Raw genomic sequence first — 55,917 nt, 5'->3', positions numbered from 1 at the left:
TTCGGTGACAAAACGTACGCTCAGACGGGAATCGGCATTGGCACCACAGAACGCATCCACCACAAACAGGCGCTTGCCGGAAAGCTGGCGGGTGACGCAGCTTTTCAGCGCGTTCCAGGTCTCCTGCGACAAGGGCTGATTGTCGTTTTTGCCGGTGCCCTGGTCGTTCCACCACAGGGTATCGCGCGTGGTGTCGTCACGCACAATGTACTTATCCTTTGGCGATCGCCCGGTGAAAATCCCGGTGTCTACTGCAATCGCGCCGCTCTGCGTCAGGGTGCCACGAGCAAAACCTTCGAGGTCCGGGCGCGTCTCTTCCTGAAATAGCGTGTCGTAATCAGGGTTGTAAACCACTTCCGTGGTATCCACGATGCCCAAAGCGGCAAGGTCTTGCGAGGTCAGGCCGTTAACGCGCATTTTACTGCTCCTTAAATCGGTGTCTGTTCTGCAAAGCAGAGATAGGTTGGGATCGTGCCACCGGCTGTTGTATCGGCTGTGGCGAATCACTGACAGTCGACTGCGCTTCGTCACGACAGCCTGCAAAGATCACCGGGCTATTCAGGGCATCTGCCTCTGACTTCCGGGCGTTTGCACGATCGCGCGCAGTTTACTCTTCTGCGTTAAGGGAAAAAGGGCAGTGATCTAAAAATGCGACTCAGGGCGCGTTAAGGCTATGTTTCGAACGTTTAAAAGATGTTATGAAAGTAAAAAAAGATAATTTGTCTGAAAAATTATGGGGATAGGGATGGGCGGCGGGGAAGGGGCGGCAGAAGCCGCCCGATAAATCAGTGAAGCTGGTTATTATTCTCAAGGGAGTGGCTGCGGATAGCGGCGATATCGACGGCGTCAAACACGTAGTTTGAGCCGCAATAGTCGCAGTGCATGTCGATTTTGCCATCTTCCGCGATGATCTCATCCACCTCTTCCTGGGGCAGCGTGTTCAGTACTTCGCCACAGCGCTCACGCGAGCAGGTGCATTTGTAGATCACCGGCTGCGGATCGTAGAGGGTAACCTCTTCCTGATGGTAGAGACGCCACAGCGCTTCATTCGCAGGCAGATCGATCAGCTCTTCCGTTTTAATGGTTTCGGTCAGCGTTGCCAGATGGTCGAAAACCTCTTTCTCCGTATCCTGCGCCGGCATCACCTGCAGCAGAATACCCGCGGCGCCTTTGTCGCTGGTGCGGATAAACAGCCGCGTTGGCAGCTGCTCTGAGCGCATGAAGTAATCTTCCAGGCACTCCGCCAGAGTTTCACCTTCCAGTCCCACCACACCCTGATAACGTTCGCCCTTTTCAGGGGAAATGGTGATTACCAGATAGCCATTGCCCACCATGCTTTTCAGGGTACTGTCGTCCGGGATGTCGCCTTTGATACGCGCTACGCCGCGCAGTTCCTGGTTGTTGTTACCGTTGATCACCGCCAGCGACAGCGGACCGTCACCCTGCAATTGCACAGTGATTTCGCCATCAAACTTCAGCGTGGCAGTCAGCAGGCTGGTGGCGACCAGCATCTCACCCAGCAGCGTTTTAACCGGTGCCGGATAGTCATGGTTCTTTACGGTTTCACGCCAGGTTTCAGAGACGTTCACCAGCTCGCCGCGCACGGCGGCATTTTCAAACAGATAACGGTGCAGTTGATCCTGGACTGACATATTTTTTCTCTCACTGGTACGGGGCGATGGCGCGTCAGCTAAGACGGTGTTACTCATCGCCCGATAATTTAAACTTCATCAAATCGCGACGCTCTTTTTTGTCAGGTCGCCGATCGGGATGGGGCATAGTCAGCGCATTCATTTTGCGCGCCTGCGCCATTTTTTCGCGTTTTTCAATGCTGGCATCTGTTTCGCGATAGAGCTGCTGGGCCTCGCTGGCGGGACGGCGCTGAGCGCTGATGTCCGCCACCACCACGGTGCGTTCATCGTTGCCCTGACGCAGTGTCAGTTCCGCATTCAGCTCCACCACTTTGCCGGGTTTGCTGCGCTGGCCGTTGTAATGCACTTTGCCGCCTTCAATCATCTCCCGCGCAATCGCCCGGGTTTTGTAAAAGCGCGCGGCCCACAGCCACTTGTCGAGGCGTACCTCTTCGCTGCTTTTCTCTTTCTTCATTGCTGCTCCTGACTCAGATCAGCGTCCGGTAATCGCCGGTGGCGCGATGACGCTGAAAGATTTGCTCAGGGCGATCCGAATCGGGGTTCTTTACGCCTAAGCACTCGCCGATGCCCCATATCGTCGCAGCATCCAGAATCACTTCGCTATCATCGATAAACAGCGTGCGCGGCGCAGAAAAGCCGGTGTGCTGTTGTACCGCCTGCCATAAACGTTGGTCTTCTTTCGGATACCCAAAGGTATGGGTGGAAAGTAATAAATCAAGGTGCGGCGCTAAACCCGTCTGCGCCAGTTTGACGTCCAGATTGTAAGGATGCGCGTTGGTCAGCAGGATAGTGGACTTGCCCGCGCGACGCAGAGCCTGCAAAAAAGGCAGCGTATCGTCACGCAGCGCAATGCGGCTGCGCATCGCCCATGTCATGGCACGAATGTCCAGCGCCAGCGCTTCTGCCCAGTAATCCAGACAATACCAGTTTAGCGTATGGGCGACGGCCTGATACTTTTCCGCGATGATCGTTTCGGCTTCCGCCCGGGTAATGCCGCGTTGCTGACTGAGTTGTTCAGGCACATGCTCCAGCCAGAAGTGACGATCAAACGCCAAATCCAGCAGTGTGCCATCCATGTCGAGCAGCACGGTATCAATCTCAGACCAGTTGAGCATGCGGATGTTTCACCCTGTAAAAAAACCGGGCGACAGGGTAGCACAGAAGGACAGGGCTCAGAATATCGGGCGCACGCTCTGCAAAGTGCCGAGGTTATGATTGAAGCACTTGTCGTAGTAGTGCTGGATATCGATCATGCGCTGGCGATTAAGGTGCATACGGCGCAGCGCCAGTAACCCATTGATCACACCGCATGTCAGCAGCACCAGTAGCAGCAATACGGTGCCGAGATAGCGCCACTGCGCCATGGCATCCGGTTCATTGTGCAACACGATATGACGCGTGCCGTTGGCATCCGTTGAAATGCTGGTGATGATGCCGCTGGCGCTGAAAGGCGTATGCAGCAGCATGGCGGAGATACGTTGCAGTTCGCGCCACTGAGAGGGCGGATCGAGATCAAACAGAGACACGGTTGGCTGAGGCTGATTCACCAGCTGGCGACCCTCGTCGCTGACGATCAGGAACCCCCCTGGCGGCGGGCTGTTAAGATTTTCTGCCGCACGACGGGTTTCGCGGAAAAAGAAGGTCGAGGTGGCGGTATTAACCAGGTTTTCCAGGGCTTCGGCACTGACCGGCCGCAGCAGCACATTCATGCCGTTTAGCTGGCCGGAATCTGCGCGACGCATCAGCGCTTCCCAGTCTTTGGCATTGCCCAGGTTCACCAGCGCATTTTTCAGGCGCATACAATCCTGTGGCTGATTACAGAGATCCTGCGTTTTCATCACCAGATCGGAGAAGTCATCCAGCAGAATCATGCCGGACTTCTGAATCGCGGAGGCCAGCTGCGGATTCAGTTTAGGATCGGTATTGGTTTCCGGATGCAGCTGCTTGGTGGTGGTCTCCTGCAGAGCAGCGGCTTTATCAATAATGTCCGATTGCGGCTGCGGCAACGGCGTGGCGTTATTCCAGTAGACCGCCGAGCAGTCGAACGGCATGAAGGCGTAACTTCGGTTGCTCTGATAGTTGTCCGGCACCGAACACATGCCGGTACCGCTTACTTTGAGGTTGTCGCCAATATTCAGGGGCACGCTGCTGAGTTTATCGACGCTGCTGACCTCCAGGCTGTCGGTGCCCCTGGCCCAGGCCAGACTGAGCTTGATCGGCATGCCGAGCGGGATCCAGGTGACCAGCATGGTCAGCACCATCAGTGAACCACAGGCCAGCACTACGTTTTTCCGCCAGCGCTGAATAGGGAAGTTTTTGACTTCATCCTGCAGCGACAGGAAGCGGCCCTGACGCACCACCTGACGGTTGAGGTAGATCTCCACATCCGTCACCTGTCCGAGATCGTGCGCCACATAAGGCTGCCAGTGCGGTGGATAGGCGAGGTCAATAATCCCCAGTGTGATATTGCTCTGCTCCTGGTTCGATTCGCTGAACAGGCCCCAGCGCTTTGGCGCGCCGCGCAGGCAGTGTATGTCACGCAGGCCGCGCTCACCTGGAATGCGGTAGAGCAGCCACAGGCTGGCGGCAATCATGACTGCACCCGTCAGCACCAGCCAGATCATCAGCGTTGCGGGTACTAACAGGCTGAAGAAGAAGAGTAAGAAGGCAAGAGAGATGATCACCGCTTCACGCGTGCCATCTGGCCGCGACAGACGATACTCTTCCGGTGTCTCTTTGCGTACCTGCAGCAGTTCGACGTTTTCCGTTTCCGCTTTGCGGATAGAGGCGTTGGTCGACACCGGACGCATCAGCGTCGGCAACGATTGCTGATCTACGGCGTAATCCACCAGCGAGTGGCCGTTCAGCGAGATCACCAGCGGAATAGATTGGGTGCGGATTAACTCAACGTAGTTTTCGTCGGCGATGTACTGTTCCCACAGCGGCGGCAGATGAACTTCAACTTCATCAAGGTAGTAGCGCCATTTATGGGGATCGTCCGTAGAGAGTCCGTAGCGGGTAATCGCACGGGTAACGGGATAGACATTGTTGCTCTGTGCCGTCAGCGTCAGACGTTCGGACGCGCTGCGCTTATCGGTCGTCACCGTAGTACGGGGCTGCTTTTCCAGCGCGGCGACATACTTATCAACCGCCTCACGCTCCTGAGCAGAGAGTTTACGGCAGGGCGGACTGATAAATGGCAGAGGTTTCGCCAACGGCGGACGATGCCGCATAGCGTACCAGAACCCAATGCCTGCCAGTATTGAACAGGTCAGCACTATGGCCAGGATCATCAAGATTGTGCTCATGCTCTGCTCAATTCAGCCAAAATGCTGCCTTCACTTTAAACTTTCGCTTTCGGTTATGCTCGCTATAAAAGAGGCATTCCGGAAGATTATATAACCCTGAGGAGTCAGACACCCGATGAAATAGTGCCAGCGTATATCTGATTAGCATTTGTTAAACCCTGCCTTGTCCGAATGGTAACCGGCTCAGACTGGATTAAATATCGGTATTATCTGAAACTTATCGCAGCATATTGACTAATGCAAATTTAGTCTTAACTGATAACCAAAGGCTGTTATTCAATCGATGTAATCTGTGTAACGATAACGTGATTGTCTGACTGTCGCACAATTGCCTGTGGTTAGGTATGCTAATTCGCTCCAGATAGCCGGCGCAAAATAATTTGAGGCTGATATGAAAATTCCAAAAAAACCTGACATCCTCAATATCACCGCCGTGGCACGTTCACGGTTATTCACCATTGAATCGGTCGATCTGACTTTCAGCAATGGTGCGCATCGCGTTTATGAGCGGATGAAGCCCTCAGAGCGTGAAGCGGTGATGATTGTGCCGATTATTGATGACCATCTGATCCTGATTCAGGAGTATGCCGTCGGACTGGAAACCTATGAGCTTGGTTTCCCGAAGGGGCTGATCGATTCAGGTGAAACCGTGAATGAAGCGGCGGTTCGCGAACTGAAAGAAGAGGTCGGTTTTGGTGCTGATGAGCTGACAACGCTGGGCAAACTCACCATGGCGCCCTCCTACTTTTCCAGCAAAATGAATATTGTGGTGGCGGAAGGTCTCTACGCCGAAAAGCTGGAAGGCGATGAGCCGGAGCCGCTGATTGTCCACCGCTGGCCGCTGAGCGATATGATGTCGCTGCTGGATGAACCCGATTTCCGCGAGGCACGTAATGTCAGTGCGCTGTTTATGGCGCGCGAATGGCTGGTGAAGCAGGGGCGGCTGAGTTACTGAGCGAGCGCATAAGTAAGGAAACGCGCCTGTCAGCAGGCGCGTTTCGATTTTATTCTGCTCTTGCATTTTCTCGTATGGCTGATGCGGGCTTCAACAGTGGGGCGGTCAACAGATAAACCACGCATGCCACGAGAATCGAATTAAGTACCGGTACGCCGCGCTCAACCAACAGTCCGGTGGCTCCGCCCGCTGCACTGGCTATCAGCGCGGGCCAGCCGATAAGCTGAGACGTTGCCGGTAAGGAATTGCTGTTGCGGCTCAGCGCCAGCGTCTGGCGGTCAGTTTTCAGCACATAGTAGTCAATGATCATCACGCCCAGTACTGGCGGGAAGATGACCCCCAGAAGTTCCAGAAAATCGACAAAACGATCAAGAATCCCAAGAATTGAACAGAGTGTGCCGAGCATACCGAGCAGCAGCGTAATCACAGGATAACGCGGTTTATAGCCGGTTAAGCCTTCAATCGCATTGGCGATGCCCAGCGTTGACGAATAGAGATTCAGGTCGTTAATGCGCAGGGTAGAAAAGACCACAACCAGCAAACCCAGTGAGCTGGTTGTTTGAGTAATAATCGCGATGATGTCTGAGGTCTTCAGTTCTCTGGCAATCAGAATTGCCAGCCCATTAATCCCATATTCTCCCGCCAGAATGGTCAGCAGCGTAATGGCGAAGACATCTTTACCGTTACGTGAGAAACGCGTCAGGTCGGGAGTCATCAGACTGGCCAGGATTGCACCGCCAATTACCATAGTAATGGCGGCGCTCACGGTAATGGTTTCGCTCGCAATAACCGGCGGCGTCATCTGGCCAGACTGGCCGTGGAAAGCGTGCCAGAAAATCCAGCCGACCAGCACGATGAAGAGCGGAACCGCAATACGTGCGGTAAAGCGCAGCGCCTTAAAGCCAAAGGTAACCAGTAAAGTCAACACGGCTCCTGAAAGCGCTGCCGACTCTGCAAAGCTGAGTTTTCCGTTCAGGGCATAGCTCAGCGATCGGGCGAAAACGGCATTCTGAATGCCGAACCAGCCCAGCAGGCTGACCGCGACCAGCAGACCAATGAACACTGAGCCATGGCGACCAAAACCACACCAGCGAGCCAGCAGACTGCCCGGCAATCCCTCGCGCATCCCTGCATAGCCGAGCGCGAAGGTCAGCACGCCAAATAGCAGGCTGGCCAGAGTGATTGCGGTAAACGCCTCGCCCGGCGTCATACTGTTGCCCAGAACCGCGCCAAGCATAAACTGATCCAGCGCAGTCAGCATGCCCATATGCACAATGGCGACGCTAAGCAGTGAGAGCCTTTTATTTGCAGGTACAGGGCTCAGTGGATAATCATCAAATTTACTCAAAACATGGTTTCCTTACCGGTTTATATATAAATAACGCCTGTGCTGAGAAACCTCTCTGGCAGATAATTCTCCAGTGACTCCGCACGACAGTAGCTCTCAAATTGTTGTAGCGAATGCACCCCCGCTTTTTGATAAAGCGTGGTGATGCGGTTACCGATAGTTTTTACGCTGAGGTTGTAGATGCGGGCAATCTCTTTCGCGCTGAATCGCCGTAGCAACAGGAAAATGACATCCAGCTCGGCGGGGGTAAAAAGGGGGTGCTCAAGACGCGTCGTCAGTACAGAAGATTTTTTGGGATCGATAAAGCTCATTGCCGTAAGGTTATCCACCGGACGTGCATTCCAGATGCAGCCCAGCCACTGATTTCGGTTGTCGAAAACAGGGTATTTCTCGCTGATAAAAGGGGTGAGATAATTGTTGCCATACCAGTAGTGGGTTTCAATCACGGCCACGCTACTGTTATTCAATTTTACCTGTTGATCATGCTCGCAGAATTCATCGGCGCAATCACTCCAGCGCGTGGGGAACTCACTGTCTCTTTTTCCCTCAAATAAATAACTTTTAGGCGTAGCAGTATACATTTTTGCAGCTTCATTCATATAAAGATGCTGCGATGCGGCATTCTTAAAACCCCAGGGTGTCGGTAATAAATCCATGGTGGTGGCGAATGCAGAAATGAAATCATCAATACTACGGTATGGGCTGTCCATGGCGCCTCGCTGAAAGCATTCAGATTATAATCTTTTTGCCAGATAATAACGTGCGTAGCGCTGCGCATATCCATCCTGTTCGCCATAGACGCGATAACCCAGCTTTTCGTAAAAACCACGAGCCTGGAAACTTAACGTATCAACGATGGACATATGGCAGCCTCGATTGCGCGCTTCTTCTTCCGCTGCCTGCATCAGCTGACGTCCTGTGCCATGCAGGCGCCAGGCATCCTCTATCCATAAATAATGAATATCGAGCGTGCCACACCAGGTATGGGCTAACAGGCCACCCTGGATATTTTTCTGGTCGTCATACAGGATAACATTCAGCGTTTTCATATTGATGTCAGCAAAGCGTCCATTATGCTGCCAGAGTCGCTGAATAATATACTCTTCAGTTTTAGGGTCTTGCGTATGACCCACTTTAATTTCCATATATAAAAGTATCCATAGGTGATTAAATCAAAAAAGAGGATATCGGGCTTTCTATTCCTATCATGATGATAAGCGATGCGCAAGAGTTAATATCCCTCCTGTTATTAGGCGCAATTAATATTAAGCTGGTTGTCGTTGTTCAGCTGATATGCCAATAACTATGTTTGCTGGCACCAGGGAAGACTAAGCTAATCATAGCGATATAATAACTATATTCTTTTTTAGGTTCACTTTCTGAATCGATTCATACACATTGCTTTATATTATCTGACTGATTTAATGCCGATCGCTCAGGGTGATCGGCATTTTCCTCAGCAACAGATGATGATCTCTCTCCGGCTTTTACCTTTCTTTTTTTCCCATCCCAGTTGACTGAGTCGCTCATGCACGAAAAGCATCGCGTGTTTCATCAGGATAAGCGGGCCAATAAAAAAGGCTGATCACTTCAGGTGACCAGCCTCAGATATTTCACATTGCAGATATCACATCAGAACAGCTCGTGACTCTCACCGTTATCCATAATGGTGGTACCCACATCATGAACCGAATATTCGGTTGGCTGGGTGCCATTGATGAAGTACTCCTGACGGGTGTTACCCCCTCCATTTGCCAGCTTGCCGGTGCTGCGATCGATAGTGACGGTGACCACGCCATCCGGCGGCGTTAACGGCTGCACCGGTACACCATCCAGCGCACTCTTCATGTACTCATCCCATGCCGGTTGCGCGCTCTTCGCACCGCCTTCATAGCCCGAAATCTGATCGGGAATGGCGCCGGAGAGCGTGCTGCGGCCCAGATTGCGGCGCGCATCATCAAAGCCGATCCAGACTGAGGTGACCACGCCAGGGCCGTAACCCGAGAACCAGGCATCTTTCGAGCTGTTAGTGGTACCGGTTTTACCGCCGATATCATTACGCTTGAGGTCACGCCCGGCACGCCAGCCTGTTCCCATCCAGCCCGGTTCGCCAAAGATGTTACTGTTCAGCGCGCTCTTGATCAGGAAGGTGAGCGGGGTGTTGATCACGTGGGGTGCATATTGCTGCTCACCCTGTTGTGCCTGAGCGGGAACCTGCTCCAGTTCAGGCTGAGGAACGGCCTGATTCTGGTTGTTATTTGAGGCAGCAACGTTCTCGACGCTCTCTTCATTCAGAGCCAGCGCTTTTTTGGTCTCGCCGTAGATCACCGGCAGATTGCACTGCGGGCAGGCGATCTTCGGTTTCTCTTCAAATATGAGGCCGCCCTGTTCGTTCTCAATCCGGGTGATGAAGTAAGGATCGACCAGGAAGCCGCCATTCGCCATCACGGAGTAGCCGCGCACCACCTGTAACGGGGTAAACGAGGCCGCACCTAATGCCAGCGATTCAGTATGAACAATGTTCTGCGCCGGGAAACCAAAGCGCTGCAGATACTCCGCGGCGTAATCCACGCCCATTGCACGCATCGCACGCACCATCACCACGTTTTTCGACTGGCCTAAACCCTGACGCAGGCGAATCGGACCATCGTAAGTTGGCGGGGAGTTCTTGGGACGCCAGTCAGCACCCGCACCCGCATCCCAGCGTGAAATCGGCACATCGTTAAGGATTGAGGCGAGCGTCAGCCCGCGATCCATTGCGGCGGTATAGAGGAAAGGCTTGATATTAGAGCCGACCTGGCGCAGCGCCTGGGTCGCACGGTTAAACATGCTCTGGTTAAAGGCAAAGCCGCCTACCAGCGCGCGCACCGCACCATCATTCGGATCCAGCGAGACCAGCGCCGAGTTCACATCAGGCACCTGGCCCAGCCACCACTCATCACCCACTTTGCGTACCCAGATCTGCTGGCCTGCCTGCAATACCTGCGTCACGCTTTTCGGCGTCGGGCCCTGCACGGTGTCAGACTTATAAGGACGCGCCCAGCGCACACCGGCTAATGCCAGCGACACATTGCTGCCATCTTTCAGCATCACGGTCGCTTCATCGCTGCGCGCTTCCGTTACGACAGCCGGATTGAGCGGACCGTAGACCGGCAGCGTCTTCAGCGCTTTTTCAATCTTCGTCTGATCCCAGGCCGGTTCACCCACTTTCCACAGCACGCTGGTCGGGCCGCGATAGCCATGACGCATATCGTAGGCCATGACGTTATTGCGAACGGAGGTCTGCGCGGCTTCCTGCAGGCGACGGGTTACGGTGGTGTAGACCTTGTAACCGTCGGTGTAGGCATTCTCACCGTAGCGTTTCACCATCTCCTGACGCACCATCTCGCTGAGATAGGGGGCAGAGAAAGCGATTTCCGGGCCGTGATACTTCGCTACCAGCGGCGTATTACGCGCCTCATCATACTGCTGCTGCGTGATGTAATGCTGATCCAGCATACGCGCCAGCACCACGTTGCGGCGCGACAGGGCACGACTTGGCGAGTAAAGCGGGTTAAAGGTGGAAGGGGCTTTCGGCAGACCGGCAATCATCGCCATCTCACTCAGCGACAGCTGGTCAACCGGCTTACCAAAATAGACCTGTGAGGCTGCGCCGACGCCATAAGCACGGTAGCCGAGGTAGATCTTATTCAGGTAGAGCTCAAGTATTTCATCTTTGTTCAGCAACTGCTCAATGCGGATCGCCAGGAACGCTTCCTTTATTTTACGCATCAGGGTGCGTTCCGGGCTCAGGAAGAAGTTACGGGCCAGCTGCTGAGTGATAGTACTGGCACCCTGCGAGGCGTGACCGGAGACCAGCGCAACGCTGGCCGCACGGAAAATACCCACCGGATCAACACCATGGTGCTCATAAAAACGGCTATCTTCGGTCGCAATAAACGCTTTCACCATCACAGGTGGCACTTGCTGCAGAGTCAAAGGAATACGGCGCATTTCGCCATACTGGGCGATCAGATCGCCATCGGCGCTGTAAACCTGCATAGGGGTTTGCAGACGCACATCTTTCAGCGTGTTTACGTCGGGCAGCTGTGGCTCTATGTATTTGTATAAACCATAAATCGAGCCAGCTCCCAACAGGATGCAACACACTGCAAGGATCAATAAATACTTTACGAACTTCACCTGGAATTTCCCATCTGTTGTCGTTTAAGCAGTTTATAAACAACCGCGCGGTAGTATAAAGGCAAGCCAGACGCTTTGATATGTCCATTTTCCCGGACGATAAGGAGATCGCGCGTATGGCTTTTCATACCTGGCAAATTGGGCTGGATATTCAGAATAGGCAGATTTGCGCCCTGGCCCTCCAGCCGCGTCGTGATGGCTGGCAGCTACGCCACTGGTGGCAGCAGCGGCTGCCGCAAGATACGTTAAGAAACGGCGTGCTGCAATCTTCGCCTGAATTACTGGCGGCCTTAACGACCTGGCGTCAGCGGTTGCCACGCCGTTATTCGCTGCGGGTCGGACTGCCAGCCCAGCTGGTGCTTCAGCGCCAGCTTCCCCTGCCCGCGCAGTCGCTGAATGAGCCCGCGCTGGGGCACTACGTGCAGGCGGCCGCACGCCGTCTCTTTCCGCTGGAGCCTACTGCGCTGGCGCTGGATTACCGGCCGGATGCGCAGAGCGGTCAGCTCTGCGTCACGGCAGCGCGGCTGGAGATTATCGACCAGTGGGCGGCCCCCCTGTTGCAGGCGGGTTTAAAGCCGCAGGTGTTCGAACTGACCACCGAGGCGCTGAAGCGGTTAGCCCGCCAGGCAGCGCTGCAGGACGATGCGGTGCTGGTTCTGCAGCAGGATAATCGCTGGCTCTGGAGCGATGCGCACACCGCTGCTGACACAGGCGAAGCCGCCACGCTGGAGGCACTGCAACAGCAGGCCTTTCCCGGGACTCGCTCTGTCGCCTGGTGTACCGCAGAGCAGACGCCGTTGCCCGCAGACGTTAGCGCGTTTTCCCCTTTTGATCTGTTTCGTTATAAGCAGCCACCTTTGCCGGAGAATCCGGGCGCTTTTGCGCTGGCGGCCGGGCTGGCGCTGCGCGACGGAGATGAGTGATGGTCGCGGTTAATCTGCTGCCCTGGCGGCAGCGCCGTCGGCAACAGCAGCGGCGACAGAGCCTGATCATGCTGTCACTGGCGATGGGCACCCTGTTACTGGTGGTGATGCAGCAAACCTGGCGGATCCATCAGATGCGTCAGCAGGTGGCGCAGGCGAGCAGGGCGCAGCAGCAGGCGCTGGAAAGCCTGGGGCAGCAGTTAGCGCAACAGAAGCAGTTACTGGAGCAGCTCGCGGTCGTGCAAAAACAGCAGGCCAGGCATCGCCAGCAGGCTGCACAACTGGCCGCCTGGCAGCAGTTCTGGCTCGATTTACCCGCGTTACTGCCCGACACCGCCTGGCTGACCCGGCTGGAGAAGCGCGACAACCGTCTGACACTGGAGGGGCGGGCGCAGGATATCGCGGCAGTCCGACAGTTCCGCCAGCAGTTAACCACCGTGGCCCTGTTTGGTCAGGTGACGCAGGGCGGGGTTAAGCGTCAGGCTGATGGCCATTATCGGTTTTCACTGCGGGCAGAGATGCAGGAGGTGAACAGTGAGTGAATGGTGGGATCGCTGGTGGCAGATGGCCGCTATTGCGCGCTATGGCTCGCTCACCGCGCTCTTATCCGGTCTGCTGCTGCTCTCCTGGATCCTGTGGTTACGGCCACAGCAGCAGGCGCTAATTGCTGAACAGCAGAGACTGTTGCAGTTGACCCGCACTCTGCAGCTGCGTCAGCACAAGTGGCGTCAGAACCCTGATAATGCGCAGTTGCAGTTGCAGCTGCAGTCGATGCAGATGGCGAGATCAGCATCTGCATCGGGCCGTGCAGTGGAAGAGATCCTGGCGGCACGCCGTAACCAGCTGGAAGAGTGGCAGCCGGACGCCCCCTCACGCATGCTGACGCTGCATCTGCAGTGGCCGGCGTTCCAGTCGCTTTTTGCCGAGCTTGCCCAGGCCTCCGCACCGTTTCCGGTGCATTTCCAGCTGCTGGCGCAGCCGCAGTACCTGGAAGCTCAACTCTGGCTGGAACCTGACGATGCGCCATAGTCTGCTGATTTTACTGTTGTGCTGTAGCGGCGTACTGGCGCGCGATCCGTTCCGGGCTGTTGCCGGTTCCGTCTGTGAGGCATCAGTGGAACCGCTCACCGACTGGCATCTGCAGGGGATCATTGGCCGGGAGGCGCATTTCCATGCCTGGCTGCTGACCCCGCAGGGAGAGAGCGTTACGGCCCGCACCGGCAAGCCATTTCCATTCGCACCCTGGCAACTGGCGGATATGACTCGCCGCAGCCTCACCTTAGCGGTGCCGAATAGCTGCAACGCACAACAGGCCGTATTTTATTTAAAAGGACGTTCGCATGATAAGGATAACCACTCTGCTGCTACTACTAAGCTGCCTGCTGCCGGTTTACGCCGCTGATGAGGAGCCTCTCAGTCTGACTTTCGATAACGCACCGGTAGAGCGTATTTTGCAGGCGCTGGCGGACTATCAGCAGATCAATCTGATGATTGCGCCAGAGGTTGAAGGTTCGTTATCGCTGCGGCTGGATAATCTGCCCTGGCATCAGGCGCTCGACCTGGTGGCGCGCATGGCAAAGCTGACGCTGGTTGAACAGGATAATGTCCTGCTGGTCTATCCGGAAAGCTGGCAGCAGGCTCAGCAGCAGGCTCAGCAGCAGGCACGTGAGGCTGAGCAGCAGCTACAGTTGCAGCAGGTTCCTTTGCAACAGCGCGCTGTGATATTGCGCTATGCCAGCGCCAGCGAGGTGTATGCCAGCCTGCTGAGTGAGCGTCAGTCGCTGATGACGCCGCGCGGTAGCGTGACGGTCGACAAACGCACCAACGCATTGTTACTGCGCGATACTGCGGCGGCTTTGAAAGAGACGGAGCGCTGGATACGGGCGCTGGATCTGCCACTGGAACAGATTGAACTGTCAGCCCACATCGTCACTATCAGCGAGGAGCATCTGCAGGAGCTGGGCGTGAAGTGGGGATTGCAGGCGGGGGACGCCGCCGTAACTGATATTCTGCATCATCCCCGGCTGGATGTTCCGCTGGCGGTGAGTTCACCCGGCATCAGCGTGGGTATGGCGCTGGCGCGCATCGGGGGGCAGCTTCTGGATCTGGAGTTAAGTGCGCTGGAGCAGGAGAACCAGATTGAAATCATCGCCAGTCCACGTCTCTTTACCTCACATCAGCAGACTGCTTCGATTAAGCAGGGCACAGAAATTCCTTATGAGGTGTCGGCAGGAAACAGCGGTGCCACCAGTATTGAGTTTAAAGAAGCGGTGCTGGGTATGGAGGTGACACCGACGATTTCCGGCAATGGCCGCATCCAGCTGAAGATCCATATCAGTCAGAATATGCCGGGTCGCAGCATCAGAACCGGCGATAACGACATATTATCCATTGATAAACAGGAAATTGAGACTCAGGTCACGGTCAGTGACGGGCAAACCCTGGCGTTAGGCGGTATCTTTCAGCAGCAGCGCACCCGCGGACAGAATCAGGTGCCGCTACTGGGAAATGTGCCGCTGATTGGCGGGTTGTTTCGCCAGCAATCTGATCAGCGCAAAAAAAGAGAGCTGGTGATCTTCATTACGCCGCGATTGGTCAGGGAAGCAGCGCTTACGGCTGGATAAAACGGAAAATGCGTCCCTTAAGGCCATCTGCGTTGACGCAGGAGAGGAATTAGCTTACAAGGTTTAGCGATTTTCAATACGGTGTAACCGTCTATGCTGGGTAAATCCCGGCAAACAGATCAGAAAACTCCTCTGTACGCAGCGTTGTAAAGACGCAGCGCTGGCGCGTTACAGTTTCGCGAACACAGGCCAATTCAGAAATGGATGTGCTGAAGGCAATATAATCGGTTGCCAAACAGCCTTGAGTGTTGAGATAATTTTTCATCTGACTCTTGCTAACGCTCATGAGGTCTCAGTTCCTGTCCCGCCAGCAAATGCTGAACGCGGGGTATCATTAACGAATTCTTAGTAATACCGACAAAATGGCAGAGAAACGCAATATCTTTCTGGTTGGGCCGATGGGTGCCGGCAAAAGCACTATTGGCCGTCAGTTGGCTCAGCAACTCAACATGGAGTTCTTCGATTCCGATCAGGAAATTGAGCGACGCACCGGAGCGGATGTGGGCTGGGTTTTTGATGTCGAAGGCGAAGCTGGCTTTCGCGATCGCGAAGAAAAAATCATTAACGAACTGACCGAGAAGCAAGGCATCGTCCTGGCGACAGGCGGTGGTTCCGTCAAATCCCGGGAAACGCGTAATCGTCTCTCCGCCCGCGGTGTTGTGGTTTATCTTGAAACCACCATCGAGAAGCAACTGGCGCGCACCCAACGTGACAAAAAACGTCCGTTGCTGCAGGTGGATTCACCGCCGCGTGAAGTGCTCGAAGCGCTGGCTGGCGAACGTAACCCGCTCTACGAAGAGATCGCCGATGTAACCATTCGCACAGATGATCAGAGTGCGAAAGTGGTGGCGAATCAGATTATCCACATGTTGGAAAAAAGTTGATCCAACGTTCGAAGGCTCCTTAACAGGTATCGGGCACCATGGAGAAGATCACCGTCTCACTGGGGGAACGCAGTTACCCCATCACTATCGCTGCCGGACTGTTTAACGATCCGGCTTCTTTTTGGCCGCTAACCGCGGGCGAAAACGCCATGGTGGTGACAAACCAGACGCTGGCTCCGCTTTATCTTGACCAGCTGACGGCGCTGCTGACGGCGGCAGGTGTAAAAGTGGATCAGGTGATCTTACCCGACGGCGAGCAATATAAGACGCTGGCCGTGATGGATCAGGTTTTTACCGCGCTCCTGCAAAAGCCGCACGGTCGTGATACGACGCTTATCGCCTTAGGCGGCGGCGTTATTGGCGATCTTACCGGTTTTGCTGCGGCCAGTTATCAGCGTGGCGTACGCTTTATTCAGGTACCAACCACCTTACTGTCGCAGGTCGACTCTTCGGTTGGCGGCAAAACGGCCGTTAACCATCCGCTGGGCAAAAACATGATCGGCGCGTTTTATCAACCCGCGTCGGTGGTGATTGATACTGCCTGTCTGCAGACGCTGCCCGCGCGCGAACTGGCGTCGGGTCTGGCGGAAGTGATTAAGTACGGCATCATCCTCGACGGTGCGTTTTTCCAGTGGCTGGAGCAGAATCTTGATGCCCTGCTGGCGCTGGATGAACAGGCGCTGGCGTACTGCATTCGTCGCTGCTGTGAACTGAAAGCCGAAGTCGTGGCCGCCGATGAGCGTGAAAACGGTCAGCGGGCGTTGCTGAATCTGGGCCATACTTTTGGTCATGCGATTGAAGCACATATGGGCTATGGCAACTGGCTGCACGGTGAAGCGATTGCAGCGGGCATGGTGATGGCGGCACGCACGGCTGAACGCCTGGGGCAGTTCCAGGCGCAGGAGACGGAACGCATTATTGCCCTGTTCCTGCGTGCCGGTTTGCCGGTACATGGGCCAGAGGCGATGAGTGCGGAGATGTATCTGCCGCACATGATGCGCGATAAGAAAGTTCTGGCGGGCGAATTGCGGCTGGTACTCCCGCTGTCGATTGGCCGCTCTGAAGTGCGTGGTGGCGTGGCACATGATATGGTGCTGGCTGCAATTAATGATTGTCAGCAATCCTGAGATTAAGCAGTTGAGTGGTGACGCGGCGCGCAGGGTGCGCAGTGCGGAATGCCGCTTTACGGAGGAGGCAAAATGGATGAGTTTAAACCGGAAGATGAGTTAAAACCTGACGCCAGCGATCGCCGTCCCTCGCGCCCTCGTAAGTCGTCTCCCGCAGCCAAAATACCGGTTTCGCGCCAGCGCATCATGATGGGTGTCGGGATCCTGGTTCTGCTGTTACTGGTACTGGGTATTGGTTCAGCGCTGAATGGCCCGGATGAGAAAAAACCTGCTACTGCGGGTAATACGCCTGCCGCTGGCGGTGGTTCCGGCAGCGAGAAGAACATCGACCTGGCCGGCTCCTCTTCCATGTCAGGTGGACAGACGACGCCGACAGGCGAGCAGACCACGCCAGCTACCAGCGAAAATAACGCGGCGACCAGCGGTAATGCTGCATCTGACCCGCAGCGCGACGTCTCAATGCCGCCTGTGGCTTCAACGCCTACGCAGGCAGCCCCTGTTGAGACGCCAGCGAATCAGCAGCGTGTCACGCTGCCGGGCGATCTGAACAGCGCGCTGAGTAATCAGCAGCAGCAGGTCGACAGTGCCGCAGTGGGCACGCAGGGTGGCAGTTCACTGCCAACGGCGCCTGCCACGGTCAGCGGCAATGCCGGAACGGCTGCGAATCCGGTTACGGCCCCTGCAGGCCGTCAGACGCCAAACAAATCAAACGCTTCTGCCCGTCCGGCGCACGATTCATCGCATAAAACTGCCTCGAAGCCTGCAACCCGTGACAGCAAAACGCATACCACGCCAGCACGTACGCCAGCCCCTTCTGCTCCGGCCACTGCGGCGGCAGGCAGCAGTTCAGCCAGCAAATCATTGCCAGGCGGCAGCTATACCCTGCAGCTGAGCGGTGCATCGAAGGCGGAAAGCCTGAATGCCTGGGCTAAGCAGCAGAATCTGAGTGGATATCACGTCTACAAAACCACCCGTAACGGTCAGCCGTGGTACGTGCTGGTAAGTGGTTCCTATGCCACACCGGCTGATGCCAAACGCGCGGTAGCCTCACTGCCTGCCGAAGTGCGTGCGAAGAACCCGTGGGTTAAACCAGTAAGCCAGGTGAAGAAAGAAGCCAGCCAATAGCGGATGTGGGGCCAGTTTCTGGCCCCGTTTTAAGCGCAGATCTGCTGTCGGTCCAGCCACAGCCTCACAATAAGATGTAATAACCACGACAGCATGAAAAAAAATCGCGCTTTCCTGAAATGGGCAGGGGGAAAATTTCCCTTAGTAGAAGAGATCCATCGCCATCTGCCGCAAGGCGACTGTCTGGTAGAACCCTTTGTTGGCGCGGGTTCGGTGTTTCTGAACACTGAATTTGATCGCTACCATCTGGCTGATATCAACAGTGACCTGATTAATCTCTATAACATTGTTAAAACGCGCACGGCGGATTTCATCCGTGACGCGCAGCTGCTGTTTACGCCGGAAAGTAACAACGAGATCTGTTATTACCAGCGTCGCACCGAATTTAACACCAGCACCGACGCCTACCTGCGCGCGCTGTTGTTCCTCTATCTGAACCGTCACTGTTACAACGGCCTCTGTCGCTATAACCTGCGTGGCGAGTTTAACGTGCCGTTTGGCCGCTATCGCAAACCCTACTTTCCGGAAGCAGAACTGTTATGGTTTGCCGAGCGTGCGCAAAAAGCGACGTTTGTCTGTGAATCGTACGATGTTACCCTGACCAATGCCGGTAAAGGCTCGGTAGTCTATTGCGATCCGCCTTATGCGCCGCTGTCGGCAACGGCCAATTTCACGGCTTATCACACCAACAGCTTCAGCCTGCGTGAGCAGGAGAACCTGGCGGCGTTAGCGGCAAAGCTGGCTTCGTCGGAGGACCGGATTCCGGTACTGATTTCTAACCACGACACTGCACTGACGCGTTTATGGTATCAGGATGCAGAGTTACATGTGGTCAAAGCCCGGCGTTCTATCAGCCGAAGCATAACGGGTCGCACCAAGGTCGACGAACTGCTGGCACTTTATAGCTAGTCTGTTTCGTCCGCGACCAACGCATTACGCCAGCCTGCGTGCTGGCGCACAACAGTGGGAGAATCGGATGAAACAATATTTGCTGGCCCCTTCAATCCTTTCGGCGGACTTTGCTCGCCTGGGCGAAGACACAGCCAAAGCGCTGGCGGCCGGAGGTGACGTGGTTCACTTCGACGTGATGGACAACCACTACGTGCCTAATCTGACCATGGGTCCGATGGTGCTGAAAGCACTGCGCGACTATGGCATCACTGCCCCCATCGATGTGCATCTGATGGTGAAGCCGGTAGATGCGCTAATCCCTGATTTCGCCAAAGCGGGTGCCACCTACATCACCTTTCATCCCGAAGCCAGCGAACACGTTGACCGCACCCTGCAAATCATTAAAGAGCATGGCTGCAAAGCGGGTCTGGTGTTTAACCCGGCGACCCCGCTGAGCTACCTCGATTACGTCATGGATAAGCTGGATATCATTCTGCTGATGTCAGTGAACCCCGGCTTTGGCGGTCAGTCATTTATTCCTGGCACACTGGATAAACTGCGTGAAGCGCGCAGGCGTATCGATCAGAGCGGTTACAGCATTCGTCTTGAAGTGGATGGCGGCGTGAAGATCGACAATATTGGCCAGATTGCCGCCGCTGGTGCCGACATGTTTGTCGCTGGTTCCGCGATCTTCGGTCACCCTGACTATAAAAAAGTGATCGACGATATGCGCAACGAACTGGAGAAGGCCAATGGCTCATTTCACTGATATTCGTGCGCTGGCGTTTGATCTTGATGGGACACTGGTGGATAGCGCACCCGGCCTGGCCGATGCGATTGATCGCACGCTGAACGATCTCCGTCTGCCGCAGGCGGGCCTTGAGCGTGTCTCAACCTGGATTGGCAACGGAGCGGATATCATGATGGCCCGTGCGCTGACCTTCGCGCTGGGCCGTGAGCCGCAGCCGGAAGAGCAGCGTGATGCGCGGGCGCTGTTTGACCGGCATTATGCCGATACCGTGGATGCAGGCAGTACGCTGTTTCCACAGGTAAAGCAGACGCTGGCCGCATTAAAGGCTGCCGGGCTGCCGATGGCGATAGTCACCAACAAGCCGACGCCGTTTGTGGCACCGCTACTGGATTCGCTTGGCATTGCTGATGCGTTTTCGCTGATTATCGGTGGCGACGATGTGCCGGTTAAAAAACCGCATCCTGCGGCAATCTTTATGGTGCTGGGTACCTTTGGTGTGTTGCCGAATGAGTTGCTGTTTGTCGGCGACTCACGCAATGATATCCAGGCGGCACAGGCGGCGGGCGTACCCAATATCGGCATGACCTTTGGCTATAACTATGGCGAGCCGATTGCCACCAGCCAGCCCGATTTAACCCTCGACTCTTTCGACGAACTTTTGCCCGCTCTGGGGCTGTAAATATCAGGACTTAAGTATGAAACCCATCGTTTTCAGCGGCGCACAGCCGTCCGGCGAACTGACCATTGGCAACTATATGGGAGCGCTGCGTCAGTGGGTGCAGATGCAGGATGATTTCCACTGCATTTATTGCATCGTTGATCTGCATGCGATCACCGTGCGTCAGGATCCTGTTGCACTGCGTAAAGCGACGCTGGACACGCTGGCGCTCTATCTGGCCTGTGGTATCGACCCGCAAAAAAGCACCATCTTTGTTCAGTCGCATGTGCCAGAGCACACGCAGCTGAGCTGGATCCTGAACTGCTACGCCTACTTCGGTGAACTGAGCCGCATGACGCAGTTCAAGGATAAATCAGCGCGTTACGAAGAGAACATCAACGCCGGTCTGTTCGACTATCCGGTGCTGATGGCGGCTGACATTCTGCTCTATCAGACCAACCAGGTGCCGGTGGGTGAAGATCAGAAGCAGCATCTGGAGCTGAGCCGCGATATCGCGCATCGCTTCAATGCGATTTATGGCGATATCTTCCGGGTGCCAGAGCCGTTCATTCCGAAGTCTGGCGCACGCGTGATGTCGCTGCTGGAACCGACGAAGAAGATGTCCAAGTCTGACGATAACCGCAATAACGTGATCGGCCTGCTGGAAGATCCGAAAGCGGTCGTGAAGAAGATTAAACGCGCCGTCACCGATTCTGAAGAGCCGCCAGTGGTGCGCTACGACATCAAAGAGAAAGCAGGCGTCTCTAACCTGCTGGATATTCTGTCGGGCGTGACCGGTAAAACCATCGCCGAGCTGGAGCAGGAGTTCGAAGGTAAGATGTATGGCCACCTGAAAGGCGCAGTAGCCGATGCCGTGTCGGGTATGCTCTCTGAGCTGCAGGAGCGTTATCACAGCTTCCGCAACGATGAGGCACTGCTGGAGCAGGTGATGCGTGATGGCGCGGCCAAAGCACGCGCACAGGCGCAGGAAACGCTAAAGAAGGTCTATCAGGCGGTAGGCTTTGTCGCGATGCCGTAATGGCTGAGCAGACAACCAGGACGGCGGGCATTGTGCCCGCCGTTTTTATTTGCAGGACTCAGAACCAGCGCAGGCTGCCACGCAGACTCACTACGCTGCCGATGATCATCAGGCTGGGACTGGTTACCTGACCGGCTAACGCTTCCAGCTCGCTCAGTGTCCCGGTGACCACGCGTTGACGCGTAGTGGTGCCGTTTTCCACCAGCGCCACCGGCATATCGCTGCACATACCGTGCTTTATCAGCTGCTGCTGAATCTCGCCGGCCTGCGTGAGCCCCATATAAAAGACCAGCGTCTGCTGTTCCGCCGCCAGCGTCTGCCAGGCGAGCGTGCCCTCTTTCTGCAGATGTCCGGTAACCAGTCTGACACTCTGCGCATGATCGCGGTGGGTCAGGGGAATACCGCTGTAAGCTGCACAGCCCGATGCGGCGGTGATCCCCGGCACCACGCTGAACGGAATCTGCAGCTGCGCCAGCGCTTCCAGCTCTTCACCGCCGCGACCAAAGATAAAGGGATCGCCGCCTTTCAGCCGCACTACGCGTTTTCCCCGCTGCGCCTGTTCGCAGAGCAGCTGGTTGATCTCATCCTGCGGCACGCAGTGATGTCCGGCGCGTTTCCCGACAAAAATGCGCTCGGCATCGCGGCGCACCAGATTCAGGATCTCATCAGAGACCAGCCGGTCATAGACGATGACGTCTGCCTGCTGGATTAGCTGTAAGCCTTTCAGGGTCAGTAATCCGGCATCACCCGGACCGGCACCGACCAGCGCCACTTCACCCTGTTGGCGAAGGTCAGACTTAAAGAGCTGGCCGGTAATCTGCTCCGCACGTTCACTGTCGCCGTTGGCCAGCGTCTGGGCCAGCCGCTCGCTGTTAAAGAAGCGTTCCCAGAAGTGGCGGCGGGCACTGACAGAGCTGAACTGTTGTTTAACCCGCGTGCGCAGGGTGCCTGCCAGCTGCGCCAGCTGGCCAAGGTGTTGCGGCAGCATCGCCTCCAGCTTCTCCCGCAACAGGCGCGCCAGTACCGGCGCGCGTCCACCGGAAGAGACGGCGACCATCAGCGGGGAACGATCGATGATCGACGGCATAATGGCGCTGGCCTGCTGCGGCGCATCCACCAGGTTGCAGAAGATCTGCTGTTTTTCGGCGGCTTCAGCTACCTGCTGATTAACCGCATCGTCGCTGGTCGCGGCGACAACCAGCCAGCAGCCGGTGAGCCAGTGCGGATCAAACGCCCCTGGCAGCAGCGTGATGGTTTCCTGCTGCGCCCATTGCCGGAAGGCGGGGGAGAAATCAAGGGCACCGACCAGCAGTTCGGCGCCGGCCTCCAGCAGCAGGCGGGCTTTCCGCTCAGCCACGTCACCTGCGCCGACCAGCAGGCAGCGTCGGCCCTGCAGGCGGCAGAACAAGGGGAAGTAGTCCATCAGACGTCCTTAAAAAAGCCCGCGGAGGCGGGCTGTTGACGGGAGTTACAGGCAGACTTCGACCTGTCCGGCATTGACCCGCACCGGCCAGGCCGCCACGGAGCGCGTTTCATCCTCCATGCAGTAGCCATCGCTAAGACGGAAACGCTGCTTTTTCAGTGGGCTGGCAACCCAGAGCGCATCCTGATGTTCAGCAATAATGCCGCGTGACAGCACGCTGGCTCCGGCAAAGGGATCGATATTGCTGATCGCATAGAGCTGCTCATCGTTGCGGGGACGGAAGATAGCAACCTGCTGGCCTCTGACCAGCGCGCAGACGCCCGTGGCGGGCAGGATCTGCGTCAGCGGGCACACCGGATTCCACTGGCTCATGATTCGGTCTCCTCAATCAGGGTCACGGCAATGCGTTCATCGGCGCGTGCCGGGCGGTGCTGGTCGCGCTCCGCGACCCGCTGCACGCCAGGATCGCGCTGCGGCGAGTTGATAAAGTGGGCAAAGCGTGTCAGGTGATCCTTATCTTCCAGCGTCGCTTTCCATTCGCAGCTGACGCTGGTACGCAGGGCGGCCAGCTGCTGCTCCATCTGGCCGTTGAGGCCAAGTTTGTCATCCACGATCACCTTACGCAGATAGTCGATGCCGCCTTCCAGACTCTCCAGCCACAGCGAGGTGCGCTGCAATTTGTCGGCGGTGCGGATATAGAACATCATGAAACGGTCGAGATAGGTGACCAGCGTCTGCTGATCGAGATCGGCCGCCAGCAGATCGCCATGGCGCGGTTTCATGCCGCCGTTGCCGCAGACGTAGAGGTTCCACCCTTTTTCCGTCGCGATAATGCCGACATCCTTGCCCTGTGCTTCCGCACATTCGCGGGTGCAGCCAGAGACGCCAAACTTCATCTTATGCGGCGTACGGATGCCTTTGTAGCGGTTCTCCAGCATCACGCCGAAGCCGAGGCTGTCACCCACGCCATAACGGCACCAGGCGCTGCCAACACAGGTTTTCGCCATCCGTAACGCCTTGGCGTAGGCCTGGCCGGTTTCAAATCCGGCGTCGATCAGCTGTGACCAGATGGCGGGCAGATCGTCTTTCTGCGCGCCAAACAGACCGATGCGCTGAGAGCCGGTAATTTTGGTGTAAAGCTGATAGCGCTCGGCGATCTCGCCAATCACTTTCAGTCCCTGAGGCGTGATTTCACCGCCGGGCGAGCGCGGGATCACCGAGTAGGTGCCATCTTTCTGGATGTTGCCAAGATAGAGGTCGTTGCTGTCCTGTAACGGCGCGTGCTGGGGATTGAGCACATACTCATTCCAGCAGGAGGCGAGCAGTGAGCCAACCACCGGCTTGCACACTTCACAGCCGTAACCCTGACCATAGCGGGCCAGCAGTTCGTCAAAGGTTTTAATCTCCTCTACCTGAATCAGGTGATAAAGCTCCTGGCGTGACCAGGCGAAGTGGGCGCAAAGATGATTATTGACCTCAATGCCCTGACGACTGAGTTCACTGTTGAGAACCTGGGTGATCAGTGGGATACAGCCACCGCAACCGGTGCCGGCACGGGTGCTGCTTTTCAGTGCTGCCACGGTATGACAGCCACCCTGAACCGCCTTAATGATGTCGCCTTTACTGACGTCAAAACAGGAGCAGATTTGTGCGGTATCAGGCAGAGAATCGACGCCGATGGCCGGTTTATCACCGCTGCCGGCTGGCAGAATCAGCGCTTCCGGATTAGCAGGCAGCGGAATACCATTCAGCACCAGCTGCAGCAGGTTGCCATAGTCGCTGGTGTCACCCACCAGTACGGCACCCAGCAGGGTTTTCTGATCTTCACTGATAATCAGGCGCTTGTAGATCGATTTGCTCTCATCCAGCCAGACCACGCTGCGTGCGCCTGGCGTAGTGCCGCGCGCATCGCCAATGCCTCCGACATCGACACCCAGCAGCTTCAGTTTGGCGCTCATGTCCGCGCCGGTAAACGCATTGTCGCGGCCCAGCAGATGGTCGCTGGCGACCTGGGCCATTTTGTATCCCGGCGCCACCAGGCCATAGACACGATTCTGCCAGGCAGCGCACTCACCGATGGCGTAAATGGTGGGATCGCTGGTCCGGCACTGGTCATCAATGACAATGCCGCCGCGCGGACCCAGGGCTAATCCACACTGCTTCGCCAGCTTGTCCTGCGGCCGGATACCGGTCGAGAAGACGATAAAATCGACCTCCAGCGCGCTGCCATCAGCAAACTGCAGCGTTTTGCCGCCGTGCTCGTGATGCACAATCTGTCGGGTATTTTTACCGGTATGGACCCGCACACCCATCTGCTCAATCTTGCGGCGTAACTGCGCACCGCCTTGCTGATCTAACTGCTCCGCCATCAGCACCGGCGCAAATTCAATAACGTGGGTTTCAATGCCCAGATTTTTCAGTGCGCCCGCCGCTTCCAGCCCCAGCAGGCCGCCGCCAATCACCGCACCGCGTTTGCTGCGGCGCGAACAGGCTTCGATGGCGTTGAGATCCTCGATGGTGCGATAGACAAAGCAGTCGCTGCCTTCAGCACCGTTGATTGGCGGGATCCACGGATAAGAGCCGGTGGCAAAAATCAGCGTATCGTAATGCACCGCGCGACCGGTACTGGAGTGAATGAGCTTCTCATCACGGTTGATCGTGATGGCGCGTTCACCCAGCAGTAGATTGACCTGATGTTTGTCGTAATAGCCTTCACGAACCAGCGACAATTCTTCAGCGGTGTGATGGGAAAAGTAGGCGGACAGGTGGACACGATCATAGGCGACACGGGGTTCTTCACAAAAGACGGTCAGCGAAAACTGGTCAGGTTCCGCTTTCTCTAGTAATTCTTCTATGAAGCGGTGGCCGACCATGCCGTTACCGATAACGACGACATTGTGCTTGCTCATTTTTGCCTCAAATTTGCGATATCTGCGGCTACAATAGCGCGCCGTTTCCGGCACTTATTGATATACATCAACCACGACGCCATATACCTATTAAGAGGTATGTGGTTGATTTGAGGTAATTTTTTCTGGTGCGGATAACCCGCTGATTATTCGGGCTTGCGGCGGGTCACCTGAATCGTGTTAGTTTTAAAACACAAAACCGGAAAAGGAGTCGGCAATGATGTCACCTAAGTGGATCAATAACGTGCGTTTACCCTGGCGGGATGGGTTATGGCAGATCGCCATCGCCGATGGCAAAATTGCCCGGCTCTCAGCCCAGCCGCAGCACGCTTCACCGGCGGATGAATCGCTGGACGGCGAGGGTGGCTTAGCCTGCGCGCCTTTTATTGAGCCGCATATTCATCTGGATACGACCCAGACCGCTGGCGAACCCGCGTGGAACCAGTCCGGGACGCTGTTTGAAGGCATTGAGCGCTGGGCTGAACGCAAAGCCATGCTCAGTCATGAAGATGTTAAGCGGCGGGCGATGCAGACGCTGAAGTGGCAGATTGCCAACGGCATTCAGTTTGTCCGTACCCATGTTGACGTTTCTGACCCGTCACTGACGGCGCTTAAAGCGATGCTGGAGCTAAAGGCAGAGATGGCGCCGTGGATCACTATCCAGATTGTTGCTTTTCCCCAGGAGGGTATTCTCTCTTATCCCAACGGTGAAGCGTTGCTGGAGGAGGCATTGCGGCTGGGCGCGGATGTGGTCGGCGCGATCCCGCATTACGAATTCACCCGTGAATATGGCGTTGAGTCGCTGCATAAAACCTTTGCGCTGGCTAACCGCTATGATCGGTTGATCGATGTTCACTGCGATGAGATCGATGATGAACAGTCGCGCTTTGTGGAAACCGTGGCGGCGCTGGCGCATCGCGATGGCAACGGCGCGCGCGTGACGGCCAGTCATACCACCGCGATGCACTCTTACAATGGCGCGTATACCTCACGACTGTTTCGACTGCTTAAGCTGTCGGGCATTAATTTTGTCGCGAATCCGCTGGTCAATATTCACCTGCAGGGCCGCTTTGATACCTACCCTAAGCGGCGCGGCATTACGCGGGTGAAAGAGATGCTGGAGGCGGAGATTAACGTCTGTTTCGGCCACGACGATGTGTTCGATCCCTGGTATCCGCTGGGCACCGCCAGCATGCTGCAGGTGCTGCATATGGGCTTACACGTCTGTCAGTTGATGGGCTATGAGCAGATTGATGCGGGTCTGGATCTGATTACGCATAACAGCGCGAAGACGCTGCAGCTGTCAGGCTATGGCATTCAGACCGGTAACGATGCCAGCCTGATTATTCTGCCGGCAGAGAGTGGTTTTGATGCGGTAAGAAGGCAGGTTCCGGTGCGCTATTCACTGCGTCGCGGCATCGTGGTGGCAGAGACAAAGCCTGCAGAAAGCGAGATTTACTGGCGGGAGCGGGAGCGTATAGACTTCCGGCGTTAAACAGCAGGGCGGCGATCAATCGCCGCCCTGAATGATTAATGCGTAACGTGACCGTGCGAGCGATGTTTAGTGACCAGCCCCAGCAGGACACACATCACAAACACCACCGCGTAGAGGCCGTTGGCGGTGGCCAGTGCCGTGTGCACGCCGCTCTTCTCGACAATCGGCGCGGTCACCACGAAGGTCAGCATGGTGCCGACGGTACCGCAGGTCAGAATGAAGTTCACCAGCTTCGGTGACGCCACTTTGGTCTGCAGCGAGCCGAGCGTGATGATGGTGGTGTAAATCGCGCTGGAGCTGAAGCCCAACACCATAATGATCCACTTCAGCATGCTGGCATCGCTGCTGCTGACGAACCAGTACATCAGCACGGTAGCCAGTCCCGCCAGCACCATCAGAATGCGTTGCAGATCGAAGAAGCGCAGCAGGAAGCTGAAGGCCCACATACCCACCATATAAGCGGTCCAGAAGCTGCCCACCAGTTGTCCGGCATCATTAATATTCATGCCCATGACTTTGGTGGCATATTCCGGCACCCAGGAGATAAAGCCAAGCTGGCCCAGAATGTAGCAGAGCGCCGCCACTGCCAGCAGCAGCACGCCCACACCCCATTTTTCTTTCTCAACTGTCGGGCTGTTTTCAGGCTTACGCAGCACCGGGAATTCAACAAACAGCGTCATGATGAAGATCGCGACGTAGATAAAGCCGATGCAGACGTAGACCCAGTACCACGGCAGCTGACGCGCCAGCAGAATCCCCGCCAGCACCGGAAACAGCGTGCCCGCCATGCTGAAGAAGGAGTCGGTAAACAGCAGGCGTGAACCACGCTGACGGCCTTCATACATATGGGTGATCAGGAAGGTGCCGATCGACATGGTAATGCCGCTGACCACGCCCAGCACAAACATACAGAGCGAGAAGACGGTCAGATCGCGGCTGGTCATCAACCCGATTATCGCCAGTACCATCAGGACGAAGCCGAAAATCAGCTGACGCTTCAGTGGCACAATCACCATCAGCCAGGCGTTCAGGAAAACCGCAGCCAGGATGCCGCTGTTGAGGAAGGTGAAGGTATTACTCATGCTGGAGATGGGGATCTGGAAATCTTTTGCGATATCGCCCATTACCATGCCGGTAACGATCACCAGCGCGCCGGTAAGCGCGTAGGAGAAGAAGCTTATCCAGGTGAGGCCAATACGATTACGGTTTGTCATGTTCTGAACCTGTTGAGAACCGGGTGCCAAAAAGTGTCAGAAAGTGTAAACGGAACCGTGATCTTAATAAACAACCAGTGAAACCAGAGATCCATATTTCATGTGTTGTGTGATTTTAATCACGTAATTGCCGGGGTTTAACGTTTGCTCCCCCCATTTGCTGCCACAGCGTAAATATAGGTAAAACGCTGGCTCCTGGAATAGAGTCTCTTTACAATCAATCACGTTTTTGTGCCCGCTCTCCCAGGTAAGGAATCTTTCATGTTTAAACGTACTTTAACAGCGGCCATCACCCTGTTAGCGCTCTCTTCCGTTTCCGCCCAGGCGCTGGCTGCAAAAGGTGACACCCACGTTCTGCTCACCACCTCCGCCGGCAATATCGAACTCGAACTGAATAACCAGAAAGCGCCGGTTTCTGTGAAAAACTTCGTTGATTACGTCAACAACGGTTTTTACAACAACACCATTTTTCACCGCGTGATCCCGGGCTTTATGGTGCAGGGTGGGGGCTTCACTACGGACATGCAGCAGAAGCAGACCAACGCGCCGATCAAGAATGAAGCGGATAACGGCCTGCGTAACCTGCGCGGCACGATCTCCATGGCACGTACCGCCGATAAAGACAGTGCGACCAGCCAGTTCTTCCTCAACGTCGCGGATAATGCATTCCTCGATCACGGACAGCGCGATTTTGGCTATGCCGTATTTGGTAAGATTGTGAAAGGTCAGGATGTGGTTGAAAAAATTTCTCAGGTACCGACCAAAGATGTGGGTCCTTACCAGAATGTTCCATCCAAACCGGTAGTTATCCTCTCCGCCAAAGTCCTGCCTTAAGTCCGTTCGTCGCCATCTGCGGATGGCGACCGCCTGCTGCATCCGGCAAAGCCAGAATTTGCTCTTATACTTAGGGCAAAAACCTGAGCAGGAGGCGGCATGGCGAACAAACTCACCGAAAAACAGAAGGTCACCCTGTGGCGACAGCGGCGTAGCGCCAGCTATCAGGCCAGCTGTCGGCTGGAAGGCTTTACGCCAAATGAAACCAGCGTAAACAGCGATGATGCGGCCGCACGTCTGGCGTCACTGAGGAGGCAATATGGACTCTAATACCGCCGTCAGCCAGGATCCCTATCTGTGGCAGCATGACAATGTGCTGAAAAACCTGCCCGATATTCACGATGCCGCGCAGCTGCGTAAGGCGGAACTGAGCTTCAGTGCGGCGCGTGCCGCCACGCTGGAGCTTGGCCCCCGTAATCCTGGACTGCCTTACCTGCGCCAGATCCACCGTACGCTGTTTCAGGACGTCTACAGCTGGGCTGGTGAACTGCGCACTATCGATATCTGGCGCGATGAGACGCCGTTCTGTCATTTCGAATATATCGAAAAGGAAGGTAACGCCCTGATGGCCGCGCTGGAGGAGGAGAAGGGACTCGCTGACCTGCCGCGTGACGCGTTTATTGAGCGTGTTGCCCACTACTATTGCGAAATCAATATGTTGCATCCTTTCCGCCACGGCAATGGTCGGGCGCAGCGGATTTTCTTTGAACAGCTGGCGCTGCATGCCGGTTATCTGCTCTCCTGGGAAGAGACGGACGCTGAGAGCTGGAAAGCGGCGAATCAGGCCGGTGTGGCCGGAGACCTGACTCTGCTGGAGCAGGTATTTGCGAAAGTGGTGAGCGAGGCGGCTTAACCGCGTAGAATAGCGGCGCGGGTAATTATTCTGGACTGGTCATGCTGCTGCTTATCGACAATTACGACTCCTTTACCTGGAATCTTTATCAATATTTCTGCGAGCTGGGCGCGCAGGTTCAGGTGGTGCGCAATGATGCCATCACGCTGGAGCAGATGGCGGCATTACCGCTGACTCATCTGGTGATCTCGCCTGGTCCCTGCACGCCGTCGGAGTCAGGTATTTCACTGGCGGCGATCCGGCATTTCGCCGGTCAGCTGCCGGTGCTGGGCGTCTGCCTGGGCCATCAGGCAATTGCGCAGGCGTATGGCGCGCAGGTCGTGCGTGCGCGTCAGGTGATGCACGGCAAAACCTCTGCGATTCAGCACACCGGCCAGGGCGTGTTCCGCAATCTGAATAATCCGCTTACTGTAACCCGCTACCATTCGCTGATTGTACAGCGCGACTCCCTGCCTGATGCATTCGAGGTGACTGCCTGGACGGTGCGTGACGGCGAGCCTGACGAAATTATGGGATTCCGCCATAAAACCCTGGCGCTGGAAGGCGTGCAGTTCCATCCCGAAAGCATTCTCAGCGAGCAGGGACATCAGCTGCTGCGTAATTTCCTTGAGCAATAAGTTGCCTTTGAGTGATTTTTTATGCATATTTTGTGATTATTATTTCAAAGTTGCACATCAATCATCTAAATGGGGTCATCAATGGCAGCGGAAAAAATTGCGGTCACGCGGGAGACGTTCGATAACGTTATTTTGCCTGTTTATGCACCTGCGCAGTTCGTGCCGGTAAAAGGCAAGGGCAGTCGTGTATGGGATCAGCAGGGCAAAGAGTATATCGATTTCTCAGGTGGTATCGCCGTCACCGCACTAGGACACTGCCATCCTGCGCTGGTGGATACGCTGAAAAGTCAGGGCGAGACGCTGTGGCACACCAGCAACGTCTTCACCAACGAACCGGCGCTGCGTCTTGCCAGTAAGTTAATTCAGGCGACCTTCGCTGAGCGGGTCTTCTTCGCTAACTCCGGGGCCGAAGCCAACGAAGCCGCTTTTAAGCTGGCGCGCTACTACGCCTGCAAACGTCACAGCCCGTTCAAAAGTAAGATCATCGCCTTTCATAACGCCTTTCATGGCCGGACGCTGTTTACCGTCACGGTCGGCGGACAGCCAAAATATTCTGACGGGTTCGGGCCTAAACCGGCGGATATCGTCCATGTGCCGTTCAATGACCTGAACGCAGTGAAAGCGGTGATTGACGATCACACCTGCGCCATTGTGGTTGAACCGATTCAGGGTGAGGGCGGCGTCGTGCCCGCAACGCAGGAATTTATGCAGGGACTGCGTGAGCTTTGCGATCAGCATCAGGCGCTGCTGGTGCTGGATGAAGTGCAGAGCGGCATGGGGCGCAGCGGCAAGCTGTTCGCCTATGAGCATTATGGCGTCCAGCCCGATATTCTGACCTCAGCCAAAGCACTGGGCGGCGGTTTCCCGGTCAGTGCCATGCTGACCACTAACGAGATCGCCTCGACCATGGCGCCGGGCGTGCATGGCACCACCTATGGCGGCAATCCACTCGCCTGCGCCATCGCCGAAACCGCGCTTGATATTATCAATACGCCGGACGTGCTGGCAGGCGTTGAGACACGTCGTCAGCACTTTGTCACGGCGCTGCAGGCCATCGATGCGAAGTATGATCTCTTCAGCGATATTCGCGGCAAGGGTCTGCTGATTGGCGCGGCGCTGAAACCGCAGCATGCCGGTAAAGCACGCGACATCCTGAATGCCGCGGCCGCAGAAGGCGTGATGGTGCTGGTTGCCGGAACCGACGTGATGCGTTTTGCCCCGTCACTGATCATTGAGCCTGCCGACATCGAAGAGGGCATGAGCCGCTTTGCCACGGCCGTCGGCAACGTGCTCAACGGCTAGCTTAGTTTTTACGTAAGCGTCTGATCAGCCAGCGGCCATGTTGCGGCCGCTGGTTCCACGCCAGCGATGAAATGGTGTACATCACGCTCAGATGATCGAGAATGCGCCGTACATGCTGCTCCACCACCGTGATCGGTCCCTCACTGATATTTTCCAGGTCATCCAGCAGGTTAACCTGTGAGCTTTCACCATCATATTCCAGCCGCTGCTGACACCGCTGCAGCGCGATTTCACAGGATTGCAGGTAACGCTCAGCCAGCGAGGCAGTGAGCATGGTGTGCTCCCGCGCCAGAATCGTCATAGCGTTGATATGTTCGACGATAAACTGACTGTGCGTGACCCAGAGCCGCATATCACTCAGATAGCGGGAGTTGAACGCGGGTTCCTGCATCGCCTGATTCAGTGAGTTAAACAGCGCATTGTGTGCCTGATTGACCTTCACGCGCTGATAAGCCAGTTTCTCTGGTGACTGTTCGTCACCCAGCAACAGCCGTAGCGCATCCTGATAGGTTTCCAGTGCATCATGGGCGTTCTGCCGCAGCAGGCCGCTCTGCCACTGCGGCCACAGCCAGAGCATCCCGCCAAAAGCGATCAGACAACCCATCAGCGTATCCATGAGTCGCGGCAGCAGAAACTGCGCGCCATTCAGCGACAGCAATTGCAGCGAGTAAACCGCCGTGACCGTAAAGCCAATCATCGACCAGCCATAGAACTGGCGGGTAAAGCGATAGCTGATAAAGGTAATCGCCAGCATGATCAGCAGTACCAGCGACTCTGGCACCGCCATGCGCAGCGTGGCAGCCGCGATCACCAGACCGGCAAAAGTGCCCAGTGCCCGGTGCTGAATGCGGACACGGGTAGCGCTGTAGCCGTTCTGGCTGACGAACATGATGGTCATCAGGATCCAGTAGGGTTTGGGGATGTTGAAAAACAGCGCCAGCGCGCTGCCCAGCATCAGCATCACCGCAAAGCGGCCGGCAGTGCGCAGGGCCGATGAGCGGAACGAGAGATAACTACGCAGCGCCGGTAACAGCGGCAGACGGCGCTGGCGGTCAGCCATCAGATCGCGCTGATAAAGGGGTTTCTGGGTGCGCAGGACCCGCGCGATGCGGTTGAAGTGGTAAAGGCAGAAGTTACCCACCGGATTGTCGGGATGCTGATGGGCGATTTTCTCCAGCGCGCCGAGCTGTTTATCCATCGCAAAGCGATCGGGTAGCTGGTGATAGAGAATGTTATCCGCCAGCACCCGCAACCGGGCCGAGATGGTTTTGGCATTCCAGCGGATCACCGCTTCGGCGTGGCTCTGTTCGACCAGTTTCTGCACCTCTTCCGGCCGATGCAGGCTGACCGAGATATGTTCCTGCAGATCCAGCGCCACCTGAAAGGCGCGCGTCAGCCGTTTATGGCTGTGATCGCGGCTTGCCGACAGCATATGCATCTGCTGATAACAAGTGTTAATCAGATCGACCACTTTCTGCTGGCGTGCCAGCAGCGGCGGCAGCGCCTTTTCCGGATCGGTCAGCTGCGTCAGCAGGGTATATTTTGCGTCGCAGTAGTTAGCCAGCTCGCGGTAGATCAGGCTCAGGCTTTCGCGCATCGGCTGCTCTTTCCACAGCCAGAACCAGAACCAGTTAAACAGCCCGTACCACAGCGTGCCACCGATATAGAGCAGCGGGGGGACATAGATTGGCATGCGGCCAATCAGGCTCAGGGTAAAGATGGCGGCAATCAGGGTGCCGGGCAGCAGACGACCATGTAGCGGGCTGATCTCCCCGGTAACGCCGAGCAATAAGGGCATGGCAAACAGGATGAGCGGCAGCGGAATAGCATGCAGGGTGAGCCACTGCATCAGAAAGCTGCCGAGGGCAAACAGGCTGCCGCCAACAATCAGGCGTTTGAAGAAGCGTTTATGCGGGGTATCCAGACCGGCAATGTTGCAGCAGGCGGGCACTAATGAGAACAGCAGACCTTTTTGCAGGTCGCCAGCCAGCCAGCCCAGCGCCACTGGCAGACAGAGCACCAGCGTTTGCCGCAAGGCGTAGTTAACTTCAGGATGGTAAATAATTCGACGCCACATCGGCCCAACACAAACAATAACGGCGTGATGTTGCCATCACGCCGTGGGTGACAGGAATTAGCGGGTGCCGTAAACGACGATGGTTTTGCCGTGTGCGGAGATCAGGTTCTGATCTTCCAGCATCTTCAAAATACGGCCCACGGTTTCACGTGAACAACCAACAATCTGGCCAATTTCCTGACGAGTGATTTTAATTTGCATGCCGTCGGGATGCGTCATGGCATCTGGCTGCTTCGCCAGGTTGAGCAGGGTCTGTGCAATGCGTCCGGTTACGTCGAGGAAAGCGAGGTTACCCACTTTTTCAGACGTCACCTGCAGGCGACGCGCCATCTGCGATGAGAGTCGCATCAGGATGTCAGGGTTAACCTGGATCAGCTGACGGAATTTCTTGTAAGAAATCTCCGCCACTTCGCACGCGCTTTTCGCACGTACCCAGGCGCTGCGCTCCTGGCCTTCTTCGAACAGGCCAAGTTCACCAATAAAATCGCCCTGATTCAGGTAGGAAAGAATCATCTCTTTGCCTTCTTCATCTTTAATCAGAACCGCGACGGAACCTTTCACGATGTAGTAAAGCGTTTCTGCTTTTTCACCTTGGTGAATCAGCGTACTTTTGGATGGATACTTGTGAATATGGCAATGGGACAGGAACCATTCGAGTGTAGGGTCTGTTTGCGGTTTGCCGAGAACCATTCGCTATTATCCTCTGTTGTAATCGTGCCCAAAATACAGGGGGCAGTTTTCCCTGTCAGGCGGTGAAAGCTTCAAGCGTTTCCATTTCAGGAAAGTATTCGGGCCGCATCAGGCGCAGTGCGCATCATCCTTCCCGGCTTCGTCATCGGGTGACGAAAAATATTTTCAGCACTGTTTGTAGCACAGCTTTTGCCGACTGTCTTCTGTTGTCTCGCTTCAGCTACGGGCGGATTTCTCTGGATTGCTGTTTACCAGGCGAAAGCGTACTCTGGCGACAAAACAGCGTATTCCGGAGCAAAAATCATGCAGGCAAGAGTGAAATGGGTAGAAGGGCTGACATTCCTCGGAGAATCCTCATCCGGCCATCAGATACTGATGGATGGAAATTCGGGTGATAAAGCGCCCAGCCCAATGGAGATGGTGCTGATGGCGGCGGGCGGATGCAGCGCGATTGACGTGGTATCAATTCTGCAAAAAGGCCGAAACGATGTGGCTGATTGTGAAGTAAAACTGACCTCAGAACGTCGTGAAGAGGCGCCGCGAATCTTTACGCACATCAACCTGCATTTTATCGTGAGTGGTAAAGCGCTCCAGGATAAAGCGGTCTCACGCGCTGTGGATCTTTCTGCTGAAAAATATTGCTCTGTGGCCATCATGCTGGGTAAAGGCGTCAACATTACGCATAGCTATGAAGTGATCGAACTTTAGTAGCCTCAGGGGCCAATGCGGGCCTTTTAACTTCATCTGCAAGATCTGGTTTGGTCCGCTGTCAGACTGTGCCTGCGCAGGGAACCGGGTCAGATCGGAAAGACGCAAAAACCGCCATCCATGGCATGCTCGGCCCGCGCCGTCCCTGGCGCGGGACGCTTTCCTCTTCTGACCCGGTTCCCTGCGTGTTAAGCTTTTTCGCTGCTGTAAGATTCATCCTGCCCAAAGTTTGTTTGTAGCGACCTTCCTGAAACCGGATGCGGTTGCCGGACGTGAAGCGAAGGGAGCATATACCTGTAGCAAAGCATAGCGGGCCAAGGATGGCCCGCGCTGAGCCTGCCAGGGATGGCGGTTTTGCGTCTTTGCGAAAGGTGTATGCTCCCTGAAGCCTGCTTAGCGGTAAGTCTTTAGCCGCAGGAAAGCCAGTTTTACCATCTTTATGAAAGACATCTGCTCTCAGAGCGGTTTTTGCTGGCCTCTTACTCTATTCGCTTGCCTTCCATCAGCCGCTTCACCAGCGGGCCCATAATCAACTCCATCGCCAGACCCATTTTGCCGCCAGGCACCACCAGCGTATTGATGTGCGAGATAAACGAGCCCTGCAGCATCGCCAGCAGGTAGGGGAGGTCGATATCTTCCAGCGCCTGGAAGTGGATCACCACAAAGCTCTCATCCAGTGACGGAATAGCGCGGGCAGCGAACGGGTTTGAGGTATCGACCGTCGGGACGCGCTGGAAGTTGATATGGGTGCGTGAGAACTGTGGTGTGATGAAGTTGATGTAATCTTCCATCGAGCGCACTACCGAATCCATGACCGCTTCACGTGAATGGCCGCGCTCGCCGGTGTCGCGCACCAGCTTCTGAATCCACTCCAGGTTCACAATCGGCACCACGCCAACCAGCAGATCAACCTGTTCTGCTACGTTGTGCTGCGCCGTCACCACGCCGCCGTGCAGCCCTTCGTAGAAGAGAATATCGGTGTTCTGCGGCAGCGGTTGCCACGGCGTAAAGGTGCCGGGCACCTGATTCCACGGCACCGCTTCATCGTAGGTGTGCAGATATTTACGCGACTGCCCCTGTCCGCTCTGACCATACTCTTTAAAGCTCTGCTCCAGCAGGCCAAAGTCATTGGCTTCCGGGCCGAAGTAGCTGACATGACGTCCTAAATCGCGCGCCTTACGAATCGCCATATCCATTTCAGGGCGGGTAAAACGGTGAAAACTGTCACCTTCCAGCTCTGCCGCATGAAGATCGAGCTGCTGAAAGATTTTGCGAAACGCCACGCTGGTGGTGGTGGTCCCTGCGCCGCTGGAACCAGTCACCGCGATAATGGGATGACGTGCAGACATAGAAAAGCTCCCTGTGAGGTCGGGCAATAGGCATTGTTAACACGAAATGCCGTTGGGTGCATCAGCCACGAAATTCTTTGCGCGGCATGATATTGACCGATTCGTGCAGTTCCGACCACACCAGCACCACTTCACCCGTTTCCAGCTGACGTCGCACATCGGCCACCTTGTCGATCAGGCTGCGTTCCTGCTCGCCATAGTCCGTGCCTTCGCGCAGCACAAAGGTTTCAATCAGATTTTCAAGGGTCTCAGGTGAGACCTGTTGCCAGGGAATAATCACGAGTTCAGTTATCCAGAAAAGGGGCGATCCACTGGGGGATACGCTGTTCCAGCCACATTTCAGGCTGGCGTAATGTCCCACCAACAAAACCTACATGGCCGCCGTGTGGTGTCAGTTGATAAGTAATAGTGGCAGATAATTGGCTGCTGTGCGGGATCACCTCATCACTCATAAAAGGATCATCTTTGGCGTGAATGATCAGCAGCGGTTTCTCTGCGTGCTTCAGCCAGGGCATGGCGCTGGCACGATGATAGTAATCGGCCGCATCCAGAAAACCGTGGGCGCGGGCGGTAATGGCATCATCAAAGTCGCGCAGTCGCCGTAGCGCTTTCAGCTGCGCCAGATTGACCGGCAGCGTATCCGGCCAGGCGTGCAGTTTGCGGCGGGCATTTTTCTTGAGCTGCGCCAGCAAATAGTATTGATAGACGCGTGAGAAGCCGCTTTCCAGTTTTAGGCTACAGGGCTCCAGCTGCAGCGGAGCGGAGACAATGACCCCCGCGTCTACCTCAGCGGCTGCGCCCTGCTGGCCCAGCAGGCAGCCCAGCATGTTACCGCCCAGCGAGAAACCGACCGCGGCGGTGGGCACGCGGCCCCAGCGGGTGCGCAGCCAGTGCAGAAAAAAACGGGCATCTTCGGTTTCGCCGGAGTGATAGATACGGTTGAGCCGATTCGGTTCGCCGCTGCAGCCGCGAAAATGCATCACCACCGCCAGCCAGCCGCGCGCACGGCAGATCGCCATCAGGCCATGAATATAGGGGCTGTGAAAACTGCCCTCCAGTCCATGAAACAGCACCACGCGCGGTTTATGCTGCGCGAACTGCGGGTCTTCACTCCAGGCGAGATCGACGAAGTCGCCATCCGGCAGGTCGAGACGCTGCCAGTGGGGATCGCTCGCGATACGACGACGTAACAGGCGCGGCAGCAGGGTCTGCAGGTGCGCGTTACGCAGACTCTCAGGTGGCGTGAAGTGCTCGTTTTCTGGTCCGGTAAATTTCATGTGGTAAAAGCTTGTCTGTTCCATATCACACTGTTAGCTTCGATAAGTTTTTTCTTGCAGGGTAAGGAGTACCCGATTGCCATGGAACTGAGTCTTTTCTTATCAATGTTGGGATTTCTTTGGGTCGCGGCCATTACGCCCGGGCCTAATAATATGTTACTCACCGCCTCGGGCGCTAATTTTGGCTTTATGCGCACCATTCCGCTGATGATTGGCATCATGATCGGGATGCAGGTGATGCTGCTGATGGTGGCCTTTGGCGTCGGCGGGCTGATCCTCCTCTATCCTTCGCTTCACCTGGTGCTGAAAATCGCCGGTAGCCTCTATCTGCTCTGGCTGGCGTGGAAGATAGCGACGTCCAGTTATGAGAAGCTGGAAACCGATCAGGCGCCGGATGCGCCGATGCCCTTCTGGCAGGGCGGCTTGTTGCAGTTGATCAATCCCAAAGCCTGGCTGATGGCGCTGGGCGCGGTCGCCAGCTTCAGCCTGGCCGGTGACGCGTATCGCCATTCAGTGATGGCGATAAGCATCGGCATGTTTCTGGTTAATCTGGTATCGGGTGTTATCTGGATGGGATTTGGTGCAATGATCGGCCGCATTCTGCGCAGCCGTCGCGCCTGGAAAATCTTTAACCTCGCCATGGGGCTGCTGACCGCTGCCTGCGTGCTGTTAATCTGGCACTAAGTTAGCTGGATGCGCGTTCAACGCGCGTCCAGGGCAGCACCTCGCGGATGACTGGCGCATTAGCGTTGCGGATCTTCTGTAGCAGCAATTGCACGCTACGCGCTCCCAGCTGGTTCATCGGCTGCTCGATGGTCGTCAGCGGCGGATTCAGGCTGCGGGTAAACGACACGCCATCAAACCCGACCACCGCCAGATCTTCCGGCACGCGCAGACCCGCTTCCAGCGCCGCATGTACCACGCCTACCGCCAGCACATCTGAAACCGCAAACACCGCATCCGGCGGTTCCGGCAGCGCCATCAACTCTCTTAGCCCCTGACTGCCCGCCTCACAGGAGATTTCGTAAGTGTAGGAGACGCCGGACCACGCATACCCCAGCTCCTCAATCGCCTGCCGGTAGCCCTTTTCACGATGATGCGAGTAAAGGTAACGCATGTCGCCATTGATCAGCCCGATGCGTTTACGCCCTTTACCGGCAAGGTAGTGGACGGTATCGCGTGCGGCTTCAAGGTGATCAATGCTGACCGAGGAGGCGGGAATATCCGGATCAAATTCGCAGCACTGCACCCAGGGCGCCCCGGCGATGAGCGCCTGCAAATCCTGTAAACCGGAGGCCGCATCCATAGTAATTACGCCATCCACCACTTTCCCGGTCAGCAGGGAGAGATAGGCGGCTTCACGCTGGAGCTGCGAGGCTGAGTTACAGAGCAGGATGTGATAGCCGTGCAGTTCCGCTTCGGCCTCGATGCCCTGAACCACGCGTGAACAGAAGGGATTGGTGATATCCGAGATCAGCACCAGCAGCATGTTGCTTTGCGACGTACGCAGCTGACGCGCCAGTAAGTTGGGCTGATAGTCGCAGGCAGAGATTGCCGCCAGAACTTTCTCACGCGTATCGGGCTTCACGCCGGGATGCGCGTTGAGAACCCGCGATACCGTGGCTTTGGAGACGCCAGCCAGCTGAGCGACTTTCTCGATCGACATCGGATTCAGAAACCTTAACAGGCAATAATTGGGAACGCATATGAATAGCACAGGGACAATGTGAGCGCCTGACATTTTTGCTTACTTTAGCTATTTTCAGCATTTGCGATTTTTGACTTAGTTTTGCAGATAGTGATCTAAGAACTTATTTCTATTAGGGATAATTTTTAATTCCTTTATGAAACTATAGCTCGCAGAGACACTGCCTCCACTATAAAAACGGTGGGGTAGTGATCATGGCAGCAACACGTTTAACTTTTTTAGCCGCAGCGCTGGCGCTGCTGGCGTTTCGGGCTGATGCGGTCAATGTCACCGTGGCTTACCAGACCTCGGCTGAACCGGCGAAAGTGGCGCAGGCTGACAACAGCTTTGCGAAAGAGAGCGGGGCCAGCGTTGACTGGCGCAAGTTTGACAGCGGCGCCGGGGTATTACGTGCGATGGCGTCCGGTGACGTCCAGATTGGCAATATCGGTTCCAGCCCGTTAGCGGTCGCGGCGGCGCAGAAGCTGCCGATTGAAGCCTTTTTACTCGCCTCTCAGCTGGGCAACTCTGAAGCGCTGGTGGTGAAGAAGAACATCACTACGCCCAAAGATTTAATTGGCAAACGCATTGCGGTGCCGTTCATCTCCACCACCCACTACAGCCTGCTGGCTGCGCTGAAACACTGGGGCATCAAACCGTCACAGGTACAGCTGGTCAATCTGCAGCCGCCAGCGATTATCGCGGCCTGGCAGCGTGGCGACATTGATGGCGCTTACGTCTGGGCACCGGCGGTTAATGAGCTGGAAAAAGAGGGCAAGGTGTTAACCGACTCTGCGGAAGTGGGAAGCTGGGGATCGCCGACGCTGGATGTCTGGGTGGTACGCAAAGATTTTGCGCAGCAGCATCCTGAGATCGTGACCGCTTTTGCCCGCAGCGCGCTTGACGCGCAGCAGGCCTACCTGAACAGCCCCGACAGCTGGCTGAAACAGTCCGATAACCTCAGCAAACTCTCTCGCCTCAGCGGTGTGCCGGAAGCACAGGTGCCCGGTCTGGTGAAGGGCAATACCTACCTCACGGCGCAGCAGCAGGTTGAGCAACTGGGCAAACCGGTCAATAAAGCGATCGTCGATACCGCGCAGTTTCTGAAAGCGCAGGGCCGGGTGCCGCAGGCGGATAATGACTACAGCAGCTATGTGACCTCCCGTTTCGTCGAGCCATTAGTTAAACCTTAAGGAGGCACTATGCTGCGCATCGCTCACCTTAATGCCCGTTATGCCGGACAGCCGGTGTTGCAGGATATCAATCTGCAGCTGGATAGCCATGAGCTGCTGGTAGTGCTCGGCCCCTCCGGCTGCGGCAAAACTACACTGCTCAATCTGGTTGCCGGTTTCCTGCCGGTGGAGTCGGGCAGCATCACGCTGGATAACCAGCCGGTGACCGGGCCTGGTGCGGAGCGCGGCGTGGTGTTTCAGCATGAAGGATTACTGCCGTGGCGCAACGTGCTGGATAACGTCGCCTTTGGCCTGCAGCTGGCGGGGATGTCGCGCACGGATCGCGACACGATTGCCCGCCGGTTAATCAGGCAGGTGGGGCTGGAAGGTGCGGAAAAACGCGCCATCTGGCAGTTGTCCGGCGGTCAGCGTCAGCGGGTGGGCATTGCGCGCGCGCTGGCCACCGATCCACAACTGCTGTTGCTGGATGAGCCTTTCGGCGCATTGGATGCCTTTACCCGCGAGCAGATGCAAACCCTGCTGCTGACGCTGTGGCGCGACAGCGGTAAACAGATTCTGCTGATTACGCACGACATAGAAGAGGCGATTTTCCTGGCCAGTGAACTGATTCTGCTGTCGCCAGGACCGGGCCGCATCGTTGAGCGGCTGCGTCCTGGCTTTGGCCAGCGCTTTGCCGCAGGGGAGTCGTGCCGCAGCATCAAATCCGATCCGCAGTTTATCGCCCAGCGCGAGTACGTGCTGAGCCGGGTATTTGATCAGCGGGAGGCGTTTGCATGAGTGCACTCATCAATGACAAGTCTCTGCCGGTGCGCCGTCGTTTGCGCTGGCCGTTTTCAACCGCCTTTACGCTGAGCATGCTGAGTCTCTCTCTGCTGTTGCTGCTCTGGTGGGGGGTGACCGCGCTGGGCCTGATAGCACCGCTGTTCCTGCCGTCGCCACAGCAGGTGTTAAGCAAGCTGCTGCTGATTGCCAGCGCGCAGGGCTTTATGGATGCCACGCTGTGGCAGCATCTGGCCGCCAGCCTGACACGGATGCTGATTGCGCTGACTGCCGCTGCCGCCATCGGTATTCCGGTAGGGATCCTGATGGGCCTCAGCCCGGTCGCTCGCGGGTTGCTCGATCCCCTGATTGAACTCTATCGTCCGATTCCGCCACTCGCCTATCTGCCATTAATGGTGATCTGGTTCGGCATTGGAGAGACCTCGAAAATCCTGCTGATCTATCTGGCGATTTTCGCGCCGGTGACGCTCTCCACCCTGGCCGGCGTGCGTAACACACAGCAGGTCCGACTGCGTGCGGCTCGCTCGCTTGGGGCTAATCGCTGGCAACTGCTGCGCTGGGTGATTCTGCCAGGCGCGTTGCCGGAGATCCTCACCGGTCTGCGCATCGGTCTGGGGGTTGGCTGGTCAACGCTGGTGGCCGCTGAGCTGATTGCCGCCACGCGGGGTCTGGGTTTTATGGTGCAGTCAGCAGGAGAATTCCTCGCCACCGATGTGGTGCTGGCGGGTATCGCGGTAATCGCCTTTATCGCTTTTAGCTTAGAACTCGGGCTCCGCGCGTTGCAGCGCCGTCTTACGCCCTGGAGTGGAGAACAATCATGAACGAACGTCTCAGTTTTACCCCGCTTGGCCCGTACATTGGCGCGCAGGTCTCAAACCTGGATGTGTCTCGCCCATTGAGTGATGCTCAGTTTGAGCAGCTTTATCATGGCCTGCTGCGTCATCAGGTGCTGTTTCTGCGTGACCAGAAAATAACGCCGGAACAGCACCGCGCGCTGGCAATCCGCTTTGGCGATCTGCATATCCATCCGGTCTATCCGCATGCGGAAGGCGTTGAGGAGATTATCGTGCTGGATACCCATCAGGATAATCCGCCGGATAATGACAACTGGCATACCGATGTCACCTTTATTGATACGCCGCCAGCGATCGCCTTGCTGGCCTCGAAGGTGTTACCGGAGTCGGGGGGAGACACGCTCTGGACCAGCGGCATTGCGGCTTACGAAGCGCTCTCTGAACCCTTTAAGCAGCTGCTGGCAGGTCTCCATGCCGAGCATGATTTCAAAAAGTCATTCCAGGAGTATAAGTACCGCAAAACGGAGGAGGAGCATCAGCGCTGGCAGCAGGCGGTAGCAAAACATCCGCCGGTGCAGCATCCGGTCATCCGCACCCATCCGGTCAGCGGCAAAAAAGCGCTGTTTGTGAATGAGGGCTTTACCACGCGGATCGTCGATTTAAGCGAGAAAGAGAGTGATGCGGTGCTGGGCTTTCTGTTTGCGCACGCCACCAAACCGGAGTTTCAGGTGCGCTGGCGCTGGCAGCCAGACGATCTGGCTATCTGGGATAATCGGGTCACGCAGCATTATGCCAATGCCGACTACTATCCTGCCCGGCGTATCATGCAGCGGGCAACGGTGCTGGGCGATAAACCCCGTTAAAAGAGAATCTCCCCGCGAGCGGGGAGATTTTTTTATGAGGCCATAATCTGTTCGAGCTGTTCCTGCGCTTCCAGCCACGCCATCTCCACCTCTTCCAGCGCAGATTTGCTCTCCGCCTGACGCTGCAGCGCGGTGGTCAGGTCCGCTTTACGGCTCTGTTCATAGATAGCGCTGTCTGAGAGCTGAGCTTCGGCTTCGGCCAGCTGGCTCTGCCATTTGCTCATCTGCTTTTCCAGCTTCTCTATCTCTTTGCGCAACGGCTGCGTCTGGGTGCGCAGTTCGGCATCACGACGCTTCTGGTCTTTACGCGCCTGGGCACTGTTGCCGTTATCCTGCTTCGGCGCGGCATCCTGTTGCGCCTGCTGCTTCTGCAGATCGCTCAGCCACTGTTGATAATCTTCGAGATCGCCTTCAAACACATCCACTTTGCCATCATGCACCAGATAGAGATCGTCGGTGGTCGCGCGCAGCAGATGACGGTCGTGCGATACCACGACCAGCGCACCTTCGAAGTCGATCAACGCTTCGGTCAGCGCCTGGCGCATATCAAGATCGAGGTGGTTGGTGGGTTCATCCAGCAGCAGCAGGTTAGGGCGCTGCCAGACAATCAGCGCCAGCACCAGTCGCGCTTTCTCTCCGCCGGAGAAGCGCTTAGTGATTTCAGTGACTTTATCGCCGCGGAAATCGAAGCCACCCAGATAGTCGCGCAGCTGCTGTTCCAGCACGTCAGGCGCAATACGCGACAGATGCTGCAGCGGTGACTCATCGGCTCGCAGGTACTCCAGCTGATGCTGGGCGAAGTAACCGAGCTTGATCCCTTTCGCCAGACCCATCTTGCCGTCCATCGCCTCCAGCTCACCCGCCAGCAGCTTAATCAGGGTCGATTTACCGGCACCGTTACGTCCCAGCAGGCCGATGCGCGAGCCGGGGACCAGGTTGAGCTTGATGGCGTCGAGAATAATACGATCGCCATAACCCGCGGTGACCTTCTCCATCTTCATCAGCGGATTAGGCAGGTTCTCCGGCTTGCGGAAAGTGAAGCTGAACGGGTTATCGACATGGGCGGGCGCAATCATCTCCATGCGCTCCAGCATCTTGATGCGGCTCTGCGCCTGCTTCGCCTTGGTGGCCTGAGCGCGGAAGCGATCAATGTAGCTGTGCAGGTGCGCCACTTTCTCCTGCTGGCTCTCATACAGCGCCTGCTGCTGAGCCAGTTTGGCGACGCGCTGCCGCTCAAAGGAGCTGTAGTTGCCGGTATATTCGAACATCGACTCCTGTTCGATATGAATAATTTTGTCGATGACGGGATCGAGGAAGTCACGATCGTGCGAGATCAGGATCAGCGTGCCTTCATAACTCTTCAGCCAGCGCTCCAGCCAGATCACCGCATCGAGATCGAGGTGGTTGGTCGGTTCATCCAGCAGCAGCAGATCGGAACGGCAAATCAGCGCCTGTGCCAGATTAAGGCGCATGCGCCAGCCACCCGAGAAGTCGCTGACCGGGCGTTGCAGCTGTTCCTGACTGAAGCCCAGACCATGCAGCAGGCTTGAGGCGCGCGCATGGATACTCCACGCCTGCACCGCGTCCAGCTTGCCATGCAGCAGCGCGATGGCATTGCCATCGTCACGCAGATTGGCGTCCGCCAGTTCTGCTTCAAGCTGGCGAAACTGGCGATCGCCATCAATCACGTACTCCAGCGCGGCTTTATCCAGCGCAGGGGTTTCCTGATTCACCCAGGCCAGCGCCCAGTGAGTGGGGAAAGTGACGGTACCGGCATCGCTGGTGATTTCACCTTTTAACAGCGACAGCAGTGTGGATTTTCCACAGCCGTTTTTACCCACCAGCCCGACCTTCTGGCCGGGATTGATGGTGGCGGTGGCGTTGTCGAGCAGGACGCGGATGCCGCGGCGAATTTGTAAGGCTGAGAAGACAATCATGTAAGCGCCGTATCGTCAGAATATGTTAATTTACTGGCAACATAATGAGATTTTGCTGCGTCGTGCATGGTAGCGGAAAACCGCACCAATGACGACGCTTTGGAGGGAAAGGATGTCGCAGCCACCCAGGGTTTTGCTGCTTTATGCCCATCCGGAATCACAGGATTCGATCGCCAATCGGATTCTGCTGCAGCCGGCTCAGGCACTGGAACACGTTACCGTGCACGATCTGTACGCAACCTATCCGGATTTTTTTATCGATATTCACCATGAACAACAGCTGCTGCGTGAACATGATGTCATCATTTTTCAGCATCCGCTCTATACCTATAGCTGTCCGGCGCTGCTGAAAGAGTGGCTGGACAGGGTTCTGTCGCGCGGTTTCGCCAATGGCGTGGATGGCAATGCGCTGGAAGGAAAGTACTGGCGCAGCGTCGTCACCACCGGAGAACCGGAAAGTGCCTTCAGACATCAGGGTCTGAACCGCTATTCGCTCAATGACATTATGCGTCCTTTTGAGCTGACCGCGCAGATGTGCCGTATGCACTGGATGCCGCCGATGATCGTCTACTGGGCGCGTCGTCAGAGTCCTGAATTAATGAAAAATTACGCTCGTGCCTATGGCGACTGGCTGGCGGCACCGCTGCCGAATGGAGGGGTATAGATGGAAGGGCAAACGCTGCTGACCGCCGGGGTGATTTATCTGGTCGCGGCGGTATTGATTGTACCGGTGGCGGCTCGCCTCGGTATTGGTGCAGTTCTGGGCTATCTGGTGGCGGGTATCGCTATCGGCCCGTGGGGATTAGGTTTTATCAGCGACGTCGACGAGATTCTGCACTTCTCTGAGCTCGGCGTGGTGTTCCTGATGTTTATCATCGGGCTGGAGCTGAACCCGGCAAAGCTTTGGGCGCTGCGCCGCTCCATTTTTGGCGTCGGCGCGGCGCAGGTGATCTTCTCAGCGGCGATTCTGGGCGGCTTATTGTGGCTGACCAACTTTAGCTGGCAGGCGGCGATCATTGGCGGGATTGGTCTGGCGATGTCCTCGACCGCCATGGCCCTGCAGCTGATGATGGATAAAGGCATGAACCGCAGCGAAGCGGGGCAACTGGGCTTTTCGGTGTTGCTGTTTCAGGATATCGCGGTGATCCCAGCCCTGGCGCTGATCCCGCTGCTGGCCGGAACCGACAGCGGTCATATCGACTGGATGAAGGTCGGCATGAAAGTACTGGCGTTTGCCGGCATGCTGGTGGGCGGACGCTATCTGCTGCGGCCTATCTTCCGTTACATCGCTGCGTCGGGCGTGCGCGAAGTCTTTACCGCCGCTTCGCTGCTGCTGGTGCTGGGCTCGGCGCTGTTTATGGATGCGCTGGGTCTGTCGATGGCGCTGGGGACCTTTATTGCCGGGATCCTGCTGGCGGAGAGCGAGTACCGGCATGAGCTGGAAGTCGCCATCGACCCGTTTAAAGGTTTACTGCTGGGCCTGTTCTTTATTTCGGTTGGCATGGCGCTCAACCTCGGTGTGCTCTATACCCATATTGTGACCATCCTGCTGGGCGTCGTGACGCTGGTGGCGGTGAAAACGCTGGTGCTCTATTTGCTGGCGCGCATTTATGGCTTACGCAGCTCTGAGCGTCAGCAGTTCGCTGGCGTGCTGAGTCAGGGGGGCGAGTTCGCCTTTGTGCTCTTTTCAGCGGCCTCCTCGGCAAAGCTGTTCTCTGGCGATCAACTGCCGATGCTGCTGGTGACGGTGACCCTGTCGATGATGACCACGCCGCTGCTGATGAAGGGAATCGATCGTCTGCTGGCACGCCGCTTCAATGAGCCGGATGATGAGGCAGAGAAACACTTTGTCGAAGACGATCAGCCGCAAGTAATTGTGGTGGGCTTTGGTCGCTTCGGGCAGGTGGTGGGGCGTTTGCTGATGGCGAATAACAAACGCATCACCGTGCTTGAGCGCGACATCAGTGCAGTCAGCCTGATGCGGAAATATGGCTATAAGGTCTATTACGGCGACGCCACCGAACTGGAGTTGCTGCGGGCAGCCGGTGCGGCCAGCGCTCAGGCGATAGTGATCACCTGTAACGAGCCCGAAGATGTGATGACGATTGTACATCTGTGCCAGCAGCATTTTCCGCAGTTGCAGATTCAGGCGCGCGCCCGGGGCCGTGTAGAAGCGCATGAACTGCTTCAGGCGGGCGTCACGCAGTTCTCGCGTGAGACCTTCTCCAGTGCGCTGGAACTGGGACGTAAGACGCTGATGACGCTTGGGATGCATCCGCATCAGGCGCACCGCGCCCAGCAGTATTTCCGCCATCTTGATATGCGGATGCTGCGCGAGCTGATGCCCAATCTCTCTGAAAGCGCGCAGGCTTCGCGCGTCCGTGAAGCGCGGCGTGAACTGGAAGATATCTTCCAGCGTGAAATGCAGCGCGAAAAGCGGCAGATCGACGGCTGGGACGATGATGAATAACCTCTTTAAACAGGCAGAAGCTAATGCGTAAACGTTTTATTGCTGGTGCGACATGCCCGCACTGTCAGGAGAAGGACACGCTGGCAATGTGGCGTGAAAATAATGTCGATGTGGTGGAGTGCGTGAAGTGTGGTCACCAGATGCGTGAGGCCGATAAGCAGGCGCGCGATCAGGTTCGCACTAATGAGCAGGTTATCGGTATTTTTCATCCTGAGTAGCGGAATGGCGCAGCTTTTTTTACGCCTGGACTTACAGCGGGATTGAATTCCGTTACAATTGTCGCCATTAACGCTGTAGTCGCAAGAGAAAGTGAAAACGCTCTTGTACTCAGCCCCGAACCTTTCTGGTTGGTGTTATTGCACGAAAGAATAGACCAATGAGACGGGATCTCAGCTCTCAACGGTTAGGAGATATCATGAAAGTAGCAAAAGACCTGGTGGTAAGCCTGGCCTATCAGGTACGTACAGAAGACGGCGTGTTAGTTGACGAGTCACCGGTGAGTGCACCGTTAGACTACCTGCACGGTCATGGTTCCCTGATTTCTGGTCTGGAAAATGCGCTGGAAAACCACATTGCCGGCGACAAGTTTGACGTGCATATCCCGGCAAACGATGCCTACGGTCAGTATGACGATAACCTGGTGCAGCGCGTTCCTAAAGACGTCTTCATGGGCGTTGACGAACTGCAGGTTGGCATGCGCTTCCTGGCAGAAACCGATCAGGGTCCGGTTCCGGTAGAAATCACCGAAGTGGAAGATGATCACGTCGTGGTTGATGGTAACCACATGCTGGCGGGTCAGAATCTGAACTTCAACGTTGAAGTGGTTGCTATCCGTGAAGCCACGCCGGAAGAACTGGCTCATGGCCATGTTCACGGTGCAGATGGCCATCATCATGACCACGATCACGGCCATGATCACGACCACGACCATGATCAGGGTAAAGGCGGTTGTGGCACTGGCGGTTGCGGCTGCAGCCACTAAGTCTCAACAGACCTTTCAAGGCCACCCTCGGGTGGCCTTTCTTTTGGCGCGTATTCTGGTTCTGCCCGGGTAAGCCGGGGCCAGATAGCCCGCGATCAGTAGTGCGGTGGTGGCGTCTCTTCAGATTGTGAGGCGACGATCGATGGCGCATTCGCTTTGAGCTTGTCGGTTAAAATGCGCATCTGCTCACGCATCTTATTCATCTCCAGTTCGTGCTGAACGACCGCGCTGTTCAGCTGATCGATAGTCATCTCCTGAAAGGCCAGTTTGCTCTCCAGCGTCTCCAGACGCTGTTCCCACTCAGATTGTTGCATGACCTGTTCCTCTGTTAAGGTGCGACTCGGGGCGTGATTCTACGATCTGAATGCCAGGAATCACCTGTTTTTTTCACGCCCGGAGGCGTTGCGCTTGAAAAAAGGCAGCGCGGCATCATCTCTGATGAAACTTCCCGATGTTATAAAGGTCGGAGGTAAACCGGGTAATTACATTGTGGGAGTGTTCGACACTGCCACGTAAAGTTATAGTGTGGACCCTGAAGTCCGCAATGTTTCCCGAGGTTAGACGCTTCGGTTTTGGAGAATGGATGAAATCACTGTTTAAAGTCACATTGTTAGCTACCACCATGGCTGTTGCGCTGAATGCTCCGCTGGCAATGGCGGCAGATACCGCTGCGGCGCCACAGGCTGCACCAGCCGCCGCGCCACAGTCTGCGCCTCAGGCACCGAAAAATGCTGCCTTCAAAGATGAAGACCAGCAGTCTGCCTACGCGCTGGGTGCTTCGCTGGGTCGCTACATGGACAACTCCCTGAAGGAGCAGGAAAAACTGGGCATCAAACTGGATAAGCAGCAGCTGATTGCTGGTGTTCAGGATGCATTTGGTGGCAAGAGCAAACTCTCTGATGAAGAGATTGAGCAGACGCTGCAATCCTTTGAAGGCCGCGTGAAAGGCGCAGCCTCAGCGAAAATGGAAAAAGATGCGAAAGAGAACTCTGAAAAGGGCGAAGCTTACGCAACCAAATTTGCTAAAGAGAGCGGCGTGAAGAAAACCGAAAGCGGCCTGCTGTATAAAGTTGAGAAAGAGGGTACCGGTAACGCACCTAAAGACAGCGATACTGTAGTGGTAAACTACAAAGGTACGCTGATTGACGGTACTGAATTCGACAACTCTTATACCCGTGGCGAGCCACTCTCATTCCGTCTGGATGGTGTCATCCCGGGCTGGACTGAAGGTCTGAAGCACGTGAAGAAAGGCGGCAAGATCAAGCTGGTTATCCCACCAAATCTGGCTTACGGCAAAAATGGCGTTCCGGGCATCCCGGCTAACTCCACCCTGGTGTTTGATGTCGAGCTGCTTGATATCAAACCAGCGCCAAAGGCAGATGAAAAAGCACAGGCTCCTGCGCCTGCTGCTGCAGAAAAAGCGCAGTAATCTGCTGACCGCCGCCTCCGGGCGGCGGTTTCATTTCGGCTTCACGACAAACCTCTGGCATAAGCCGACGACATTTGCCAGACTAATGCCTGCCTAATTATCCCAATATTGAGTCTGCCCATAAGCCGCTGTGACAGGCTCCAGCCATTCAGGGTGATACTCTTCAATGTCTAATCCATTCAATCCGGGTGAACTGAGCGACTTCGATCTTCTGGAGCAGCGCCCGTTCGAACAAAGTGATTACGATATTCTGAAATCGTACGAGGCTGTCGTGGATGGCCTGGCGATGTTGATCGGTTCGCATTGTGAAATTGTCCTGCATTCGCTTGAAGATCTTAAGTGTTCGGCAGTGCGTATCGCTAATGGTGAACACACCGGACGTAAAGTCGGTTCGCCTATTACCGATTTAGCCCTGCGTATGCTGCATGATATGCATGGCGCGGACAGTAATGTCTCCCGTGCCTACTTCACACGTGCCAAAAGCGGCGTGCTGATGAAATCGGTCACGATTGCGATTCGTAACCGTCAGCAACGGGTCATTGGCTTGCTCTGCATCAACATGAACCTTGATGTGCCGTTCTCACAGATCATGTCGACCTTTATGCCGCCCGAGATGCAGCAGGTTGACTCCAACGTCAACTTCGCCAGTTCGGTAGACGATCTGGTGATGCAGACGCTGGAGTTCACCATTGAAGAGGTGAGTGCTGACCGTAATGTATCGAACAACGCCAAGAATCGTCAGATTGTGCTGAACCTGTATGAGAAGGGGATCTTCGACATCAAGGATGCCATCAACCAGGTGGCCGATCGGCTGAATATTTCCAAACACACCGTCTATCTTTACATCCGCCAGTTTAAAAACGGCGACTTCCAGGGGCAGGAGCGGTAATGCGTTACACCCTGCTGGTCACCGGTCCGGCTTACGGTACGCAACAGGCGACCAGTGCCTGGCTGTTTGCCCGCGCACTGCTGACGGCAGGCCATCAGCTTGACAGCGTTTTCTTCTATCGCGAAGGGGTGCTGAACGCTAACCAACTGACGTCGCCCGCCAGTGATGAATTTGATCTGGTGCGCGCGTGGCAGACATTGCATCAGGAGCAGGGTGTGGCACTGAATATTTGTGTGGCGGCCGCGCTGCGTCGTGGCGTCAGCGACCAACAGGAAGCGGCACGACTCCAGCTGGCGGGCAGTAACCTGCAGCCGGGCTTTACCCTGAGCGGGCTGGGCGCGCTGGCGGAAGCGGCACTAAGCTGTGAACGCATGGTGCAGTTCTGATGAATCGGGTCGCGTTTGTCTTTACCCGGGCGCCGCACGGCAGCAGCGCAGGACGTGAGGGGCTGGATGCCGCGCTGGCCACGGGCGCGCTCAGTGAGGATATCGGCCTGTTTTTTATTGGTGATGGCGTGCTGCAGCTTAATCTGCACCAGCAACCTGAGACGATTAAGAGCCGTCACTATGCCGCGACCTTTGGCGTGCTGGCGCTGTATGAGATTGAACAGTGCTATCTCTGCCGGACATCGCTGATAGCGCGTGGATTAGAGGTTGACGCTGACCGGTTGCTGGATGTTACGCTACTGGACGCGCCGGCACTGCGACAGACGCTGGCCAGCTACGATCGCATTCTTACTTTTTAAGAGACGTTAATGCTGCATACGTTACTGCACTCACCGGCACACTGTGACCTTGAGAGCCTGCTTTTAATGGCGGGTGCGGGTGATGACCTGCTGCTGTTGCAGGATGGCGTGCTGGCCGCTTTAGCTGGCAGCCACGCATTGATGCGACTGTCAGAGAGCGAGGCGACGCTCTGGGTACTGGACGAAGATGTTCAGGCTCGCGGTCTCGCTGGACAAATTTCGACCTGTGTGCAGTCAGTAGACTATACTGGGTTTGTCACGCTAACGATCAGGCATCAGCAACAAATGGTCTGGTAATCGGCTAAAACCTGGTTATTTCTTGACACCCCTTTGACTCAGCCCTAAAATTCTGCCTCCTCGTAATTCTACGAGGCGATTTATTACGTGTTTACGAAGCAAAAGCAAATCCAGGAGCTATTTAATGGCAACAGTTAACCAGCTGGTTCGCAAACCACGCGTCCGCAAAGTTGCAAAGAGCAACGTGCCGGCGCTGGAAGCTTGCCCGCAAAAACGTGGCGTTTGTACTCGTGTGTACACCACCACTCCTAAGAAACCAAACTCCGCACTGCGTAAAGTCTGCCGTGTGCGTTTGACCAACGGTTTTGAAGTTACCTCCTACATCGGTGGTGAAGGTCATAACCTGCAGGAACACTCCGTGATCCTGATCCGTGGCGGTCGTGTAAAAGACCTGCCAGGTGTGCGTTACCACACCGTTCGTGGCGCGCTTGACTGCTCAGGTGTTAAAGACCGTAAGCAGGCTCGCTCCAAGTACGGCGTGAAGAAGCCAAAGGCTTAATGGTTCTCCGTTAAGTAAGGCCAAACGTTTTAAATTAAATGTCAAAATAAACTCATAGAGTTTTGGACAATCCTGAATTAACAACGGAGTATTTCCATGCCACGTCGTCGCGTCATTGGTCAGCGTAAAATTCTGCCAGATCCTAAGTTCGGATCAGAGTTGCTGGCCAAATTTGTAAATATCCTGATGGTAGATGGTAAGAAGTCTACTGCAGAATCAATCGTTTATACCGCGCTTGAGACCCTGGCTCAGCGTTCAGGTAAAAACGCGCTGGAATCTTTTGAAGTAGCCCTGGAAAACGTGCGTCCGACTGTCGAAGTTAAGTCACGTCGCGTTGGTGGTTCTACTTATCAGGTACCAGTAGAAGTCCGTCCGGTTCGTCGTAATGCTCTGGCAATGCGCTGGATCGTAGATGCTGCTCGTAAACGCGGTGATAAATCAATGGCTCTTCGCCTGGCGAACGAACTTTCTGATGCTGCAGAGAACAAAGGTACAGCAGTTAAGAAACGTGAAGACGTTCACCGCATGGCAGAAGCCAACAAGGCGTTCGCACACTACCGTTGGTAATCACCACGTAGTTGTTAAACCAGCGGGCGCTCAATCAGCCAACCCGCTGGGGTCGACTTACCTTGAACGTCCGAGAATCAGAGGAATCAAATGGCTCGTAAAACACCCATTGCTCGCTACCGTAATATCGGTATCAGTGCGCACATCGACGCCGGTAAGACTACCACTACCGAACGCGTTCTGTTCTACACCGGTGTAAACCACAAAATCGGTGAAGTACATGACGGCGCAGCAACCATGGACTGGATGGAGCAGGAACAGGAACGTGGTATTACCATCACTTCCGCTGCGACCACCTGTTACTGGTCTGGTATGGCCAAGCAGTTTGAACCACACCACATCAACATCATCGACACCCCAGGACACGTTGACTTCACCATCGAAGTTGAACGTTCTATGCGTGTGCTTGATGGCGCGGTAATGGTTTACTGTGCAGTTGGTGGCGTTCAGCCACAGTCTGAGACCGTATGGCGTCAGGCTAACAAATATAAAGTTCCACGCATTGCGTTCGTTAACAAAATGGACCGCATGGGTGCTAACTTCCTGAAAGTTGTTAAGCAGATGGAAGTTCGTCTGGGCGCAACTCCAGTTCCTCTGCAGCTGGCTATCGGCGCAGAAGAGAAATTCACCGGTGTTGTTGACCTGGTGAAAATGAAAGCAATCAACTGGAACGACGCAGACCAGGGTGTAACCTTCGACTACGAAGATATTCCAGCTGATATGCAGGAACTGGCTGAAGAATGGCATGCGAAGCTGGTTGAAGCCGCTGCTGAAGGCTCTGATGAGCTGATGGAGAAATTCTTCGGTGGTGAAGAACTGACTGAAGAAGAGATCAAAACATCTCTGCGTAAGCGTGTTCTGAACAACGAAATTATCCTGGTAACCTGTGGTTCTGCATTTAAGAACAAAGGTGTTCAGGCGATGCTGGATGCAGTTGTTGAATATCTGCCAGCACCGACTGACGTTACCGCGATCAACGGTATGCTGGACGACGGTAAAGACACGCCGGCTGTTCGTCACTCTGATGACAACGAGCCGTTTGCTGCACTGGCGTTCAAAATCGCTACCGACCCGTTCGTGGGTAACTTAACCTTCTTCCGCGTTTACTCTGGTGTTGTTAACACGGGTGACACCGTGTTCAACCCGGTTAAGTCAAACCGTGAGCGTCTGGGCCGTATCGTTCAGATGCACGCTAACAAGCGTGAAGAGATTAAAGAAGTTCGTGCGGGTGATATCGCAGCTGCGATCGGCCTGAAAGATGTGACCACTGGTGACACCCTGTGTGACCCAGATAACGTCATCATCCTTGAGCGCATGGAGTTCCCGGAGCCGGTAATCTCTATCGCCGTTGAGCCAAAAACCAAAGCTGACCAGGAAAAAATGGGTCTGGCTCTGGGCCGTCTGGCAAAAGAAGACCCATCATTCCGCGTATGGACTGATGAAGAATCTAACCAGACCATCATCGCCGGTATGGGTGAATTGCACCTCGACATCATCGTTGACCGTATGAAGCGTGAGTTCAACGTTGAAGCAAACGTGGGTAAACCACAGGTTGCTTACCGTGAAGCGATTCGCAACAAAGTTACCGATGTTGAAGGTAAACACGCCAAGCAGTCTGGTGGTCGTGGTCAGTATGGTCATGTTGTTATCGACATGTACCCACTGGAGCCAGGTTCGAACCCGAAAGGCTACGAATTTGTCAACGACATCAAAGGTGGTGTGATTCCTGGTGAATACATCCCTGCGGTTGACAAAGGTATCCAGGAGCAGCTGAAATCAGGCCCTCTGGCTGGTTACCCGGTTGTGGATCTGGGCGTGCGTCTGCACTTCGGTTCTTACCACGATGTCGACTCCTCAGAGCTGGCGTTTAAACTGGCCGCGTCTCTTGCCTTCAAACAGGGCTTTAAACAAGCGACACCCGTTCTGCTTGAACCTATCATGAAGGTTGAAGTTGAAACGCCAGAAGAGAACACGGGTGATGTCATCGGTGACCTTAGCCGTCGTCGTGGTATGCTCAAAGGGCAGGAATCTAACGCTACTGGCGTTCAGATTCACGCTGAAGTTCCGTTGTCTGAGATGTTCGGATACGCAACTCAGCTGCGTTCTCTGACCAAAGGTCGTGCTTCTTACTCCATGGAGTTCCTGAAGTATGACGATGCGCCAAACAACGTAGCGCAGGCCGTTATTGAAGCTCGTAGCAAATAAGCTACGGTTTAAATTTGAACTGATGCCTTCACCCAGATGGTGAAGGCACAACGTAAGGAATTATCGCCATGGCGAAAGAGCAATTTCAGCGTAACAAACTGCACGTAAACGTGGGCACCATCGGTCACGTCGACCACGGTAAAACCACCCTGACTGCAGCTATCACCACCGTACTGTCTAAAACTTACGGCGGCCAGGCTCGTGCATTCGATCAGATCGATAACGCACCAGAAGAGAAAGCACGTGGTATCACCATCAACACTTCACACGTTGAGTATGAAACCCCGACTCGCCACTATGCGCACGTTGACTGCCCAGGCCACGCCGACTATGTGAAAAACATGATCACCGGTGCTGCGCAGATG

Annotated in this window: 60 protein-coding genes (1 of these 60 only partly in view); 38 read left to right on the top strand and 22 right to left on the bottom strand. The window is 55.7% G+C overall.

From position 1 onward, the window contains the following. The 5 genes from pckA to EPG66_RS17615 form a co-directional block, all read right to left on the bottom strand. Positions 1-417, bottom strand: the 5' end (the start) of a protein-coding gene (pckA, locus tag EPG66_RS17635; protein WP_010253165.1) for a phosphoenolpyruvate carboxykinase (ATP). The gene continues 1,203 nt to the left of window position 1, outside the view; the window shows 417 of its 1,620 coding nt (coding positions 1-417); it begins with the start codon at positions 415-417; its stop codon lies off the left edge, out of view. Between the two features lie 368 nt (positions 418-785). After that, on the bottom strand, positions 786-1,652 hold the full coding sequence (gene hslO, locus EPG66_RS17630) for an Hsp33 family molecular chaperone HslO (protein ID WP_031593914.1): 867 nt from the start codon (positions 1,650-1,652) through the stop codon (positions 786-788). A gap of 49 nt (positions 1,653-1,701) precedes the next feature. After that, on the bottom strand, positions 1,702-2,106 hold the full coding sequence (hslR, locus tag EPG66_RS17625; RefSeq protein ID WP_010253159.1) for a ribosome-associated heat shock protein Hsp15: 405 nt from the start codon (positions 2,104-2,106) through the stop codon (positions 1,702-1,704). A gap of 13 nt (positions 2,107-2,119) precedes the next feature. Further along, the gene (yrfG, locus tag EPG66_RS17620) at positions 2,120-2,767 is read right to left on the bottom strand and encodes a GMP/IMP nucleotidase (RefSeq protein ID WP_182687672.1); all 648 of its coding nucleotides are present in this window, start codon (positions 2,765-2,767) and stop codon (positions 2,120-2,122) included. Between the two features lie 57 nt (positions 2,768-2,824). Then, the gene (locus EPG66_RS17615; RefSeq protein ID WP_039388893.1) at positions 2,825-4,960 is read right to left on the bottom strand and encodes an intracellular growth attenuator family protein; all 2,136 of its coding nucleotides are present in this window, start codon (positions 4,958-4,960) and stop codon (positions 2,825-2,827) included. 391 nt (positions 4,961-5,351) lie between these two features. Between EPG66_RS17615 and nudE the strand changes: the two genes are divergently transcribed. Next, positions 5,352-5,915: an ADP compounds hydrolase NudE gene (gene nudE / locus EPG66_RS17610; protein WP_039388895.1), complete on the top strand. Its 564-nt coding sequence runs from the start codon at positions 5,352-5,354 to the stop codon at positions 5,913-5,915. 49 nt (positions 5,916-5,964) lie between these two features. On the opposite strand, the gene EPG66_RS17605 is transcribed toward nudE, so the two are convergent. The 4 genes from EPG66_RS17605 to mrcA all read right to left on the bottom strand — a co-directional run bounded on the left by EPG66_RS17605 (position 5,965) and on the right by mrcA (position 11,445). Next, positions 5,965-7,263: a cytosine permease gene (locus tag EPG66_RS17605; protein ID WP_182687670.1), complete on the bottom strand. Its 1,299-nt coding sequence runs from the start codon at positions 7,261-7,263 to the stop codon at positions 5,965-5,967. Positions 7,264-7,283: 20 nt separating this feature from the next. Continuing rightward, positions 7,284-7,973, bottom strand: a complete 690-nt coding sequence (locus tag EPG66_RS17600) for a helix-turn-helix transcriptional regulator (RefSeq protein WP_022624038.1) — start codon at positions 7,971-7,973, stop codon at positions 7,284-7,286. 24 nt (positions 7,974-7,997) lie between these two features. Further along, the gene (locus tag EPG66_RS17595; RefSeq protein WP_033780989.1) at positions 7,998-8,408 is read right to left on the bottom strand and encodes a GNAT family N-acetyltransferase; all 411 of its coding nucleotides are present in this window, start codon (positions 8,406-8,408) and stop codon (positions 7,998-8,000) included. Positions 8,409-8,895: 487 nt separating this feature from the next. Then, complete coding sequence (gene mrcA, locus EPG66_RS17590; protein ID WP_069025453.1) at positions 8,896-11,445, bottom strand: peptidoglycan glycosyltransferase/peptidoglycan DD-transpeptidase MrcA; 2,550 nt, start codon at positions 11,443-11,445, stop codon at positions 8,896-8,898. 116 nt (positions 11,446-11,561) lie between these two features. On the opposite strand from mrcA, the gene pilM reads away from it, so the two are divergent. From pilM to hofQ, 5 genes are read left to right on the top strand one after another with little or no spacing between them, the layout of a single operon-like run. Continuing rightward, a complete protein-coding gene (gene pilM, locus EPG66_RS17585; protein WP_039388934.1) occupies positions 11,562-12,368 on the top strand; it encodes a type IV pilus biogenesis protein PilM in 807 nt (268 codons plus the stop codon). Then, entirely contained in the window at positions 12,368-12,910 is a 543-nt protein-coding gene (locus EPG66_RS17580) for a PilN domain-containing protein (protein WP_083070478.1), read from the top strand. Before pilM ends, EPG66_RS17580 begins: the two co-directional genes overlap by 1 nt. Further along, on the top strand, positions 12,903-13,397 hold the full coding sequence (locus tag EPG66_RS17575) for a HofO family protein (RefSeq protein ID WP_182687668.1): 495 nt from the start codon (positions 12,903-12,905) through the stop codon (positions 13,395-13,397). Before EPG66_RS17580 ends, EPG66_RS17575 begins: the two co-directional genes overlap by 8 nt. Beyond that, positions 13,387-13,770, top strand: a complete 384-nt coding sequence (locus tag EPG66_RS17570) for a DNA utilization family protein (protein ID WP_182687666.1) — start codon at positions 13,387-13,389, stop codon at positions 13,768-13,770. Before EPG66_RS17575 ends, EPG66_RS17570 begins: the two co-directional genes overlap by 11 nt. Beyond that, the gene (gene hofQ, locus EPG66_RS17565; protein ID WP_182687664.1) at positions 13,709-14,992 is read left to right on the top strand and encodes a DNA uptake porin HofQ; all 1,284 of its coding nucleotides are present in this window, start codon (positions 13,709-13,711) and stop codon (positions 14,990-14,992) included. The genes EPG66_RS17570 and hofQ overlap by 62 nt, the downstream gene beginning before the upstream one ends. A 91-nt stretch (positions 14,993-15,083) precedes the next feature. On the opposite strand, the gene EPG66_RS17560 is transcribed toward hofQ, so the two are convergent. Then, positions 15,084-15,257, bottom strand: a complete 174-nt coding sequence (locus tag EPG66_RS17560) for a hypothetical protein (RefSeq protein ID WP_223265993.1) — start codon at positions 15,255-15,257, stop codon at positions 15,084-15,086. Between the two features lie 97 nt (positions 15,258-15,354). Here EPG66_RS17560 and aroK point away from each other — a divergent pair, with 97 nt between their 5' ends. From aroK to trpS, 7 genes are all read left to right on the top strand, one after another. Beyond that, the gene (gene aroK / locus EPG66_RS17555) at positions 15,355-15,876 is read left to right on the top strand and encodes a shikimate kinase AroK (RefSeq protein WP_003852989.1); all 522 of its coding nucleotides are present in this window, start codon (positions 15,355-15,357) and stop codon (positions 15,874-15,876) included. Positions 15,877-15,914: 38 nt separating this feature from the next. Continuing rightward, entirely contained in the window at positions 15,915-17,003 is a 1,089-nt protein-coding gene (gene aroB, locus EPG66_RS17550) for a 3-dehydroquinate synthase (RefSeq protein WP_182687662.1), read from the top strand. Between the two features lie 72 nt (positions 17,004-17,075). Further along, complete coding sequence (locus tag EPG66_RS17545; protein ID WP_031593904.1) at positions 17,076-18,128, top strand: SPOR domain-containing protein; 1,053 nt, start codon at positions 17,076-17,078, stop codon at positions 18,126-18,128. A gap of 93 nt (positions 18,129-18,221) precedes the next feature. Next, positions 18,222-19,037: an adenine-specific DNA-methyltransferase gene (dam, locus tag EPG66_RS17540; RefSeq protein ID WP_010671570.1), complete on the top strand. Its 816-nt coding sequence runs from the start codon at positions 18,222-18,224 to the stop codon at positions 19,035-19,037. A 67-nt stretch (positions 19,038-19,104) separates the two neighbouring features. After that, a complete protein-coding gene (gene rpe, locus EPG66_RS17535) occupies positions 19,105-19,788 on the top strand; it encodes a ribulose-phosphate 3-epimerase (RefSeq protein ID WP_010253116.1) in 684 nt (227 codons plus the stop codon). Then, on the top strand, positions 19,772-20,449 hold the full coding sequence (locus tag EPG66_RS17530) for a phosphoglycolate phosphatase (protein ID WP_031593903.1): 678 nt from the start codon (positions 19,772-19,774) through the stop codon (positions 20,447-20,449). Before rpe ends, EPG66_RS17530 begins: the two co-directional genes overlap by 17 nt. Before the next feature lie 16 nt (positions 20,450-20,465). Further along, positions 20,466-21,467 (top strand): tryptophan--tRNA ligase, encoded by a 1,002-nt coding sequence (gene trpS / locus EPG66_RS17525; protein ID WP_031593902.1) that lies wholly within the window; start codon positions 20,466-20,468, stop codon positions 21,465-21,467. Between the two features lie 58 nt (positions 21,468-21,525). On the opposite strand, the gene cysG is transcribed toward trpS, so the two are convergent. The 3 genes from cysG to nirB are packed head-to-tail and all read right to left on the bottom strand — an operon-like array spanning position 21,526 to position 25,799. Continuing rightward, complete coding sequence (cysG, locus tag EPG66_RS17520; RefSeq protein WP_182687660.1) at positions 21,526-22,890, bottom strand: siroheme synthase CysG; 1,365 nt, start codon at positions 22,888-22,890, stop codon at positions 21,526-21,528. Positions 22,891-22,935: 45 nt separating this feature from the next. Further along, a complete protein-coding gene (gene nirD / locus EPG66_RS17515) occupies positions 22,936-23,262 on the bottom strand; it encodes a nitrite reductase small subunit NirD (protein ID WP_064704155.1) in 327 nt (108 codons plus the stop codon). Continuing rightward, the gene (gene nirB, locus EPG66_RS17510) at positions 23,259-25,799 is read right to left on the bottom strand and encodes a nitrite reductase large subunit NirB (protein ID WP_182687658.1); all 2,541 of its coding nucleotides are present in this window, start codon (positions 25,797-25,799) and stop codon (positions 23,259-23,261) included. The genes nirD and nirB overlap by 4 nt, the downstream gene beginning before the upstream one ends. A 217-nt stretch (positions 25,800-26,016) precedes the next feature. Here nirB and EPG66_RS17505 point away from each other — a divergent pair, with 217 nt between their 5' ends. Continuing rightward, a complete protein-coding gene (locus EPG66_RS17505; protein ID WP_031593898.1) occupies positions 26,017-27,294 on the top strand; it encodes a cytosine deaminase in 1,278 nt (425 codons plus the stop codon). A gap of 35 nt (positions 27,295-27,329) precedes the next feature. Here the strand turns inward: EPG66_RS17505 and tsgA are convergent, their stop codons facing one another. Beyond that, on the bottom strand, positions 27,330-28,508 hold the full coding sequence (tsgA, locus tag EPG66_RS17500; protein ID WP_010253099.1) for an MFS transporter TsgA: 1,179 nt from the start codon (positions 28,506-28,508) through the stop codon (positions 27,330-27,332). Positions 28,509-28,769: 261 nt separating this feature from the next. On the opposite strand from tsgA, the gene ppiA reads away from it, so the two are divergent. The 5 genes from ppiA to argD all read left to right on the top strand — a co-directional run bounded on the left by ppiA (position 28,770) and on the right by argD (position 32,114). Next, positions 28,770-29,342, top strand: coding sequence for a peptidylprolyl isomerase A (gene ppiA / locus EPG66_RS17495; protein ID WP_003852970.1), 573 nt, complete (start codon positions 28,770-28,772; stop codon positions 29,340-29,342). A gap of 99 nt (positions 29,343-29,441) precedes the next feature. Beyond that, on the top strand, positions 29,442-29,612 hold the full coding sequence (locus EPG66_RS17490; protein ID WP_071941047.1) for a YhfG family protein: 171 nt from the start codon (positions 29,442-29,444) through the stop codon (positions 29,610-29,612). Beyond that, positions 29,602-30,195, top strand: coding sequence for a putative adenosine monophosphate-protein transferase Fic (locus EPG66_RS17485; protein WP_022624052.1), 594 nt, complete (start codon positions 29,602-29,604; stop codon positions 30,193-30,195). The genes EPG66_RS17490 and EPG66_RS17485 overlap by 11 nt, the downstream gene beginning before the upstream one ends. A gap of 41 nt (positions 30,196-30,236) precedes the next feature. Further along, entirely contained in the window at positions 30,237-30,812 is a 576-nt protein-coding gene (locus tag EPG66_RS17480; protein WP_039388916.1) for an aminodeoxychorismate/anthranilate synthase component II, read from the top strand. A gap of 81 nt (positions 30,813-30,893) precedes the next feature. Further along, a complete protein-coding gene (gene argD / locus EPG66_RS17475) occupies positions 30,894-32,114 on the top strand; it encodes a bifunctional acetylornithine/succinyldiaminopimelate transaminase (protein WP_182687656.1) in 1,221 nt (406 codons plus the stop codon). A 1-nt stretch (position 32,115) separates the two neighbouring features. Here the strand turns inward: argD and EPG66_RS17470 are convergent, their stop codons facing one another. Together EPG66_RS17470 and crp are read right to left on the bottom strand one after the other, a co-directional pair. Next, positions 32,116-34,191 (bottom strand): YccS/YhfK family putative transporter, encoded by a 2,076-nt coding sequence (locus tag EPG66_RS17470; RefSeq protein ID WP_083070469.1) that lies wholly within the window; start codon positions 34,189-34,191, stop codon positions 32,116-32,118. A gap of 57 nt (positions 34,192-34,248) precedes the next feature. Further along, positions 34,249-34,881, bottom strand: coding sequence for a cAMP-activated global transcriptional regulator CRP (crp, locus tag EPG66_RS17465; protein WP_003852956.1), 633 nt, complete (start codon positions 34,879-34,881; stop codon positions 34,249-34,251). A gap of 303 nt (positions 34,882-35,184) precedes the next feature. On the opposite strand from crp, the gene EPG66_RS17460 reads away from it, so the two are divergent. Then, entirely contained in the window at positions 35,185-35,589 is a 405-nt protein-coding gene (locus EPG66_RS17460) for an OsmC family protein (RefSeq protein ID WP_010253071.1), read from the top strand. Positions 35,590-36,068: 479 nt separating this feature from the next. On the opposite strand, the gene EPG66_RS17455 is transcribed toward EPG66_RS17460, so the two are convergent. From EPG66_RS17455 to EPG66_RS17445, 3 genes are all read right to left on the bottom strand, one after another. Next, complete coding sequence (locus EPG66_RS17455) at positions 36,069-36,938, bottom strand: phosphoribulokinase (RefSeq protein WP_039388919.1); 870 nt, start codon at positions 36,936-36,938, stop codon at positions 36,069-36,071. Positions 36,939-36,999: 61 nt separating this feature from the next. Next, a complete protein-coding gene (locus EPG66_RS23080) occupies positions 37,000-37,218 on the bottom strand; it encodes a YheU family protein (RefSeq protein WP_010253066.1) in 219 nt (72 codons plus the stop codon). A 4-nt stretch (positions 37,219-37,222) separates the two neighbouring features. After that, positions 37,223-38,239 (bottom strand): hydrolase, encoded by a 1,017-nt coding sequence (locus EPG66_RS17445; protein WP_182687654.1) that lies wholly within the window; start codon positions 38,237-38,239, stop codon positions 37,223-37,225. 57 nt (positions 38,240-38,296) lie between these two features. Between EPG66_RS17445 and EPG66_RS17440 the strand changes: the two genes are divergently transcribed. Then, on the top strand, positions 38,297-38,899 hold the full coding sequence (locus EPG66_RS17440) for a LysE family translocator (RefSeq protein WP_010253059.1): 603 nt from the start codon (positions 38,297-38,299) through the stop codon (positions 38,897-38,899). A gap of 1 nt (position 38,900) precedes the next feature. On the opposite strand, the gene EPG66_RS17435 is transcribed toward EPG66_RS17440, so the two are convergent. Beyond that, positions 38,901-39,881: a LacI family DNA-binding transcriptional regulator gene (locus EPG66_RS17435; RefSeq protein ID WP_031593718.1), complete on the bottom strand. Its 981-nt coding sequence runs from the start codon at positions 39,879-39,881 to the stop codon at positions 38,901-38,903. A gap of 236 nt (positions 39,882-40,117) precedes the next feature. On the opposite strand from EPG66_RS17435, the gene tauA reads away from it, so the two are divergent. Genes tauA through tauD form a run of 4 tightly spaced genes read left to right on the top strand, consistent with a single transcriptional unit; the run spans position 40,118 to position 43,532 of the window. Then, on the top strand, positions 40,118-41,095 hold the full coding sequence (tauA, locus tag EPG66_RS17430; RefSeq protein WP_010253052.1) for a taurine ABC transporter substrate-binding protein: 978 nt from the start codon (positions 40,118-40,120) through the stop codon (positions 41,093-41,095). Positions 41,096-41,104: 9 nt separating this feature from the next. Then, positions 41,105-41,872 carry a taurine ABC transporter ATP-binding subunit gene (gene tauB, locus EPG66_RS17425; protein ID WP_039388921.1) on the top strand — a complete coding sequence of 256 codons (768 nt, stop codon included), beginning with the start codon at positions 41,105-41,107 and terminating at the stop codon, positions 41,870-41,872. Continuing rightward, the gene (gene tauC / locus EPG66_RS17420; protein WP_010253046.1) at positions 41,869-42,696 is read left to right on the top strand and encodes a taurine ABC transporter permease TauC; all 828 of its coding nucleotides are present in this window, start codon (positions 41,869-41,871) and stop codon (positions 42,694-42,696) included. The genes tauB and tauC overlap by 4 nt, the downstream gene beginning before the upstream one ends. Then, complete coding sequence (gene tauD, locus EPG66_RS17415) at positions 42,693-43,532, top strand: taurine dioxygenase (RefSeq protein WP_010253043.1); 840 nt, start codon at positions 42,693-42,695, stop codon at positions 43,530-43,532. Before tauC ends, tauD begins: the two co-directional genes overlap by 4 nt. Positions 43,533-43,564: 32 nt before the next feature. Here the strand turns inward: tauD and EPG66_RS17410 are convergent, their stop codons facing one another. Then, positions 43,565-45,469 (bottom strand): ABC transporter ATP-binding protein, encoded by a 1,905-nt coding sequence (locus tag EPG66_RS17410; protein ID WP_031593721.1) that lies wholly within the window; start codon positions 45,467-45,469, stop codon positions 43,565-43,567. Positions 45,470-45,581: 112 nt separating this feature from the next. Between EPG66_RS17410 and kefG the strand changes: the two genes are divergently transcribed. The 4 genes from kefG (at position 45,582) to slyD (ending at position 48,921) form a co-directional block, all read left to right on the top strand. Beyond that, entirely contained in the window at positions 45,582-46,133 is a 552-nt protein-coding gene (kefG, locus tag EPG66_RS17405; protein WP_010253037.1) for a glutathione-regulated potassium-efflux system ancillary protein KefG, read from the top strand. Then, a complete protein-coding gene (kefB, locus tag EPG66_RS17400; protein WP_010253035.1) occupies positions 46,134-47,939 on the top strand; it encodes a glutathione-regulated potassium-efflux system protein KefB in 1,806 nt (601 codons plus the stop codon). A gap of 23 nt (positions 47,940-47,962) precedes the next feature. After that, on the top strand, positions 47,963-48,157 hold the full coding sequence (locus EPG66_RS17395; RefSeq protein ID WP_010253033.1) for a YheV family putative zinc ribbon protein: 195 nt from the start codon (positions 47,963-47,965) through the stop codon (positions 48,155-48,157). A gap of 197 nt (positions 48,158-48,354) precedes the next feature. Beyond that, entirely contained in the window at positions 48,355-48,921 is a 567-nt protein-coding gene (gene slyD / locus EPG66_RS17390; RefSeq protein ID WP_010671583.1) for a peptidylprolyl isomerase, read from the top strand. Positions 48,922-49,016: 95 nt separating this feature from the next. On the opposite strand, the gene EPG66_RS17385 is transcribed toward slyD, so the two are convergent. Next, positions 49,017-49,235: a SlyX family protein gene (locus EPG66_RS17385; RefSeq protein ID WP_010253031.1), complete on the bottom strand. Its 219-nt coding sequence runs from the start codon at positions 49,233-49,235 to the stop codon at positions 49,017-49,019. Positions 49,236-49,504: 269 nt separating this feature from the next. Here EPG66_RS17385 and fkpA point away from each other — a divergent pair, with 269 nt between their 5' ends. The 9 genes from fkpA to EPG66_RS17340 form a co-directional block, all read left to right on the top strand. Further along, on the top strand, positions 49,505-50,350 hold the full coding sequence (fkpA, locus tag EPG66_RS17380) for an FKBP-type peptidyl-prolyl cis-trans isomerase (RefSeq protein ID WP_031593723.1): 846 nt from the start codon (positions 49,505-49,507) through the stop codon (positions 50,348-50,350). 166 nt (positions 50,351-50,516) lie between these two features. Beyond that, the gene (locus EPG66_RS17375; RefSeq protein WP_010253029.1) at positions 50,517-51,239 is read left to right on the top strand and encodes a helix-turn-helix transcriptional regulator; all 723 of its coding nucleotides are present in this window, start codon (positions 50,517-50,519) and stop codon (positions 51,237-51,239) included. Further along, positions 51,239-51,625 carry a sulfurtransferase complex subunit TusD gene (tusD, locus tag EPG66_RS17370; protein WP_010253028.1) on the top strand — a complete coding sequence of 129 codons (387 nt, stop codon included), beginning with the start codon at positions 51,239-51,241 and terminating at the stop codon, positions 51,623-51,625. Before EPG66_RS17375 ends, tusD begins: the two co-directional genes overlap by 1 nt. After that, the gene (gene tusC / locus EPG66_RS17365; protein ID WP_031593724.1) at positions 51,625-51,984 is read left to right on the top strand and encodes a sulfurtransferase complex subunit TusC; all 360 of its coding nucleotides are present in this window, start codon (positions 51,625-51,627) and stop codon (positions 51,982-51,984) included. Before tusD ends, tusC begins: the two co-directional genes overlap by 1 nt. Before the next feature lie 9 nt (positions 51,985-51,993). Next, the gene (tusB, locus tag EPG66_RS17360) at positions 51,994-52,281 is read left to right on the top strand and encodes a sulfurtransferase complex subunit TusB (protein ID WP_083070464.1); all 288 of its coding nucleotides are present in this window, start codon (positions 51,994-51,996) and stop codon (positions 52,279-52,281) included. A 124-nt stretch (positions 52,282-52,405) separates the two neighbouring features. Further along, positions 52,406-52,780, top strand: a complete 375-nt coding sequence (gene rpsL / locus EPG66_RS17355) for a 30S ribosomal protein S12 (protein WP_003852912.1) — start codon at positions 52,406-52,408, stop codon at positions 52,778-52,780. A gap of 96 nt (positions 52,781-52,876) precedes the next feature. After that, entirely contained in the window at positions 52,877-53,347 is a 471-nt protein-coding gene (rpsG, locus tag EPG66_RS17350; protein ID WP_003852909.1) for a 30S ribosomal protein S7, read from the top strand. 90 nt (positions 53,348-53,437) lie between these two features. Further along, a complete protein-coding gene (fusA, locus tag EPG66_RS17345; protein WP_039388931.1) occupies positions 53,438-55,552 on the top strand; it encodes an elongation factor G in 2,115 nt (704 codons plus the stop codon). Between the two features lie 68 nt (positions 55,553-55,620). Beyond that, positions 55,621-55,917 (top strand): GTP-binding protein (locus EPG66_RS17340; protein ID WP_246379447.1); only part of this gene is annotated, 297 nt, incomplete at its 3' end.

The sequence above is a fragment of the Pantoea pleuroti genome, from assembly GCF_014156615.1.
In the GTDB taxonomy this organism is placed as follows: domain Bacteria; phylum Pseudomonadota; class Gammaproteobacteria; order Enterobacterales; family Enterobacteriaceae; genus Pantoea; species Pantoea agglomerans.
This window is presented reverse-complemented; position numbering and strand designations above follow the sequence as displayed.

Bases quoted from the DNA above. Each gene is read 5' to 3' on its own strand.
- hslO (WP_031593914.1), bottom strand. From the start codon at position 1,652: ATGTCAGTCCAGGATCAACTGCACCGTTATCTGTTTGAAAATGCCGCC.
- hslR (WP_010253159.1), bottom strand. From the start codon at position 2,106: ATGAAGAAAGAGAAAAGCAGCGAAGAGGTACGCCTCGACAAGTGGCTG.
- yrfG (WP_182687672.1), bottom strand. From the start codon at position 2,767: ATGCTCAACTGGTCTGAGATTGATACCGTGCTGCTCGACATGGATGGC.
- EPG66_RS17615 (WP_039388893.1), bottom strand. From the start codon at position 4,960: ATGAGCACAATCTTGATGATCCTGGCCATAGTGCTGACCTGTTCAATA.
- nudE (WP_039388895.1), top strand. From the start codon at position 5,352: ATGAAAATTCCAAAAAAACCTGACATCCTCAATATCACCGCCGTGGCA.
- EPG66_RS17600 (WP_022624038.1), bottom strand. From the start codon at position 7,973: ATGGACAGCCCATACCGTAGTATTGATGATTTCATTTCTGCATTCGCC.
- EPG66_RS17595 (WP_033780989.1), bottom strand. From the start codon at position 8,408: ATGGAAATTAAAGTGGGTCATACGCAAGACCCTAAAACTGAAGAGTAT.
- pilM (WP_039388934.1), top strand. From the start codon at position 11,562: ATGGCTTTTCATACCTGGCAAATTGGGCTGGATATTCAGAATAGGCAG.
- EPG66_RS17580 (WP_083070478.1), top strand. From the start codon at position 12,368: ATGGTCGCGGTTAATCTGCTGCCCTGGCGGCAGCGCCGTCGGCAACAG.
- EPG66_RS17570 (WP_182687666.1), top strand. From the start codon at position 13,387: ATGCGCCATAGTCTGCTGATTTTACTGTTGTGCTGTAGCGGCGTACTG.
- hofQ (WP_182687664.1), top strand. From the start codon at position 13,709: ATGATAAGGATAACCACTCTGCTGCTACTACTAAGCTGCCTGCTGCCG.
- EPG66_RS17560 (WP_223265993.1), bottom strand. From the start codon at position 15,257: ATGAAAAATTATCTCAACACTCAAGGCTGTTTGGCAACCGATTATATT.
- aroK (WP_003852989.1), top strand. From the start codon at position 15,355: ATGGCAGAGAAACGCAATATCTTTCTGGTTGGGCCGATGGGTGCCGGC.
- aroB (WP_182687662.1), top strand. From the start codon at position 15,915: ATGGAGAAGATCACCGTCTCACTGGGGGAACGCAGTTACCCCATCACT.
- EPG66_RS17545 (WP_031593904.1), top strand. From the start codon at position 17,076: ATGGATGAGTTTAAACCGGAAGATGAGTTAAAACCTGACGCCAGCGAT.
- dam (WP_010671570.1), top strand. From the start codon at position 18,222: ATGAAAAAAAATCGCGCTTTCCTGAAATGGGCAGGGGGAAAATTTCCC.
- rpe (WP_010253116.1), top strand. From the start codon at position 19,105: ATGAAACAATATTTGCTGGCCCCTTCAATCCTTTCGGCGGACTTTGCT.
- EPG66_RS17530 (WP_031593903.1), top strand. From the start codon at position 19,772: ATGGCTCATTTCACTGATATTCGTGCGCTGGCGTTTGATCTTGATGGG.
- trpS (WP_031593902.1), top strand. From the start codon at position 20,466: ATGAAACCCATCGTTTTCAGCGGCGCACAGCCGTCCGGCGAACTGACC.
- cysG (WP_182687660.1), bottom strand. From the start codon at position 22,890: ATGGACTACTTCCCCTTGTTCTGCCGCCTGCAGGGCCGACGCTGCCTG.
- nirD (WP_064704155.1), bottom strand. From the start codon at position 23,262: ATGAGCCAGTGGAATCCGGTGTGCCCGCTGACGCAGATCCTGCCCGCC.
- nirB (WP_182687658.1), bottom strand. From the start codon at position 25,799: ATGAGCAAGCACAATGTCGTCGTTATCGGTAACGGCATGGTCGGCCAC.
- EPG66_RS17505 (WP_031593898.1), top strand. From the start codon at position 26,017: ATGATGTCACCTAAGTGGATCAATAACGTGCGTTTACCCTGGCGGGAT.
- tsgA (WP_010253099.1), bottom strand. From the start codon at position 28,508: ATGACAAACCGTAATCGTATTGGCCTCACCTGGATAAGCTTCTTCTCC.
- ppiA (WP_003852970.1), top strand. From the start codon at position 28,770: ATGTTTAAACGTACTTTAACAGCGGCCATCACCCTGTTAGCGCTCTCT.
- EPG66_RS17490 (WP_071941047.1), top strand. From the start codon at position 29,442: ATGGCGAACAAACTCACCGAAAAACAGAAGGTCACCCTGTGGCGACAG.
- EPG66_RS17485 (WP_022624052.1), top strand. From the start codon at position 29,602: ATGGACTCTAATACCGCCGTCAGCCAGGATCCCTATCTGTGGCAGCAT.
- EPG66_RS17480 (WP_039388916.1), top strand. From the start codon at position 30,237: ATGCTGCTGCTTATCGACAATTACGACTCCTTTACCTGGAATCTTTAT.
- argD (WP_182687656.1), top strand. From the start codon at position 30,894: ATGGCAGCGGAAAAAATTGCGGTCACGCGGGAGACGTTCGATAACGTT.
- EPG66_RS17470 (WP_083070469.1), bottom strand. From the start codon at position 34,191: ATGTGGCGTCGAATTATTTACCATCCTGAAGTTAACTACGCCTTGCGG.
- crp (WP_003852956.1), bottom strand. From the start codon at position 34,881: ATGGTTCTCGGCAAACCGCAAACAGACCCTACACTCGAATGGTTCCTG.
- EPG66_RS17460 (WP_010253071.1), top strand. From the start codon at position 35,185: ATGCAGGCAAGAGTGAAATGGGTAGAAGGGCTGACATTCCTCGGAGAA.
- EPG66_RS17455 (WP_039388919.1), bottom strand. From the start codon at position 36,938: ATGTCTGCACGTCATCCCATTATCGCGGTGACTGGTTCCAGCGGCGCA.
- EPG66_RS17445 (WP_182687654.1), bottom strand. From the start codon at position 38,239: ATGGAACAGACAAGCTTTTACCACATGAAATTTACCGGACCAGAAAAC.
- EPG66_RS17440 (WP_010253059.1), top strand. From the start codon at position 38,297: ATGGAACTGAGTCTTTTCTTATCAATGTTGGGATTTCTTTGGGTCGCG.
- EPG66_RS17435 (WP_031593718.1), bottom strand. From the start codon at position 39,881: ATGTCGATCGAGAAAGTCGCTCAGCTGGCTGGCGTCTCCAAAGCCACG.
- tauA (WP_010253052.1), top strand. From the start codon at position 40,118: ATGGCAGCAACACGTTTAACTTTTTTAGCCGCAGCGCTGGCGCTGCTG.
- tauB (WP_039388921.1), top strand. From the start codon at position 41,105: ATGCTGCGCATCGCTCACCTTAATGCCCGTTATGCCGGACAGCCGGTG.
- tauC (WP_010253046.1), top strand. From the start codon at position 41,869: ATGAGTGCACTCATCAATGACAAGTCTCTGCCGGTGCGCCGTCGTTTG.
- tauD (WP_010253043.1), top strand. From the start codon at position 42,693: ATGAACGAACGTCTCAGTTTTACCCCGCTTGGCCCGTACATTGGCGCG.
- EPG66_RS17410 (WP_031593721.1), bottom strand. From the start codon at position 45,469: ATGATTGTCTTCTCAGCCTTACAAATTCGCCGCGGCATCCGCGTCCTG.
- kefG (WP_010253037.1), top strand. From the start codon at position 45,582: ATGTCGCAGCCACCCAGGGTTTTGCTGCTTTATGCCCATCCGGAATCA.
- kefB (WP_010253035.1), top strand. From the start codon at position 46,134: ATGGAAGGGCAAACGCTGCTGACCGCCGGGGTGATTTATCTGGTCGCG.
- EPG66_RS17395 (WP_010253033.1), top strand. From the start codon at position 47,963: ATGCGTAAACGTTTTATTGCTGGTGCGACATGCCCGCACTGTCAGGAG.
- slyD (WP_010671583.1), top strand. From the start codon at position 48,355: ATGAAAGTAGCAAAAGACCTGGTGGTAAGCCTGGCCTATCAGGTACGT.
- EPG66_RS17385 (WP_010253031.1), bottom strand. From the start codon at position 49,235: ATGCAACAATCTGAGTGGGAACAGCGTCTGGAGACGCTGGAGAGCAAA.
- fkpA (WP_031593723.1), top strand. From the start codon at position 49,505: ATGAAATCACTGTTTAAAGTCACATTGTTAGCTACCACCATGGCTGTT.
- EPG66_RS17375 (WP_010253029.1), top strand. From the start codon at position 50,517: ATGTCTAATCCATTCAATCCGGGTGAACTGAGCGACTTCGATCTTCTG.
- tusD (WP_010253028.1), top strand. From the start codon at position 51,239: ATGCGTTACACCCTGCTGGTCACCGGTCCGGCTTACGGTACGCAACAG.
- tusC (WP_031593724.1), top strand. From the start codon at position 51,625: ATGAATCGGGTCGCGTTTGTCTTTACCCGGGCGCCGCACGGCAGCAGC.
- tusB (WP_083070464.1), top strand. From the start codon at position 51,994: ATGCTGCATACGTTACTGCACTCACCGGCACACTGTGACCTTGAGAGC.
- rpsL (WP_003852912.1), top strand. From the start codon at position 52,406: ATGGCAACAGTTAACCAGCTGGTTCGCAAACCACGCGTCCGCAAAGTT.
- rpsG (WP_003852909.1), top strand. From the start codon at position 52,877: ATGCCACGTCGTCGCGTCATTGGTCAGCGTAAAATTCTGCCAGATCCT.
- fusA (WP_039388931.1), top strand. From the start codon at position 53,438: ATGGCTCGTAAAACACCCATTGCTCGCTACCGTAATATCGGTATCAGT.